This is a genomic window from Pseudomonas sp. Irchel 3H7 (genome assembly GCF_900187605.1).
GTDB lineage: Bacteria > Pseudomonadota > Gammaproteobacteria > Pseudomonadales > Pseudomonadaceae > Aquipseudomonas.
This window is the reverse complement of the sequence record NZ_FYEA01000004.1, coordinates 54880-112550: the sequence shown is the minus strand read 5'-3', so window position 1 is coordinate 112550 and position 57671 is coordinate 54880. Positions and strand designations below refer to the sequence as shown.

At 59.0% G+C, this 57671-nt stretch carries 50 protein-coding genes (2 of these 50 only partly in view); 34 read left to right on the top strand and 16 right to left on the bottom strand.

Annotation, left to right across the window (positions count from 1 at the left end; translation table 11 throughout):
• On the bottom strand, window positions 1–1595 hold the 5' portion of the coding sequence (gene plsB, locus CKW38_RS09030; RefSeq protein WP_095112525.1) for a glycerol-3-phosphate 1-O-acyltransferase PlsB. Its footprint begins 907 nt before the window's first position; the window shows 1595 of its 2502 coding nt (coding positions 1–1595); it begins with the start codon at window positions 1593–1595; its stop codon lies off the left edge, out of view.
• A 238-nt stretch (window positions 1596–1833) separates the two neighbouring features.
• On the opposite strand from plsB, the gene CKW38_RS09025 reads away from it, so the two are divergent.
• Window positions 1834–2043, top strand: coding sequence for a cold-shock protein (locus CKW38_RS09025; protein ID WP_007908870.1), 210 nt, complete (start codon window positions 1834–1836; stop codon window positions 2041–2043).
• A 91-nt stretch (window positions 2044–2134) separates the two neighbouring features.
• Here CKW38_RS09025 and CKW38_RS09020 read toward each other — a convergent pair whose 3' ends face one another.
• The 4 genes from CKW38_RS09020 to CKW38_RS09005 all read right to left on the bottom strand — a co-directional run bounded on the left by CKW38_RS09020 (window position 2135) and on the right by CKW38_RS09005 (window position 7341).
• Window positions 2135–2512: a hypothetical protein gene (locus CKW38_RS09020; protein ID WP_007908869.1), complete on the bottom strand. Its 378-nt coding sequence runs from the start codon at window positions 2510–2512 to the stop codon at window positions 2135–2137.
• Window positions 2513–2587: 75 nt separating this feature from the next.
• The gene (locus tag CKW38_RS09015) at window positions 2588–3397 is read right to left on the bottom strand and encodes a putative RNA methyltransferase (protein WP_095112524.1); all 810 of its coding nucleotides are present in this window, start codon (window positions 3395–3397) and stop codon (window positions 2588–2590) included.
• Entirely contained in the window at window positions 3397–4548 is a 1152-nt protein-coding gene (gene dapE, locus CKW38_RS09010) for a succinyl-diaminopimelate desuccinylase (RefSeq protein WP_007908867.1), read from the bottom strand. Before dapE ends, CKW38_RS09015 begins: the two co-directional genes overlap by 1 nt.
• A 204-nt stretch (window positions 4549–4752) precedes the next feature.
• On the bottom strand, window positions 4753–7341 hold the full coding sequence (locus CKW38_RS09005) for a glycosyltransferase (RefSeq protein WP_007908866.1): 2589 nt from the start codon (window positions 7339–7341) through the stop codon (window positions 4753–4755).
• Window positions 7342–7555: 214 nt separating this feature from the next.
• Between CKW38_RS09005 and tcdA the strand changes: the two genes are divergently transcribed.
• Window positions 7556–8374: a tRNA cyclic N6-threonylcarbamoyladenosine(37) synthase TcdA gene (gene tcdA, locus CKW38_RS09000; RefSeq protein WP_007908865.1), complete on the top strand. Its 819-nt coding sequence runs from the start codon at window positions 7556–7558 to the stop codon at window positions 8372–8374.
• A 140-nt stretch (window positions 8375–8514) separates the two neighbouring features.
• Here the strand turns inward: tcdA and CKW38_RS08995 are convergent, their stop codons facing one another.
• From CKW38_RS08995 to CKW38_RS08980, 4 genes are all read right to left on the bottom strand, one after another.
• The gene (locus CKW38_RS08995; RefSeq protein ID WP_095112523.1) at window positions 8515–8925 is read right to left on the bottom strand and encodes a SufE family protein; all 411 of its coding nucleotides are present in this window, start codon (window positions 8923–8925) and stop codon (window positions 8515–8517) included.
• Window positions 8922–10127 carry an aminotransferase class V-fold PLP-dependent enzyme gene (locus CKW38_RS08990; protein ID WP_095112522.1) on the bottom strand — a complete coding sequence of 402 codons (1206 nt, stop codon included), beginning with the start codon at window positions 10125–10127 and terminating at the stop codon, window positions 8922–8924. Before CKW38_RS08990 ends, CKW38_RS08995 begins: the two co-directional genes overlap by 4 nt.
• A gap of 133 nt (window positions 10128–10260) precedes the next feature.
• On the bottom strand, window positions 10261–11295 hold the full coding sequence (gene dapD / locus CKW38_RS08985; RefSeq protein WP_007949650.1) for a 2,3,4,5-tetrahydropyridine-2,6-dicarboxylate N-succinyltransferase: 1035 nt from the start codon (window positions 11293–11295) through the stop codon (window positions 10261–10263).
• Between the two features lie 33 nt (window positions 11296–11328).
• Window positions 11329–11691, bottom strand: a complete 363-nt coding sequence (locus CKW38_RS08980) for an ArsC family reductase (protein ID WP_003222107.1) — start codon at window positions 11689–11691, stop codon at window positions 11329–11331.
• 291 nt (window positions 11692–11982) lie between these two features.
• Here CKW38_RS08980 and CKW38_RS08975 point away from each other — a divergent pair, with 291 nt between their 5' ends.
• Window positions 11983–13614: a Na+/H+ antiporter gene (locus CKW38_RS08975; protein WP_095112520.1), complete on the top strand. Its 1632-nt coding sequence runs from the start codon at window positions 11983–11985 to the stop codon at window positions 13612–13614.
• Here CKW38_RS08975 and CKW38_RS08970 read toward each other — a convergent pair.
• The 4 genes from CKW38_RS08970 to map all read right to left on the bottom strand — a co-directional run bounded on the left by CKW38_RS08970 (window position 13607) and on the right by map (window position 19271).
• Window positions 13607–14299 (bottom strand): M12 family metallopeptidase, encoded by a 693-nt coding sequence (locus CKW38_RS08970; protein WP_095112518.1) that lies wholly within the window; start codon window positions 14297–14299, stop codon window positions 13607–13609. The genes CKW38_RS08975 and CKW38_RS08970 overlap by 8 nt on opposite strands.
• Window positions 14300–14501: 202 nt before the next feature.
• Window positions 14502–15701 carry a succinyldiaminopimelate transaminase gene (dapC, locus tag CKW38_RS08965; protein WP_007908859.1) on the bottom strand — a complete coding sequence of 400 codons (1200 nt, stop codon included), beginning with the start codon at window positions 15699–15701 and terminating at the stop codon, window positions 14502–14504.
• Between the two features lie 43 nt (window positions 15702–15744).
• Complete coding sequence (locus tag CKW38_RS08960) at window positions 15745–18447, bottom strand: [protein-PII] uridylyltransferase (RefSeq protein WP_007908858.1); 2703 nt, start codon at window positions 18445–18447, stop codon at window positions 15745–15747.
• Between the two features lie 41 nt (window positions 18448–18488).
• On the bottom strand, window positions 18489–19271 hold the full coding sequence (map, locus tag CKW38_RS08955; RefSeq protein ID WP_007908857.1) for a type I methionyl aminopeptidase: 783 nt from the start codon (window positions 19269–19271) through the stop codon (window positions 18489–18491).
• 373 nt (window positions 19272–19644) lie between these two features.
• Between map and rpsB the strand changes: the two genes are divergently transcribed.
• The 23 genes from rpsB (at window position 19645) to ispD (ending at window position 45768) form a co-directional block, all read left to right on the top strand.
• On the top strand, window positions 19645–20382 hold the full coding sequence (gene rpsB / locus CKW38_RS08950; protein WP_003222119.1) for a 30S ribosomal protein S2: 738 nt from the start codon (window positions 19645–19647) through the stop codon (window positions 20380–20382).
• Window positions 20383–20574: 192 nt separating this feature from the next.
• Window positions 20575–21438: a translation elongation factor Ts gene (gene tsf, locus CKW38_RS08945; protein WP_007908856.1), complete on the top strand. Its 864-nt coding sequence runs from the start codon at window positions 20575–20577 to the stop codon at window positions 21436–21438.
• Between the two features lie 209 nt (window positions 21439–21647).
• Window positions 21648–22391, top strand: coding sequence for a UMP kinase (gene pyrH, locus CKW38_RS08940; RefSeq protein WP_003222124.1), 744 nt, complete (start codon window positions 21648–21650; stop codon window positions 22389–22391).
• Complete coding sequence (frr, locus tag CKW38_RS08935) at window positions 22388–22945, top strand: ribosome recycling factor (RefSeq protein WP_007908855.1); 558 nt, start codon at window positions 22388–22390, stop codon at window positions 22943–22945. The genes pyrH and frr overlap by 4 nt, the downstream gene beginning before the upstream one ends.
• Window positions 22946–22959: 14 nt before the next feature.
• Window positions 22960–23715, top strand: a complete 756-nt coding sequence (uppS, locus tag CKW38_RS08930; protein ID WP_007908854.1) for a polyprenyl diphosphate synthase — start codon at window positions 22960–22962, stop codon at window positions 23713–23715.
• Window positions 23715–24521: a phosphatidate cytidylyltransferase gene (locus CKW38_RS08925; RefSeq protein WP_095112516.1), complete on the top strand. Its 807-nt coding sequence runs from the start codon at window positions 23715–23717 to the stop codon at window positions 24519–24521. The genes uppS and CKW38_RS08925 overlap by 1 nt, the downstream gene beginning before the upstream one ends.
• Window positions 24518–25708, top strand: coding sequence for a 1-deoxy-D-xylulose-5-phosphate reductoisomerase (gene ispC / locus CKW38_RS08920; protein ID WP_007908852.1), 1191 nt, complete (start codon window positions 24518–24520; stop codon window positions 25706–25708). The genes CKW38_RS08925 and ispC overlap by 4 nt, the downstream gene beginning before the upstream one ends.
• 54 nt (window positions 25709–25762) lie before the next feature.
• Window positions 25763–27115 carry a sigma E protease regulator RseP gene (gene rseP / locus CKW38_RS08915; protein ID WP_095112514.1) on the top strand — a complete coding sequence of 451 codons (1353 nt, stop codon included), beginning with the start codon at window positions 25763–25765 and terminating at the stop codon, window positions 27113–27115.
• A gap of 74 nt (window positions 27116–27189) precedes the next feature.
• The gene (gene bamA / locus CKW38_RS08910; protein WP_007908850.1) at window positions 27190–29565 is read left to right on the top strand and encodes an outer membrane protein assembly factor BamA; all 2376 of its coding nucleotides are present in this window, start codon (window positions 27190–27192) and stop codon (window positions 29563–29565) included.
• Window positions 29566–29610: 45 nt separating this feature from the next.
• Window positions 29611–30114: an OmpH family outer membrane protein gene (locus CKW38_RS08905; protein WP_007908849.1), complete on the top strand. Its 504-nt coding sequence runs from the start codon at window positions 29611–29613 to the stop codon at window positions 30112–30114.
• A 3-nt stretch (window positions 30115–30117) separates the two neighbouring features.
• Complete coding sequence (gene lpxD / locus CKW38_RS08900) at window positions 30118–31173, top strand: UDP-3-O-(3-hydroxymyristoyl)glucosamine N-acyltransferase (protein ID WP_095112513.1); 1056 nt, start codon at window positions 30118–30120, stop codon at window positions 31171–31173.
• A gap of 106 nt (window positions 31174–31279) precedes the next feature.
• On the top strand, window positions 31280–31720 hold the full coding sequence (gene fabZ / locus CKW38_RS08895) for a 3-hydroxyacyl-ACP dehydratase FabZ (RefSeq protein WP_003222142.1): 441 nt from the start codon (window positions 31280–31282) through the stop codon (window positions 31718–31720).
• Entirely contained in the window at window positions 31717–32493 is a 777-nt protein-coding gene (lpxA, locus tag CKW38_RS08890; RefSeq protein WP_007908847.1) for an acyl-ACP--UDP-N-acetylglucosamine O-acyltransferase, read from the top strand. Before fabZ ends, lpxA begins: the two co-directional genes overlap by 4 nt.
• A 2-nt stretch (window positions 32494–32495) precedes the next feature.
• Window positions 32496–33626 carry a lipid-A-disaccharide synthase gene (gene lpxB / locus CKW38_RS08885; protein ID WP_095112511.1) on the top strand — a complete coding sequence of 377 codons (1131 nt, stop codon included), beginning with the start codon at window positions 32496–32498 and terminating at the stop codon, window positions 33624–33626.
• A gap of 11 nt (window positions 33627–33637) precedes the next feature.
• On the top strand, window positions 33638–34264 hold the full coding sequence (rnhB, locus tag CKW38_RS08880; protein WP_007908845.1) for a ribonuclease HII: 627 nt from the start codon (window positions 33638–33640) through the stop codon (window positions 34262–34264).
• 76 nt (window positions 34265–34340) lie between these two features.
• Window positions 34341–37862, top strand: a complete 3522-nt coding sequence (gene dnaE / locus CKW38_RS08875; RefSeq protein ID WP_007908844.1) for a DNA polymerase III subunit alpha — start codon at window positions 34341–34343, stop codon at window positions 37860–37862.
• Between the two features lie 139 nt (window positions 37863–38001).
• Entirely contained in the window at window positions 38002–38949 is a 948-nt protein-coding gene (locus CKW38_RS08870; RefSeq protein ID WP_007908843.1) for an acetyl-CoA carboxylase carboxyltransferase subunit alpha, read from the top strand.
• A 132-nt stretch (window positions 38950–39081) separates the two neighbouring features.
• Window positions 39082–40410 carry a tRNA lysidine(34) synthetase TilS gene (gene tilS / locus CKW38_RS08865; RefSeq protein ID WP_095112509.1) on the top strand — a complete coding sequence of 443 codons (1329 nt, stop codon included), beginning with the start codon at window positions 39082–39084 and terminating at the stop codon, window positions 40408–40410.
• A gap of 274 nt (window positions 40411–40684) precedes the next feature.
• Window positions 40685–42316 (top strand): CTP synthase, encoded by a 1632-nt coding sequence (locus CKW38_RS08860; RefSeq protein ID WP_007908841.1) that lies wholly within the window; start codon window positions 40685–40687, stop codon window positions 42314–42316.
• Window positions 42317–42321: 5 nt separating this feature from the next.
• Entirely contained in the window at window positions 42322–43167 is an 846-nt protein-coding gene (gene kdsA, locus CKW38_RS08855; protein ID WP_007908840.1) for a 3-deoxy-8-phosphooctulonate synthase, read from the top strand.
• Between the two features lie 157 nt (window positions 43168–43324).
• Window positions 43325–44614, top strand: coding sequence for a phosphopyruvate hydratase (gene eno / locus CKW38_RS08850; protein WP_007908839.1), 1290 nt, complete (start codon window positions 43325–43327; stop codon window positions 44612–44614).
• Between the two features lie 171 nt (window positions 44615–44785).
• The gene (gene ftsB, locus CKW38_RS08845) at window positions 44786–45064 is read left to right on the top strand and encodes a cell division protein FtsB (protein WP_007908838.1); all 279 of its coding nucleotides are present in this window, start codon (window positions 44786–44788) and stop codon (window positions 45062–45064) included.
• Window positions 45061–45768 carry a 2-C-methyl-D-erythritol 4-phosphate cytidylyltransferase gene (gene ispD, locus CKW38_RS08840; protein WP_095112507.1) on the top strand — a complete coding sequence of 236 codons (708 nt, stop codon included), beginning with the start codon at window positions 45061–45063 and terminating at the stop codon, window positions 45766–45768. Before ftsB ends, ispD begins: the two co-directional genes overlap by 4 nt.
• An 87-nt stretch (window positions 45769–45855) precedes the next feature.
• Here ispD and CKW38_RS08835 read toward each other — a convergent pair whose 3' ends face one another.
• Window positions 45856–46752, bottom strand: a complete 897-nt coding sequence (locus CKW38_RS08835; protein WP_007908836.1) for a LysR substrate-binding domain-containing protein — start codon at window positions 46750–46752, stop codon at window positions 45856–45858.
• A gap of 116 nt (window positions 46753–46868) precedes the next feature.
• Between CKW38_RS08835 and CKW38_RS08830 the strand changes: the two genes are divergently transcribed.
• From CKW38_RS08830 to rpoS, 8 genes are all read left to right on the top strand, one after another.
• Window positions 46869–47981 (top strand): S-(hydroxymethyl)glutathione dehydrogenase/class III alcohol dehydrogenase, encoded by a 1113-nt coding sequence (locus CKW38_RS08830; RefSeq protein ID WP_007908835.1) that lies wholly within the window; start codon window positions 46869–46871, stop codon window positions 47979–47981.
• 65 nt (window positions 47982–48046) lie between these two features.
• Window positions 48047–48892, top strand: coding sequence for an S-formylglutathione hydrolase (gene fghA, locus CKW38_RS08825; RefSeq protein WP_095112506.1), 846 nt, complete (start codon window positions 48047–48049; stop codon window positions 48890–48892).
• Window positions 48893–48936: 44 nt separating this feature from the next.
• Window positions 48937–49410: a 2-C-methyl-D-erythritol 2,4-cyclodiphosphate synthase gene (gene ispF / locus CKW38_RS08820; protein WP_034149878.1), complete on the top strand. Its 474-nt coding sequence runs from the start codon at window positions 48937–48939 to the stop codon at window positions 49408–49410.
• Entirely contained in the window at window positions 49407–50465 is a 1059-nt protein-coding gene (truD, locus tag CKW38_RS08815; RefSeq protein ID WP_007908832.1) for a tRNA pseudouridine(13) synthase TruD, read from the top strand. Before ispF ends, truD begins: the two co-directional genes overlap by 4 nt.
• Window positions 50453–51202, top strand: a complete 750-nt coding sequence (gene surE / locus CKW38_RS08810) for a 5'/3'-nucleotidase SurE (RefSeq protein WP_095112505.1) — start codon at window positions 50453–50455, stop codon at window positions 51200–51202. Before truD ends, surE begins: the two co-directional genes overlap by 13 nt.
• A gap of 41 nt (window positions 51203–51243) precedes the next feature.
• Window positions 51244–51879: a protein-L-isoaspartate(D-aspartate) O-methyltransferase gene (locus tag CKW38_RS08805; protein ID WP_171057346.1), complete on the top strand. Its 636-nt coding sequence runs from the start codon at window positions 51244–51246 to the stop codon at window positions 51877–51879.
• Between the two features lie 212 nt (window positions 51880–52091).
• Complete coding sequence (locus CKW38_RS08800; RefSeq protein WP_007908829.1) at window positions 52092–52973, top strand: peptidoglycan DD-metalloendopeptidase family protein; 882 nt, start codon at window positions 52092–52094, stop codon at window positions 52971–52973.
• A 106-nt stretch (window positions 52974–53079) separates the two neighbouring features.
• Complete coding sequence (rpoS, locus tag CKW38_RS08795; protein WP_007908828.1) at window positions 53080–54087, top strand: RNA polymerase sigma factor RpoS; 1008 nt, start codon at window positions 53080–53082, stop codon at window positions 54085–54087.
• A gap of 528 nt (window positions 54088–54615) precedes the next feature.
• On the opposite strand, the gene fdxA is transcribed toward rpoS, so the two are convergent.
• Together fdxA and mutS are read right to left on the bottom strand one after the other, a co-directional pair.
• Window positions 54616–54939 carry a ferredoxin FdxA gene (gene fdxA, locus CKW38_RS08790; RefSeq protein ID WP_007908827.1) on the bottom strand — a complete coding sequence of 108 codons (324 nt, stop codon included), beginning with the start codon at window positions 54937–54939 and terminating at the stop codon, window positions 54616–54618.
• A gap of 163 nt (window positions 54940–55102) precedes the next feature.
• Window positions 55103–57671, bottom strand: partial view of a DNA mismatch repair protein MutS gene (mutS, locus tag CKW38_RS08785; RefSeq protein ID WP_095112503.1) — the 3' portion only. 14 nt of this gene lie beyond the right edge of the window; 2569 of the gene's 2583 nt are visible here — the last part of the coding sequence; its start codon lies off the right edge, out of view — the gene reads right to left on this strand; it ends in the stop codon at window positions 55103–55105.

Genomic DNA, 57671 nt, shown 5'->3' with positions numbered 1-57671 from the left:
ACCAGATTGACCGGGTTGATCGCCGCCGCTTCGTTCAAATGCTGTGCGACTTTTTCGCCGAGGCGATTGGTGGTTTCGTTGAGCCACGCCGGCTTGTACTGCGGGCCGAGTTCCTGCTGGCGCCAGTCCGGTTGCTCGGCGTCGAGGAATTCTGCGAGTTTGATCGGCTCACCGAAGTTCACCGCGACCTGACCGAAACGCTGCTTGAGCGCGCCGATGACTTTGAAAATGTCGAAGATCGATTCTTTTTTCTTGCTCGCGCCGCGCAGTTCGCCCAGATAGGTACGCCCCTCAAGCACGCGCTCATAACCGATGTACACCGGCACAAACACGATCGGCATCCGCGACGAACGCAGGAAGCTGCGCATCGTAATCGCGAGCATCCCGGTCTTCGGTTGCAACATGCGCCCGGTGCGCGAGCGGCCGCCCTCGACGAAGTACTCGACCGGGAAGCCTTTGGTGAACAGTGTGTGCAGGTATTCGTTGAACACCGAGGTGTACAGCGGATTGCCCTTGAACGTGCGGCGCATGAAGAACGCGCCGCCACGGCGCAGCAGGCTGCCGATCACCGGCATGTTCAAGTTGATCCCGGCGGCGATGTGCGGCGGGGTCAGGCCGTTGCGGAACAGCAGGTAGGAGAGCAGCAGGTAGTCGATGTGGCTGCGGTGGCACGGCACATAGATCACTTCGTGACCCTGAGCGACTTTCTGCACGCCTTCGATGTGGTTGACCTTGATGCCGTCGTAGATCTTGTTCCAGAACCAGCTCAGCACCACTTCGAGGAAACGGATCGCGGTGTAGGTGTAGTCCGAGGCGATCTCGTTGCCGTAGCGCAAGGCCTGGGCCTTGGCTTTCTCCGGGGAGATGTTTTCGCGCTCGGCTTCGTCGAGGATCGCTTGCTTGACCAATGGCTGGTTGAGCAGACCTTTGACCAGGTTACGGCGGTGGGAAATGTCCGGGCCGATGACCGCTGCTTTCAGGTTGCGGAAGTGCACACGCAGAATGCGCTGGGCCATGCGCACGGTGCGTTCGTGGCCCTTGTTGTGCTCGATCAATTCGCGCAGATGGATCGGCGCGGAGAACTGCACGCGGGTCTTGCGGCCGAGGACGATGATGCTCAGCAGTCGACGCAGGCGCCCGGTGACGGCCCAGCTGTCGGCGAACAATAGCTTCCACGGACTGTTTTCGCTGTCCGGCGACTGACCCCAGAACACGCTGACCGGGATGATCTGCGCGTCTTCGGCAGCGTTCTGGGTGAGGGCGCTGACCAGACGGGTCAGGGTCGGCGGCGCACCGCGTTTGTCCTGGCGGCCGAGCCAGTCTGGGTCCGGCGTCAGGTAGAAAAACGCCGCCGGTTCGATCAGCGAACCCACCGACACCGGCAGTACCGGACGCGGCAGACCGGCCTTGGTGCACTCGGTGTCGAGCACGGCCAGATCAGTCAGCGAAGGGTTTTGCAGGACGTAGAACACCGGACGACTGCGGTCGAGGTTGAGGGTGAACGACGACTGGTTGATCGTCTCCGAGCGAACCCAGAGGTACAACAGTCGGCGCAAGGTGCCAAACACAAGACGGCGGAACGGGGAACGGGTCATACGGCTTCTGCGTGAGTGAATAAAACCGAGCGGTTGCTCGGGAGGTCGACAGTTTGCCGTATTCACCGAAAATCGGCAAAAAAGCGGCGAAGTAATCTCCTGTTGAGAGTTTTCGCGCCTGTCATATACTCGGCGGTCTGTCGCCGGGGCCCTCTTATGGACGTCGGACGCAGGCTGACGTTCCGCAAAGGCTTTCCTGCGAAAAGCCTGTTCAATAATAAGAAAGGAGTATGAACAGATGGCAACCCGTGAAACCGGCAACGTGAAGTGGTTCAACGACGCCAAAGGCTACGGCTTTATCCAGCGCGAAGACGGGGTGGACGTGTTCGTGCACTACCGCGCGATTCGCGGCGAAGGGCATCGGTCGCTGACTGAAGGCCAGCAGGTCGAATACGCGGTGATTACTGGCGAGAAGGGTTTGCAGGCTGAGGATGTTGTAGGCCTGTAACCTTGAAGATCAAAAGATCGCAGCCTTCGGCAGCTCCTACGGGTGTACACATGACCCTGTAGGAGCTGCCGAAGGCTGCGATCTTTTGCTTTTAGGCAGTTTTCCAGGTGATTTCTTCTTCACCATCGGCGCTGATGCGCATCCAGCGATCCGCCGTTTCCTCGCCTTCTTCTTCAACCCACGTGCCCGGTGCGCAACGTACTTCCACGTTCAGCGCAGCGAATGCGGCGCGGGCGCAGGCGATGTCGTCGTCCCACGGCGTCTGGTCGCTTTCCAGGTACAGGCTGTTCCATTTGCCCACCGCTTTCGGTAGCCAGGTCACCGGCACGTTGCCGGCCTTGCACTTGTAGGTCTGGCCTTTCTGTACCCAGTCACTGCACGGGCCCAACGCGGCGCCCAGCCAGGCCGAAATGGCCTTGTGGTCGACGTCGGCGTCTTTCAGGTAAATCTCGATATCCGGTTGGCGCATGGATGTCCTCACTGCGGGTCTGAAAAATCCATTCGCGGATTTAGCCGGCCCCGGGCAATCGCCCGAGACCAAAAGTTATTGAAGAACGAAATAATCGTAGCGCATCGACACGGTGGTCTCGAACGGCTCGGCCTGTTCGATCACCGCCGCGCGACGCTCGGCACTGGCGCGCCAGCCGTGGGGTGTCATCGCCAACAGGTTGGCGCGATCCTTGGCCTTGTCCAGTGTCAGTTTGAATTCCAGGGTTTCACTGTGCGCCAGCGCCATGCCTTCCGGCACCAGGGCCAGGTGCTTGTCGTCGGTGTATTCGCGCACTTCGTCGTACAGGCGTTCGCGCAATTCCATCAGGTGGCCGCTGGTCGGGCCGACTTTCATCAGACCGCCGCCGACACTGAGCAGGCGCTTGGCTTCCTCCCAGTCCAGCGGACTGAAAACACTGGCGAGAAACTGGCAACTGCCCGACGCCAACGGCACGCGGGCCATGCTGGCGATCAACCAGCTAATCGCCGGATTACGTTTGCAGGCGCGTTTGACCGCTTCACGGGAAATATCCAGTGCGTAGCCATCCGCGTTCGGCAAGGCCTCGGCGATTTGCGCGGTGTAATAACCCTCGCCGCAACCGATGTCGACCCAGCGATCCGGCGCATAACTCGCTGCCAGTTCGGCCAGACGCTTGGCCACCGGCGCGTAATGGCCGGCGTTCAGGAAGTCACGGCGCGCCTCGACCATGGCCTGGTTGTCACCAGGGTCGCGGCTGTTCTTGTGTTGCACCGGCAGCAGGTTCAAATAACCCTGCCGCGCGCGGTCGAAGCGGTGGCCGGCGGGGCAGACCACGCCGTTGTCCACTGTATTCAGCGGTTCACTGCAAATGGGGCAAGCAAGCATCAGGCGAGCAACTTGATCAGGGTCTGGTAGTAGATCTCGGTCAGCACGTCGAGATCGGCTGCCAGCACGCGTTCGTTGACCTGGTGAATGGTCGCGTTGACCGGCCCCAGTTCAACTACCTGCGTGCCCATGGTCGCAATGAAGCGGCCATCGGAAGTACCGCCGCTGGTGGACGCTTTGGTCTCGCGACCGGTGATGTCCTTGATGCTCGCCGACACGGCGTCGAGCAGCGCGCCCGGTTCGGTGAGGAACGGCAGGCCGGACAGCGCCCAGTCGATGTGCCAGTCCAGATCGTGCTTGTCGAGAATATCGGCCACACGCTTCTGCAGGCCTTCAACGGTCGATTCGGTGGAGAAACGGAAGTTGAACACCGCCACCAGATCACCTGGAATCACGTTGGTCGCGCCGGTGCCGGAATTGACGTTGGAGATCTGGAAACTGGTCGGCGGGAAGAAATCGTTGCCGTGATCCCAATGCTCGGCGGCCAGTTCGGCCAGCGCCGGAGCGGCGAGGTGGATCGGATTCTTGGCCAGATGCGGATAGGCGACGTGACCCTGAATGCCTTTGACCGTGAGCTTGGCGCCCAGCGAGCCGCGACGGCCGTTCTTAACCACGTCGCCGACCAGGGTGGTGCTCGACGGTTCGCCGACGATGCACCAGTCCAGACGCTCGTTGCGTGCCGCCAGACGCTCGACCACAGCCTTGGTGCCGTGGTGTGCCGGGCCTTCTTCGTCGCTGGTGATCAGGAACGCGACCTTGCCCTTGTGATTCGGGTAGTCAGCGACAAAGCGCTCGGCGGCAACGGTCATCGACGCCAGGCTGCCTTTCATGTCTGCCGCGCCACGGCCGCAGAGCATGCCGTGTTCGTCGATCACCGCGTTGAACGGGTCGATCTGCCACGCGGTCACCGGACCGGTCGGCACCACATCGGTGTGGCCAGCGAAGCACAGCACCGGGCCGTCGTTGCTGCCGTGAGTCGCCCAGAAGTTATCCACATCTTCGATGCGCATCGGCTCGAGAGTGAAACCGGCATCGCCCAGGCGCTGCATCATCTGCTTCTGGCAATCGGCGTCGACCGGCGTCACGGACGGACGGCGGATCAGGTCGATGGCGAGTTGGAGGGTCGGCGAAAGGTCGGCGTGGGCCGTCATGTAAATAACTCCGGGTGCGCACGGTAAACCTGTAGGAGCTGCCGAAGGCTGCGATCTTTTGATTTTGTTTTTTAAAATCAACAGCAAGATCAAAAGATCGCAGCCTTCGGCAGCTCCTACCGAGTTTGTTGGCATTGAAAAAGGCGGTCATTCTAAAGCAAAACGGCGGCCCGAAGGCCGCCGTTTGACGTTATCCGTTAGCGATTATGCAGCTGCCGGCTCAGGCTTGGCCGCAGGTTTCGGCAACGACGACAGGAACGCCATGATCAGTGCTGCCAGATACGGCAGCGACTGCACCAGCAACATCACCACCCAGAAACGCATGTCGTTGCTCGGCATGCCGTTGACCAAGAAGATCCCCAGCGCCGCGCCCCACAACAGCAGCATGATGAACAGCTCTTCCCGCGCCTCGGAAATCGCCACCCAGAAGCCATGGTTGTCGGCGTTTTTCGGCGTGCGGAAGAATGGAATGCTGCTGGTAAAGAAGCCGTACAGCACCGCTTTGGCGATGGTGTGCGACAACGCCAGCCCGGCCAGTGCCGCGCAGAATGCATCTTTCAGGTTCACGCCAACGGCGCGACGGTAGAGGAAGATGATCTTGCCGACCTTGAACACGAACAGAGCCAGAGGCGGAATCGCGAAGATCAGCAGCGGCGGATCGACTCGTTGCGGCACGATGATCATCGCCGCCGACCACAACAGTGCGCCGACGGTGAAGAAGATGTTCATGCCATCCGCGACCCACGGCAACCAGCCCGCGAGGAAGTGGTAACGCTGGCCGCGCGTCAGTTCGGTGTCCTTGCCGCGCAGCAGGCTGCCGGTGTGACGCTTGATAATCTGGATCGCACCGTAGGCCCAACGGAAACGCTGCTTCTTGAAGTCGATAAACGTATCCGGCATCAGCCCCTTGCCGTAGCTGTCGTGGTAATACGCCGCCGACAGGCCTTTCTCGAACACGCGCAGACCGAGTTCGGCGTCTTCACAGATGCACCAGTCGGCCCAGCCCAATTCTTCCAGAACCGAACGCCGGGTCATGGTCATGGTGCCGTGCTGAATGATCGCGTCACGGTCGTTACGAGTAACCATGCCGATGTGGAAGAAGCCTTTGTATTCGGCGTAGCAAAGCTTTTTGAAGGTGCTTTCGTTCTGGTCGCGATAATCCTGCGGCGACTGCACCACAGCGATTTTCGGGTCGGCGAAGTGCGGCACCATGTGCTTGAGCCAGTTCGGGTGCACGCAGTAATCGGAGTCGATCACGGCGATCACTTCGGCATCTTTGGCGGTGTGCGGGATCAGGTAGTTCAGCGCGCCGCCCTTGAAACCGGCCAGGGGCGAGACGTGGAAGAACTTGAAGCGCGGGCCGAGGGTTGCGCAGTAGTCGCGCACCGGTTCCCACACCGCCGGATCCTTGGTGTTGTTGTCGATGATCAGGACTTCGTAGTCCGGATAATCGAGGGCGGCGAGGGCGTCGAGGGTCTGTTTGACCATCTCCGGCGGCTCGTTGTAGCACGGCACGTGGATCGAAACTTTCGGCCGATAGCTGGAATCGCCCTCGACCGGCAGGAACTCGCGCCGACGCTTGTGAATCCACACCGCTTCGGCCAGCTCATGCGCCTCCGTCAGCAAGACGATAAATACCCCGAGCGCGCCGAGCGCCAAGAGGAATCCGACCGTCAAACTGAACCATGTGCTGTATTGCAGGCTGTAGTCGTAACCGATCCACACCAATACCGAACCGCAAAGAAACGCGATAAAGGTCAGGAAGATCCGCCCACGTTGACGCAGGGCCGAGCCGTCGATCATCAGCAAGGTCAGCGACAACAGCGCCAGCACCACCGAACCGATCGCCAGCACGCGCCATTGCGGGATCGCCACGACCGGGCCTTCGAAGTTGAATTTCTGCTGACGGGCGGCGTTGAACACGCCCCAATACGCGCCGACCGAGCCTTCGTCGCTGGCCTTCCACGGTTGGTCAAATGCTTCGATCACGAAGTAGTTGAAGCCTTGGCGGTTGAGCTTGTTGACCAGGGTGCGCAGGTAGATCGCTTGATCTGCCGGCGACGCATCGGCGCCACCGCGCATGCGACCGTTGCTCGGCCAGCCGACCTCGGAGAGCAGCAGCGGTTTTTTCGGGAACAGCTTTTTCAGGTCGCGGGCGCGGTCGAAAACGAACTGCCCGGCCTTGTCGACGGGGATGAATTCCCAGTACGGCAGAACGTGCGCGGCAATCAGGTCAACGTGCTTGGCCAGTTGTGGGTATTTCTCCCAGATGTGCCATTGCTCGGACGTGGTGACCGGTACTTTCACGGCTGCACGCACGCGATCGAGAAGAACGATCAATGCTTCTGGGGTGATTTCTTCACGAAATAGCGCTTCGTTACCCACGACAACGCGAACCACGCTGCGTGACGTATTGGCCAGTTCGATGGCTTTGGTGATTTCCCGTTCGTTGCGTTCCTGATCCGGACTGATCCAGATGCCGAGGGTGACCCGAAGGCCGAACTCTTCAGCCAGTTTCGGGATGTCTCCCAGCGAGCCGTCCACCGAGTAGATGCGGATGTTATCCGTCAGCTTGCTCATGATCTCCAGATCGCGGCGCATTTCGTCGTCAGTCGGATACTGATCCTTCTGCGGATATTGTCCCTGCTGGAACGGCGAGTAGGAGAAACCGGAGATCTGCTCCGGCCAGTTCGGCGCCGAAACCGGGCGATTGATCAGCGCCCAGAAACCGGTGAACAGGGCGGCGATTGCCAGAACCACCACCAGGTTGAGTCCAAATTTACGCGATGACATAGCTATTTCGGGTTCCAAAGGCTGTGGAACGAAGGATCGGTCGGCTAGACGCCCGAGGGGCGCGCATCCTACACCGGCAGTTCACAAGTCGTACATCAGACAGGGAAATGCCCGACATTGGGCAGCCGACTTTGACTTAAGTTCTTACACTTGTAGCGCGAAGCTTAAAACTTGTCGCTGTGTAGCCCTATAATGCGCGCCGGTTTTTGGGGTAATGGTCATGAGTACAGAAGATCCGCGGTTTGCAGGCATCGCCCGTTTGTATGGCATCGAAGGCCTGGCGCGTTTGCGCGCGGCCCATGTGGCGATCGTCGGCGTCGGTGGCGTCGGTTCCTGGGCGGCGGAAGCCATGGCCCGTTGTGGTGTCGGTGAGATTTCGCTGTTCGATCTCGATGACGTCTGCGTCAGCAACGCCAACCGTCAGTTGCACGCGCTGGACAGCACCGTCGGCAAACCCAAGGTCGAGGTGATGGCCGAGCGCCTGCGCGGGATCAACCCGGATTGCACCGTGCACGCGGTGGCGGATTTCGTCACCCGCGAGACCATGGCTGAATACATCACGCCGAACATCGACTGCGTGATTGACTGCATCGACGCGGTCAACGCCAAGGCTGCGCTGATCGCTTGGTGCAAGCGCCGCAAGATCCAGATCATTACCACGGGCGGCGCGGGCGGGCAGATCGATCCGACGCTGATTCAGGTGTGTGATCTCAACCGTACGTTCAACGACCCGTTGGCCTCGAAAGTGCGCTCGACGTTGCGTCGCGATTATGGTTTTTCGCGCACCGTGACTCGGCATTACAGCGTGCCGTGTGTGTTTTCCACGGAGCAACTGCGTTATCCGAAGCCGGATGGCAGCATTTGTTTGCAGAAGAGCTTTGTCGGCGACGGTGTGAAGCTGGACTGCGCGGGTGGATTTGGCGCGGTGATGATGGTCACGGCGACGTTTGGCATGGTCGCGGCGACCAAGGCTGTGGACAAGATTGTTGCGGGGGTTCGGCGTCCGGCTGACCGAGTTAAACCTCAGGCTTGATGCTGGGGCTTATGGCCCCTTCGCGAGTAAGCCCGCTCCCACATTGGACTGCATTCCCCTGTAGGAGCTGTCGAGTGAAACGAGGCTGCGATCTTTTGATCCTGTTTTCAAGATCAAAAGATCGCAGCCTGCGGCAGCTCCTACAGGGTGGTGGCCAACTCATTCATTCGCTGGAGCACGGCGTTAAGGCCATTGCTGCGCGAGGGCGATAGCTGGCGCGAAAGGCCGAGCTGATTGAACCAGTCCGGCAGATCAATTTGCTGCAACTCCGCCGCTGACAGTCCGTTAACCCGCAACAGCAACAACGCCACCAACCCACGAATCATCCGCGCATCGCTGCTGGCGCTGAACTGCCAGTGACCATCGCACAACGTCCCGACCAGCCACACCTGACTCTCACAGCCATGCACCCGGTTTGCGTCACACTTTTGCGCGTCATCCAGCGCCGGCAATCGATCACCAAACTGCATCAACAACCGCGCCCGCTGCTCCCAGCCCGCTGCATTCTGAAAAGTCTGCAGCGCCTCGGCGGCTTCGAGCGGCAAGCTCATCGCAACAACTCCAGCGCCTGATCCAGCGCTTCAAAAAAGCGCTCCAGATCTTCCGAATCGTTGTACAGCGCCAGTGACACACGAATCGCCCCGGCCAGCTCAAAGCTTTTCAGCAGCGGCATCGCGCAATGATGCCCGGCGCGCACGGCAATGCCTTGCTCAGTCAGCAAGTGCGCCAAATCAGCGTTGTGCACACCTTCAACGACGAAACTCGCCAGCGCCAATTGCGGCTTGCCGAGCAGACGAATGCCGTTACGCGCCGCGAGTCCATGCAGCAAATAGTCATGCAACGCGGCTTCATGGGCAGACACAGCGTCCTGATCCAGACCCGCCAGATAATCCAGCGTGGCGCCAAGGCCGATGACACTGGCAATCGGCGGCGTACCGGCCTCGAAGCCCAGCGGCGCAGGGCGAAAGCGCGAGTCGTGATAGTTGGCTTCCAGGACCATTTCGCCGCCGAACTGCCGGGGCTTCAGCTGCTCAAGTGCTGCATTGCGCCCGAACAGCACGCCAAGGCCATCAGGCCCATAGAGCTTGTGGCTGGAAAATACATAAAAGTCGCAACCCAGCGCCTGCACGTCATGCCGACCATGCACCACGCCTTGCGCGCCATCGACCACGGTCAGCGCGTTCTGCGCCTTGGCCATGCCCAGCAACGCCGGCAATGGCTGCCACGCGCCGAGCACGTTGGACAACTGACTGACTGCCAGCAATCGCGTGCGCGGGCCTATCAAATGCACAGCGACAGCAAGGTCGATCAGGCCGTCGGCATCCAGCGGCAGGATCACCAGTTTGAGACTTCGCCGTTGGGCCAGTTGCTGCCATGGCAGCAGGTTGGCGTGATGCTCCAGGGCGCTAATGACAATTTCATCGCCAGGGTGGAAAAGATGTTCCAGGCCATACGCCAGGAGGTTCAGCGCACTGGTGGCGCCATGGGTAAAGATGATCTGCCCGCTGTCACCGGCATTCAGCCACTGGGCAACCTTCAGCCGACTGTCCTCGAACGCCTGCGTGGCATGGGCGCCGGGCAGGTGTTGCGCACGATGCACATTGGCCGCGCCGTTGGCGTAGTAATGCGTCAGTGCGTCGAGCAGGGCTTGGGGTTTTTGCGTGGTGGCGGCGTTGTCCAGATAGGTCTGGTCTTGCCGTTGCAGCGCGGCGATGGCCGGGAAATCGGCACGCCACGGGGAGGGAATCATCACAGTTTTTAGCCCTGGTGAAGAGGGGCGGGATGTACGCCAAATCCTGTAGGAGTGAGCCTGCTCGCGATGGCGTCCGTGAGGGCGCTAAAAGCATCGCGAGCAGGCTCACTCCTACAATGGATTATTCAAGCACTTAGTTGTGAGCGTGCAGCGCTTCGTTCAGTTCGATCGCCGATTTGTGGGTTTTGCACTCCACAGCACCGGTTTCCGAATTGCGACGGAACAGCAGGTCAGTCTGACCGGCCAGCTCACGCGCCTTCACAACCTTGACCAGATTGTTGTTTTCGTCGAGCAGCGCCACCTTGGTGCCGGCCGTCACGTACAGGCCCGACTCAACGGTGTTGCGGTCGCCCAACGGGATACCGATACCGGCGTTGGCGCCGATCAGGCAGCCTTCGCCGACCTTGATCACGATGTTGCCGCCGCCCGACAGGGTGCCCATGGTCGAGCAACCGCCGCCCAGGTCCGAACCCTTGCCGACGAATACGCCAGCGGAAACGCGGCCTTCGATCATGCCCGGGCCTTCGGTGCCGGCGTTGAAGTTGATGAAACCTTCGTGCATCACGGTGGTGCCTTCACCGACGTAAGCGCCCAGACGCAGACGCGCGGCGTCAGCGATACGCACGCCAGCCGGAACCACGTAGTCGGTCATTTTCGGGAACTTGTCCACCGAGAATACTTCCAGCAACTCGCCGCGCAGACGCGCTTCCAGTTGCATTTCCGCCAGTTCGCTCAGGTCGATGGCGCCCTGGCTGGTCCAGGCAACGTTCGGCAGCAACGGGAAGATACCGGCCAGGCTCACGCCGTGCGGCTTGACCAGACGGTGCGACAGCAGATGCAGCTTGAGGTAAGCCTCAGGTGTCGAGGTCAGTTGCGAGTCTTCTGCCAGCAGGGTGGCGACCAGCGGCTTGTGGCTTTCGGCCAGACGGGTCAACAGCTTGCCTTGCACGGCGTCGATGCCTTTTACGGCTTCAGCCAGTTGCGCAGCCTGAGCGGTGGTGAAGGTAATGGCCTGGTTGCCTTCGGTATAACCGAGGATCGGCGCAACAGCGGCGACCAGTTCGGCCGATGGGTTGAGCAGTGGCTGTGCGTAGAACACTTCCAGCCACGCGCCTTGACGGTTCTGAGTGCCGACACCAAAGGCGATGCTGAACAGGGAATTGGACATGTAAATACACCTCTACAAAGAGTGACGGGCTGCTTACTTCAGAGCGGCCGCGTAGATATCTGGCTTGAAGCCAATCAGGGTTCGGTCACCGAGATCGAGCACCGGGCGCTTGATCATCGAGGGTTGAGCGAGCATCAGTTCGATGGCTTTCGACTGGTCGAGATCGGCTTTACGTTCGTCGTCGAGTTTGCGAAAGGTCGTGCCTGCACGGTTCAACACCGTTTGCCAGCCATGTTCGTCACACCATTGGGTCAGGTGCTCACGGTCGATGCCGGCGGTCTTGTAGTCGTGAAAGTCGTAGCTGACAGCGTGTTCATCGAGCCAGGTGCGCGCCTTCTTCATGGTGTCGCAGGCTTTGATGCCGAAAAGGTGCAACGTTTTACTTGAAACGGTCAAGGAATCGCCCCCTTTACAGGTGCTGGAGAAAAATGGTGTCGGATTATGCCATGACCAAACGGTTTCGTCGGCCACGGTTGTCGTAACGCTGCAAAACCTGTGGGAGCGAGCCTGCTCGCGAAGGGGCCGCTTCAGTCAATTGAGTGTTGATTGATCCACCGCATTCGCGAGCAAGCTCGCTCCCACATTGGGGTGGCGTTGCGGGCGTGCGACATAGGTGCAACGGTCAGACACAGCCTAAGCGGCTAATATGGCAGTTCAACGCTGTCGATTGTCTGAGATTTCCGCTTTATGCAAACTGCTTACACCGTCCTCATCCTGCTGATGCTGGTCAGCGTCTCGCGTCTGGTCGGACGGGTCATCCCGCTGCCGCTGCCACTGGTCCAGATTGCCGCCGGCGCCTTGCTCGCCTGGCCGACGCTGGGGCTGCACGTGGCCCTCGATCCCGAATTGTTCCTGTTTCTGTTTCTGCCGCCATTGTTGTTCTCCGACGGCTGGCGCATGCCCAAGCGCGAGTTCTGGCACCTGCGCGGGCCGATCCTTACGCTGGCGGTGGGACTAGTGCTGTTCACCGTGGTCGGCGCCGGCTACTTCATTCATTGGTTATTGCCGTCAATTCCGCTGCCGGTGGCCTTCGCCCTGGCGGCAGTGTTGTCGCCTACGGACGCCGTGGCGGTGTCGGCCATTTCGCAAAATCGCTTGCCGACCCCGCTGATGCATATATTGCAGGGCGAGGCGCTGATGAACGATGCCTCGGGTCTGGTGACCTTCAAGTTCGCCCTGGTGGCGGCCATCACGGGCGTGTTCTCGCTGACCAACGCCAGCCTGACCTTTGTCGTGGTGGCGCTCGGCGGACTGGCGGTCGGTGTGGCATTGAGCTGGCTGGTCGGGCGTTTGCGGGCGTGGATGATCGCTCGCGGTTGGGACGATCCCGCGACGCACGTTGTGTTCATGTTGCTGTTGCCGTTCGCCGCTTATGTATTGGCCGAACGTCTTGGCGTGTCGGGCATTCTCTCGGCCGTGGCGGCGGGGATGATGCAGAGCTGGCTCGATCTGCTGCCACGACAGACCAGCACTCGCTTGCTTAATCGCAGTGTCTGGTCGCTGCTGGAGTTCGCTTTCAACGGGCTGATTTTCCTCCTGCTCGGCCTGCAATTGCCGGACATCATCAAAGCCGTGGTCAGCCACGAGCCGACGTTGTGGCCGACGTTGTTCTATCGCTGCCTCGATGTTGTGGCGATTTTTCTCGCGCTGGTTTTGTTGCGATTTATCTGGGTGCAGAGCATCTGGCGTTTATCGGTATTGCTGCGGCGTTTGCGCGGTAAGGGTGATCTGACGCAAGTGCCGACCGCGCGCTCCTGCTGGCTGCTGACCGTCGGCGGTGTGCGCGGTGCGGTGACGCTGGCCGGGGTGATGTCGGTGCCGATGTTGATGGGGGCGGAGGCGTTTCCCGAGCGTGATCTGTTGATCTTCATTGCTGCCGGGGTGATTTTGCTGTCGCTGATTTCGGCGTGCATCGCGCTGCCACTGTTGTTGCGCGGCATCGAGAAAAGTCCGGATGACAAACGGCGCCAGGAAGTGCGCGACGCGTGGCGTAAAACCGCAGAGGCGGCGATTCACGCGCTCGAAACCGAAGAAACTACCCCGCAGGACGCTGCTCAAGCCGCTCTGTCAGCCGAACTGAAGGCGCGGATCATGTCCGAGTATCGCCATCAACTGGAGGTCTTCAACGATTCCGCCGAAGCGCAGGCCCTGGCGTTCCAGATGGATCTGCTTGAGCGTCGCCTGCGCTTGAAGGCGCTGAGGGCGCAGCGCCTGGAGCTCTATAGTCTCAGTCGTCAGCATCAGATAGGTGATGACGTTCTCCGAGAAGTGTTGGCCGATCTGGATTTGAGCGAGGCCAACTTGGGGCAGGTCAAATAACCTGAGCTTGATAATCAATGGCCGGATAACTTTGTTTGGCCAGGCGTTTGTCCCGTTCACTGAGTTTCAGGTTGAAGGCAATCTCGAAGTTGCCGTGGGTCAGAAAGTTGGGTACCGGATAATGCAAGATGGAAAGGCTGTCGTATTCTCCCCTGGAAGTAATGTCGCAACTGTCGAGGCGGAAGATATTCAGTTCAATTTCTTCGCGGTTCCAGCCCTGAGTTTCGCTGAAGTACTTGTACACAGCTTCTATATCCCATGGAATATTGGCATCGGGATGCAGATGGGCATGATGAAACCCCAGTGCATGTCCGAACTCATGCAGCAGCGTGGCTTCAAACAGCGGGTGTTGCGGTTCAGTCTGGATGACCAGCGTGGGTTCTTCTGGATCGACTTCCAACGCTTCGGTGCCGATTTCCGACCAGTTCGCTTCGCCGTTCAGGGCGATACGGATCTGTCCCAGGCCTTGTTCGACCTGGGCAAATGTCAGGCTGACAAAGGGCTCCCATTGACGAATTATCCGTTCGACCCGGTAGGCCAATTCATCGGGTAAATCCTCCATGAACGAAAAAGTTACCGTACTGGCGTTGTCCCATAACCGGTTGGAACAGACGATAGAACGCTTGTGACGTTCTCCTGAGGTGAAGTTGCGACTGCGCATTTTGACGAAGGGGTAATGGTGCATGATCAATATCCATATTGATTGACAAGGTGCTTAGGGTGGTGCCCGGAAGTTTTTTAATCGATAGGGCGCGACGGATAGTTACAGTAACTGTTCATCTGAAGACTATCTTTGGAGCGGGCAGGTAGGAAGTCGGTAATTGCTTTGATATGTATCGCGGTGATAAAACCGCGCGCCAGATTGCCTGGCGCGGGCCAAATACTACTTATTGCTGACGGGTGATAAAGGCGCGAATCCGCTCGGCGGCTTCGACACATTCGGCCAGTGGCGCAACCAGCGCCATGCGCACACGCCCTGCGCCCGGGTTGACGCCATCGACATCACGAGACAGGTACGAGCCCGGCACCACGGTCACGTGCTCCTGCTCAAACAGATCGCGGCAGAACGCGGCGTCATCACCTTGCACGTTCGGCCACAGGTAGAAGCTGCCATCCGGACGCTGCACGTCCATCACCGGGCTGAGGATTTCCAGCACCGCATCGAATTTCTCGCGATACAGCGCACGGTTGGCGCGTACATGCACTTCGTCATTCCACGCCGCCACGCTGGCCAGTTGCGTTTGTACCGGCATCGCGCAGCCGTGGTAGGTGCGATACAGCAGGAAGCCTTTGAGGATGTCGGCGTCGCCGGCAACGAAACCGGAGCGCAGGCCTGGCAGGTTGGAGCGCTTGGACAGGCTATGGAACACCACGCAACGCTTGAAGTCCTTGCGGCCCAGTTCGACACAGGCTGTGAGCAGGCCCGGCGGCGGCGTTTGCTCATCGAAGTACAACTCGCTGTAGCACTCGTCGGCGGCGATCACGAAATCGTACTCGTCGGCCAGAGCGATCAGCTTTTTCAGGGTGTCGACCGGGATCAGCGCGCCCGTCGGGTTGCCCGGCGAGCAGAGGAAGAGGATCTGGCAGCGTTTCCAGATGTCTGGCGAAACGGCATCGAAATCCGGATTGAAGCCGTTTTCGTCGAGGCACGGCAGGTAGTGCGGCTTGGCCCCGGCGAGGAACGCCGCGCCTTCGTAGATCTGGTAGAACGGGTTCGGGCTGACCACCAACGCGTCGTCGCCACGGTTGACCACGGTCTGGGTGAACGCGAACAGCGCTTCACGGGTGCCGTTCACCGGCAGTACGTTGCGCGCCGGATCGATCCAGCCGCCAGGCACACCGAATCGCCGCTCGCACCAGCCGGCAATGGCTTCACGCAGCGCCGGGATACCGAGGGTAGTCGGATACACCGCCATCTGATCCAGGCTGTTAGCCAGCGCTTCAGCGACAAAGCTTGGCGAGCGGTGTTTCGGCTCGCCGATCGACAGGGCGATCGGGCGTTTTTCCGGGTTCGGCGTTACGGTGCCGAGCAGGGCGCGGAGCTTTTCGAACGGGTACGGCTGGAGCTGGTTCAGAGCGTTGTTCATTGGGGCTGGGTCTCTCGCAAAGCCATTTGAATCCGGGGCGCCATCAAATACTGATGCGCGACAATTTGATATCGGGTTCCTGATTGACGCTCAGTTGCTCAACGATCGCATCCTGCAAACGGCTGCACAGCAACGGGTCGGACAGCGGCTGGTTGTGAGCGTCGGTGATGAAGAACACGTCTTCGACCCGCTCGCCGAGGGTCGCAATCTTGGCGTTCTGCAGCGACAGGTCGAATTCGAGGAAAATCCCGCCGATCCGCGCCAGCAGTCCCGGGCGGTCGGGTGCGGTCAATTCCAGCACGGTCACCGGACGCTGGGCATCGTTGTGAATCGTCACCTGCGGCGCAAAGGCGAAATGCTTGAGCTGGCGCGGCACGCGACGCTGGATGATCGTCGGGTAGTCGTCCGGATTGCGCAGGGCTTCGGTCAGGCCTTCGCGGATCTGCTTGACCCGTGCCGGGTTGTCGCCGATGGATTCGCCTTCGTTGTCGAGCACGATGTAGGTGTCGAGGGTGAACTGGCTACTCGAGGTGATAACCCGGGCGTCGTGAATGTTCAAGTTGAGCTGATCCATTGCCGCCACGGTCACGGCGAAGAAGTCATGCTGGTCCGGCGCATAAATGAAGATCTGCGTGCCGCCCTCGAATTCGCGCTGGGTGGTTTCCTTGATCAGCACCAACGGCCCGCCATCGACCGGTTGCTGCAGGATTGCATCACTGTGCCAGGCCACGTCACCGGCGGTGTGGCGCAGGAAATAGTCATCGCCCAACTGCGCCCACAACTGCTCGACATCGTCCGGATCGGTGCCACCACGCACCAGAATATCCAGCGCGGCACTTTGGGTCTGGCGGATCTGTTCTTCGCGATCCACCGGGTTTTCCAGGCCACGGCGCAAGGCGCGCTTGGTCTCGGTATAGAGCTGGCGCAGCAGGCTGGCGCGCCACGAATTCCACAGCGTCGGGTTGGTCGCGTTGATGTCGGCAACCGTCAGCACATAGAGATAGTCGAGGCGGGTTTCATCGCCGACAGCCAGGGCAAAGTCATGGATCACCTGCGGATCGGACAAGTCCTTGCGCTGCGCGGTGGTCGACATCACCAGATGGTTCTGCACCAGCCAGACAATCAGGCGGCTGTCCCACAGTGGCAACTGATGTCGCTGGCAGAACGCCTCGGCATCGACCGCGCCGATTTCCGAGTGATCGCCATGCCGGCCCTTGCCGATGTCGTGGTACAGACCGGCCATGTAGATCAGTTCGGGCTTGGGCAGTTTGGCCATGAGCTTGGCGGCCAGCGGGAATTTCTCCGAGACCTGGGTGTACTGCAATTTGCGCAGGTGTTTGATCAGGTTCAGCGTGTGCGCATCGACCGTATAGATGTGGAACAGGTCGTGCTGCATCTGCCCGACGATAAAGCCGAACTCCGGCAGGTAACGCCCGAGAATGCCGTAACGGTTCATCCGGCGCAGGTTGCGGTGGATGCCGATCTTGCACTTGAACAGCTCGATGAACAGGCTGGTGTTGCGAATATCGTTGCGGAAGTTGTCGTCGATCAGGTGACGGTGCTCGCGCAGCAGACGAATGGTGTCGGCGCGTACGCCTTTGATCTCCGGCTGCTGCGCCATCAGCACGAAAATCTCGAGCATGGCGAACGGCGTGCGGCGGAACACGTTGTCGTTGCGTGCCTCAATATAGCCGTCGTGGAGCTGGAAGCGCGAGTTGATCGGCTGCGGCGGTGCTTCGTCTTCCGGGGCGAGGATGACTTCCTCGAAGTGCTGGATGATCAGGTCGCTGAGCTGGGCGATGCTCATTACCACGCGGAAATACTGTTGCATGAAGTTTTCGACAGCCTGTTTGGCGTCGTCACCTTCAAACCCGAGCAGCCCGGCGATGGTGCGTTGATGATCGAACAGCAAGCGGTCTTCGGAGCGGCCCGCCAGCATGTGCAGGGCATAGCGCACTTTCCAGAGGAATTCCTGGGAGGAGGCGAGCAGGGCGTTTTCGCTTTCGACCAGGAAGCCTTCGCCGGCGAGGGCGCGCAGGTTCAGGGTGCCGTACTGACGCCGGGCCACCCACAGAATCGTCTGGATATCCCGCAAGCCGCCGGGCGAGCCTTTGACGTTGGGTTCCAGGTTGTATTCAGTGTCGTTGTACTTGTGGTGACGGGCCTTTTGCTCGGCACGCTTGGCCAGGAAGAACTCCTTGGCCGGCCACATGTGTGCGGTGCTGGTGACGTCGAGCATGCGCTGACGCAGACGCTCGGGGCCGCAGATGGTGCGGCTTTCCATCAGGTTGGTGACGACGGTCAGGTCGGCGCGGGCTTCTTCGGCGCATTCATCGACCGAGCGCACGCTCTGGCCGACTTCCAGGCCGATGTCCCACAGCAGCGTCAGAAAACGCTCGATAGAGTCACGGAAAACTTCGTGATCGGCGCTGTCCAGCAGGATCAGCAAATCAATGTCGGAATACGGGTGCAACTCACCGCGGCCGTAGCCGCCGACCGCGACCAGCGCGATGTCGGCGTCTTCGCTCCAGGTGAACTGCTCCCAGGCCTTTTGCAGGATGTTGTCGACGAACCAGGCACGGTCTTCGATCAGACGGCGAATGTCGCGGCCATTGCGAAAACGCGTGTCGAGTACTTCGCGAGCCTGGCGGATCGCCTTCTTGAACGCCGCGATGGGACTCGCTTTCAGGGCCAGTTCAGCCTGGAACTGGCCGCGGTCGAAGAGTTCGGGATCCACCTGCGGCATCGATTGGCTTTCCTTCTATAAGGCTGGGAGCGTTGTGTGGATCAGGCCGAGACGCGCGGGATGGTGTCATCGGCGCGCAGGGTGAAGATCTCGTAACCGGTGTCGGTGACCAGCAGGGTGTGCTCCCACTGGGCCGAGAGCTTGCGGTCTTTGGTGATCGCGGTCCAGCCGTCGCCCAATACTTTGGTGTCGGCCTTGCCCTGGTTGATCATCGGTTCGATGGTGAAGGTCATGCCGGCCTTCAGTTCCATGCCGGTGCCGGCACGGCCGTAGTGCAGGATTTGCGGTTCTTCGTGGAAGACCTTGCCGATGCCATGGCCGCAGAACTCGCGAACCACCGAGAAGCCGTTCTTCTCGGCGTGCTTCTGGATGACTTCGCCGATGTCGCCGAGGCGGCAGCCAGGTTTGACGATTTCGATCGCCTTGTACATGCATTCCTGAGTGATCTGCGACAGGCGCTCGGCCCACACCGGCACTTCACCGACGTGGAACATGCGGCTGGTGTCGCCGTGGTAACCGTCTTTGATCACGGTGACGTCGATGTTCAGGGTGTCACCGTTTTTCAGCGGTTTGTCGTTCGGGATGCCGTGGCAGACCACGTGGTTGATCGAGGTGCAGATCGACTTCGGGTAGCCCTTGTAGTTGAGCGGGGCAGGGATGGCTTGCTGCACGTTGACGATGTAGTCGTGGCAGATCTGGTTCAGCTCATCGGTGGTGACGCCCGGTTTGACGTGTTCGGCAATCATTTCCAGCACATCGGCGGCCAGTTTGCCGGCGACACGCATGCCAGCGATGTCCTCGGGGGTTTTGAGGTTGACGGTCATACAGGCTCTCTCTGCGCTCGGCGGCGCTTGCTGATACGAATAGGGTGGCAGGTGTGCGTTTTGCGACCCTGAAAAACGCGATTCTAACAGACGCACGGCGCAATTCAGCGCCCGCGTGCATCGCTTCTCTCTATACAATGGTGCGTTCGGGGCCGATTCCAAGGGGGCTGCGCCCATGTCCTTGGTGCGAATACAGATTCCGGGTTCCGTTTCTGCGCACCCTGTGGTATAAAATGCGCCGCTTTCCGGGGATACCCCGAAAAGCTTAAATCCACACACGTGTCGACACGATGACCTGGGTGCTTTTGGCTTTATGCCACTGGTTGGTCATTGGGATACGTGGAGGCCAAACCCGACTTATTAAGGAACTATCATGTCCCAAGTCAATATGCGCGATATGCTGAAGGCCGGTGTGCACTTCGGTCACCAAACCCGTTACTGGAATCCGAAAATGGGTAAGTACATTTTCGGCGCGCGTAACAAGATTCACATCATCAACCTTGAAAAAACCCTGCCAATGTTCAACGAAGCTCTGACTTTCGTAGAGCGTCTGGCCCAGGGCAAAAACAAGATTCTGTTCGTCGGCACCAAGCGTTCCGCTGGCAAGATCGTTGCTGAAGAAGCAGCACGTTGCGGTTCGCCGTACGTCGATCACCGCTGGTTGGGCGGCATGCTGACCAACTTCAAAACCATTCGTGCTTCCATCAAGCGTCTGCGTGACCTTGAAGTTCAAGCCGAAGACGGTACTTTCGCCAAGCTGACCAAGAAAGAAGCGCTGATGCGCTCCCGTGATCTTGAGAAGCTGGATCGTTCGCTGGGCGGCATCAAAGACATGGGCGGTCTGCCAGACGCACTGTTCGTGATCGACGTTGACCACGAGCGCATCGCGATCACCGAAGCCAACAAGCTGGGCATCCCGGTAATCGGCGTTGTCGACACCAACAGCAGCCCGGAAGGCGTTGACTACATCATCCCAGGCAACGATGACGCAATCCGCGCTATCCAGCTGTACATGGGTTCGATGGCTGACGCAGTAATCCGTGGTCGCAACAATGTTGCTGGCGGCACTGTAGAATTCGCAGCTGAAGAAACTCAGGCTGCAGCTGAGTAATTAACGCCCTGGCGTTGACTCAGTAAGCAAAAAGGGGGCTTGGCCCCCTTTTTGCCACCTCGAAAACCATTTGTCGGCGGCGCAGCTACAGCTTCTGTAACGTGCAGCAGCTACAACGTGGGGTTTGGGACGAATTGAACGCCCGTTCGATCGGGTGGAATGGTTGAAAACCTATCCAAGAGGAATTTGAAAATGGCAGCAATTACTGCAGCGTTGGTTAAAGAACTGCGCGAGCGTACCGGCGAAGGCATGATGGATTGCAAGAAAGCCCTGGAAAAGGCTGACGGCGACATCGAAAAAGCCATTGATGACATGCGTGCTTCGGGCGCAATCAAGGCTGCCAAAAAAGCTGGCAACGTTGCCGCTGAAGGCGCCATCGCTCTGAAAGAAGACGGCAAATCTGCTGTTCTGCTGGAAGTGAACTCGCAGACCGACTTCCTGGCTCTGCAGGACGACTTCAAGGCATTCGTTGCTGAAAGCATTGAAAAAGCTTTCGCTGACAAGCTGACTGATGTTGCTCCGCTGATCGAAGCTCAAGAAGCTGCTCGCCTGGTACTGGTCGGCAAGGTTGGCGAAAACGTCAACATCCGTCGTCTGGTTCGCGTAGAAGGCGACGTTGTTGGTGGCTACCTGCACGGCAACAAGATCGGTGTTGCAGTTGTTCTGAAAGGCGGTAACGTTGAACTGGCCAAAGACATCGCTATGCACGTAGCGGCCAGCAACCCTGAGTTCCTGCTGCCATCGGAAGTTTCGGCTGAAGCTATCGAACGTGAAAAAGCTGTGTTCCTGCAGTTGAACGAAGAAAAAATCAAAGGCAAGCCAGAAAACATTGTTGAAAATATGGTCAAAGGCCGTATCAGCAAGTTCCTGGCTGAAGCAAGCCTGGTTGAGCAGGCGTTCGTCAAGAACCCTGAAATCAAGGTTGGCGAACTGGCCAAGAAAGCCGGTGCTGAAATCGTTTCCTTCACCTACTTCAAAGTAGGCGAGGGCATCGAGAAGCCGGTCGACAACTTCGCTGAAGAAGTTGCTGCCCAGCTGGCTGCCGCCAAGCAATAAGACGGTTTTTCAACTGTCGCCCGAAAGAGGCTGCCCGCTCACGCGCGCAGCCTCTTTTCAGATGGGGTTGCCAATTTTTTATTGGTTTCCACTTGGAACTGACTTACAAAGCCATGTTCCGATGGCGCTGAAGCAGCGCCAAGCTAGAGTGAACGCCAGCTGTAAACAGCTCGCAAAGAATTTTAAATACGCCGCAGGAGAGATTCGCAATGGCTCAGCAGGGCAGTGGTTATCAGGCTCGCTATAAACGCATTCTACTCAAGCTTAGCGGCGAGGCCCTGATGGGCTCGGAAGAGTTCGGGATCGATCCAAAAGTGCTGGATCGGATGGCACTGGAAGTCGGCCAGCTGGTCGGCATCGGCGTGCAGGTCGGTCTGGTGATCGGCGGTGGCAACCTGTTCCGTGGCGAAGCCTTGAGCAAAGCCGGTATGGATCGGGTGACAGGCGACCACATGGGCATGCTGGCCACTGTGATGAACGCCCTGGCCATGCGTGATGCGCTGGAACGTGCCAATATCTCGGCCATCGTGATGTCGGCCATTTCCATGGTTGGCGTGACCGATCACTATGATCGCCGCAAGGCCATGCGCCACCTGAACTCCAAGGACGTGGTGATTTTCGCGGCCGGTACCGGTAATCCGTTCTTTACCACGGATTCTGCAGCCTGCCTGCGCGCAATCGAGATCGATGCCGACGTCGTGCTCAAAGCGACCAAGGTCGATGGCGTCTACACCGCTGACCCGTTCAAAGACCCGCATGCCGAGAAGTTCGATCATCTGACTTATGATGAAGTGCTGGATCGCAAGCTGGGTGTAATGGATCTGACAGCTATTTGCCTGTGCCGCGACCACAAGATGCCGCTGCGCGTATTCAACATGAACAAGCCTGGTGCCCTGCTGAACATCGTCCATGGCGGCGCTGAAGGCACCCTGATCGAGGAAGGTCAACAATGATCAACGAAATCAAAAAAGACGCTCAAGAGCGCATGCAAAAATCCCTGGACTCTCTGGCCCATGCATTCGGCCAGATTCGTACCGGCAAGGCTCACCCAAGCATTCTGGGTAGCGTGATGGTGCCGTACTACGGTGCTGACACCTCCATCACCCAAGTGGCCAACATCACTGTAAAAGACTCGCGCACTCTGCAAGTCGTGGCCTTCGAGCGCAACATGCTCGCAGCGGTCGACAAGGCAATCCAGAGCGCTGGCCTGAACCTCAACCCGACCAACCTGGGCGAGTTGTTGCTGATTTCCATGCCTGCCCTGACTGAAGAAACCCGCAAGGGCTTCACCAAGCAGGCGCGCAGTGCTGCTGAAGACGCTCGTGTTGCCGTGCGCAACATCCGTCGTGACGCCTTGGGCGAGCTGAAGAAACTGGTCAAGGACAAAGAAATCAGCGAAGACGAAGAGCGTCGTGCCGCTGCCGATATTCAGAAGCTCACCGACAAGGCCGAGGCTGATATCGACACGGCTACCAAGCAAAAAGAAGCGGATCTGATGGCCGTATAAGGTTCGAGCTTTTAATGGACAAGACCAAGCAGACTGCGCCGTCCGCGGTGCCGCGCCATGTCGCGATCATCATGGATGGCAACAATCGCTGGGCGAAAAAACGCTTTATGCCGGGTGTCGCCGGGCATAAAGCGGGCGTGGATGCTGTGCGTGCCGTAATCGAGGTGTGCGCCGAGGCCAAGGTCGAAGTGCTCACCTTGTTCGCGTTTTCCAGTGAGAACTGGCAGCGCCCGGCCGATGAAGTCAGTGCCTTGATGGACCTGTTCTTCAAGGCCTTGCGTCGTGAGGCCAAGCGCCTCAACGACAACAACATCAGCCTGCGCATCATTGGCGATCGTTCGCGCTTTCATCCGGAGCTTCAGGCGGCAATGCGTGAAGCCGAGGCGATGACGGCGGGCGCCAACCGATTCATCCTGCAGATCGCCGCCAATTACGGCGGTCAGTGGGATATCGCACAAGCTGCGCAGCGTCTGGCGCGTGAAGTTCAGGCCGGGCACCTGCGTCCGGAAGACATCACCCCGGATCTGCTGCAAACCTGTCTGGCGACCGGCGATCTACCGTTGCCAGACCTGTGCATTCGTACCGGTGGCGAGCATCGCATCAGCAACTTCCTGCTGTGGCAACTGGCTTACGCCGAGTTGTACTTCTCCGACCTGTTCTGGCCGGACTTCAAACACGATGCCATGCGCAATGCGCTGGCCGATTTCGCTTCGCGCCAGCGTCGCTTCGGTAAAACGAGCGAACAGGTCGAAGCTGGAGCCCGGGTTTAATGCTTAAACAACGAATCATCACTGCACTGATCCTGCTGCCGATTGCCTTGTGCGGGTTTTTCCTGCTGGAAGGTTCCGGTTTTGCCTTGTTTATCGGTCTGGTCGTGACTTTGGGTGCGTGGGAATGGGCGCGTCTGGCAGGCTTCACCGGACAAACGTTCCGCGTGGGTTTTGCCGCCGTGGTCGCGTTCATGCTGTTTATCATGTACATCCTGCCCGGGCTTGCCCCGTGGGTGCTGGGTGCTTCCGTGCTGTGGTGGGCGGTGGCAACCTGGCTGGTGCTGACCTATCCGCGGTCCAGCGTGCATTGGTCCAGTGCGGCAACCAAACTGGTCATCGGCCTGCTGATTCTGCTGCCGGCCTGGCAAGGTCTGGTGCAGATCAAACAGTATCCGCTGGGTAACTGGCTGATCATGGCCGTGATGGTGCTGGTCTGGGGGGCCGATATCGGTGCCTACTTCTCTGGTCGCAAATTCGGCAAGCGCAAGCTGGCCCCGCAAGTCAGCCCAGGCAAAAGCTGGGAAGGCGTCTATGGTGGTCTTGCGCTGAGTTTGGTGATTACTGCCATTGTCGCGTTTGTTCGCGACTGGACGGTCGCCGAGTTGCTTAAAGGCTTGATTGGCGCTGCGCTGATCGTCTTCATCTCCGTGGTTGGCGACCTGACCGAAAGCATGTTCAAGCGTCAGTCCGGCATCAAGGACAGCAGTAACCTGCTGCCTGGTCATGGCGGTGTGCTTGATCGTATCGACAGCCTGACAGCGGCCATCCCTGTGTTTGCCGTGCTGCTGTGGATGGCTGCACCGTGAGTCGCCCTCAACAGGTCACTGTTCTGGGTGCGACCGGCTCGATCGGTCTGAGTACGCTGGATGTCATTGGCCGCCATCCTGAGCGTTATCAGGTGTTCGCGCTGAGTGGTTTCACGCGCCTGAGCGAGCTTTTCGCCTTGTGCGTGCGTCACGTGCCGCAATTTGCCGTGGTGCCGGAAGCTGCCGCTGCGCGCGGTTTGCAGGATGATTTGCGTGCGGCCGGTTTACCCACCCGCGTGCTGGTGGGGGAGGAGGGCCTGTGCCAGGTCGCTGCTGCTCCTGAGGTCGATGCCGTGATGGCGGCAATCGTCGGTGCAGCAGGGCTGCGTCCGACCCTGGCGGCCGTCGAGGCCGGCAAGAAGATTCTCCTGGCCAATAAAGAGGCGCTGGTGATGTCCGGCGCCCTGTTCATGCAGGCAGTGCGCAAGAGCGGTTCGGTGCTGCTGCCGATCGACAGCGAACACAACGCGATTTTCCAGTGCATGCCACAGGATTTTGCCCGTGGATTGAGCTCGGTCGGTGTCCGTCGGATTTTACTCACAGCCTCTGGTGGTCCGTTCCGACAGACACCGATGAGTGAGTTGGCGCATGTTTCACCTGAGCAGGCGTGTGCTCACCCGAACTGGTCCATGGGGCGCAAGATTTCGGTCGATTCGGCCAGCATGATGAATAAAGGTCTCGAACTGATCGAGGCTTGTTGGTTGTTTGATGCCAAGCCCTCACAGGTCGAGGTGGTGATCCACCCGCAGAGCGTGATTCACTCGCTGGTCGATTATGTCGATGGCTCGGTGCTGGCGCAGTTGGGCAATCCCGACATGCGCACGCCGATTGCCAATGCCCTGGCCTGGCCGGAGCGCATTGATTCCGGCGTGGCACCGCTGGATCTGTTTGCTGTGGCGCGCCTGGACTTCGAGGCGCCGGATGAAGAACGCTTCCCTTGCCTGCGTCTGGCCCGGCAAGCTGCCGAAGCTGGCGACAGTGCTCCGGCGATGCTCAACGCAGCGAACGAAGTAGCGGTGGCAGCGTTTCTCGACGGACGGGTTCGTTACCTGGAAATCGCGAGTATCATCGAGGAGGTATTGAGCCTCGAACCGGTCGTAGCATTGGCAGACCTCGATGCCGTATTTACGGCAGACGCCAAGGCGAGAGTTCTGGCCGAGCAGTGGCTGAAGCGCCACGATCGATAGAATTTGCTACACAATGGCTACACGCGGCACTGAACAGGATTGCGGAGAAAATAGATGAGCGCGCTCTATATGATTGCCGGCACCCTGATCGCTTTGGGTGTGCTGGTCACCTTTCACGAATTCGGCCACTTCTGGGTCGCGCGTCGCTGTGGCGTCAAGGTTCTACGTTTTTCCGTAGGCTTTGGCATGCCGTTGTTGCGCTGGCACGACAAGCAAGGCACCGAGTTTGTGGTTGCCGCGATTCCGCTGGGCGGCTATGTCAAAATGCTCGACGAACGTGAGGGTGAAGTCCCGGTCGATCAGCTTGATCAGTCGTTCAACCGCAAATCCGTGCGTCAGCGTATCGCCATTGTTGCGGCCGGCCCCATTGCCAATTTTCTCTTGGCGCTGGTGTTCTTCTGGGTGTTGGCGATGCTCGGCAGCGAACAGGTGCGTCCGGTCATCGGTGCGGTTGAATCCGGCAGTATCGCCGCCAGTGCCGGTTTGAGCGCAGGTGAAGAGATCGTGGCGATCGATGGAGAGCCGACTACCGGTTGGGCGGCCGTCAATCTGCAGTTGGTCCGGCGTCTGGGCGAAAGCGGTTCTCTGCAGTTGCTGGTGCGTGAGCAGGGTTCGACAGCGGATTCGCCGCGTGAGCTGAAGCTGGATAACTGGCTTAAAGGTGCTGATGAGCCAGACCCGATCCGCTCTTTGGGTATTCGTCCGTGGCGCCCGGCTTTGCCACCGGTGCTTGCCGAGCTTGATCCGAAAGGCCCGGCTCAGGCTGCCGGTCTGAAGACGGGTGATCGCCTGCTGGCCCTTGACGGCCAGACGCTGAATGACTGGCAGCAAGTGGTCGATACCGTTCGTACGCGTCCTGATACCAAAATCATGCTGCGCATCGAGCGCGACAGTGCTCAAATCGACGTCCCTGTCACTCTGGCGGCGCGCGGTGAAAGCAAATCGCCAAGCGGATATCTGGGTGCAGGTGTAAAAGCTGTCGACTGGCCGCCGGAGATGATTCGCGAGGTCAGTTACGGGCCTCTTGCTGCCATTGGCGAGGGTGCCCGTCGCACTTGGACCATGAGCATTCTGACGCTCGATTCGCTAAAGAAAATGCTGTTCGGCGAGCTCTCGGTAAAAAACTTGAGTGGACCGATAACCATTGCTAAAGTGGCGGGCGCTTCTGCCCAGTCGGGCGTCGCTGATTTCCTGAATTTCCTTGCTTATCTGAGTATTAGCCTGGGGGTTCTGAATTTGCTGCCCATTCCTGTACTGGATGGGGGGCATTTGTTGTTTTATCTGATCGAGTGGGCGCGTGGTCGTCCCTTGTCGGATCGGGTGCAAGGTTGGGGGATACAGATCGGTATCAGTTTGGTGGTCGGGGTGATGTTGCTTGCTCTGGTCAACGATCTGGGTCGACTGTAACGCTTCGCTGAATTGCGAATCTGCCGCATTTTGCGGCAGTTTGTTTATTGCCAGTTGGAATAAGAAAGGACTTCATGAAACGTCTGCTGCTAACTGCGGTTCTCACCGTATTGATGATCGCCGAAGTTCACGCCGAGTCCTTCACTATCTCTGATATTCGCGTCAATGGCCTCCAGCGGGTCTCCGCGGGTAGCGTCTTTGGTGCCTTGCCGTTGAACGTCGGTGAGCAGGCGGATGATCGTCGCCTGGTGGAATCCACTCGTGCGTTGTTCAAAACCGGTTTCTTTCAAGATATCCAGCTGGGCCGCGAAGGCAACGTTCTGGTCATCACGGTCGTTGAACGCCCGTCGGTCGCCAGTATCGAGATCGAAGGCAACAAGGCGATCTCCACTGAAGACTTGATGAAAGGCCTCAAACAGTCTGGTCTGGCTGAAGGCGAGATCTTCCAGCGCGCCACCCTTGAGGGTGTGCGTAACGAACTGCAACGTCAGTACGTCGCGCAAGGCCGTTACTCGGCTACCGTTGATACCGAAGTGGTGTCGCAGCCGCGTAACCGCGTTGGTCTGAAAGTGAAGATCAACGAAGGCACCGTTGCGGCCATTCAGCACATCAACGTGGTGGGTAACACGGTTTTCCCTGAGGAAGACCTGACCGATCTGTTCGAGCTGAAAACCACCAACTGGCTGTCGTTCTTCAAGAACGATGACAAGTACGCCCGTGAAAAGCTTTCCGGTGACCTGGAGCGTCTGCGCTCCTACTACCTGGACCGTGGCTATATCAACATGGATATCGCTTCGACCCAGGTATCCATCACCCCGGACAAGAAGCACGTCTACATCACTGTCAACGTCAACGAAGGCGAGAAGTACACCGTTCGTGACGTCAAGCTCAGCGGTGATCTGAAAGTCCCTGAGGACCAAGTCAAATCCCTGCTGCTGGTGCAGAAGGGACAGGTGTTCTCGCGCAAGCTGATGACCACCACGTCCGAACTGATCACCCGTCGACTGGGTAACGAGGGTTACACCTTCGCCAACGTCAACGGCGTACCTCAGCCGCACGATGATGATCACACTGTAGATATTCTGTTCGCCGTTGATCCGGGCAAGCGAGCCTATGTCAATCGCATCAACTTCCGTGGCAACACCAAGTCCGAGGACGAAGTGCTGCGTCGTGAAATGCGTCAGATGGAAGGCGGTTGGGCTTCGACTTACCTGATCGACCAATCCAAAACCCGTCTTGAGCGTCTGGGCTTCTTTAAAGAGGTCAACGTTGAAACCCCGGCCGTGCCAGGTGTCGACGACCAGGTTGACGTGAATTACGCCGTGGAAGAGCAGGCTTCCGGTTCGATTACCGCCAGTGTCGGTTTCGCCCAGAGTGCCGGTCTGATCCTCGGTGGTTCGATCACCCAGAACAACTTCCTCGGTACCGGTAACCGCGTCAGCGTCGGCCTGACCCGCAGTGAATACCAGAGCCGCTACAACTTCGGCTACGTTGACCCGTACTGGACCGCCGATGGTGTGAGCCTGGGTTACAACGCGTTCTATCGCACCACCGACTACAAAGACCTCGACGTCGACGTAGCAAGCTATGCGGTCGACAGCCTGGGTGCCGGCGTGAACGTTGGCTACCCGATCAGTGAGACTTCGCGTCTGACCTTTGGCCTGTCGGTTCAACAGGACGAGATCAAGACCGGTACCTACACCGTTGACGAGATTTTCGACTTCGTTAACAAGGAAGGCGACAAGTACCTGAACTTCAAGGCTTCGGCCGGTTGGTCCGAATCGACCCTGAACAAAGGCGTACTGCCGACCCGTGGTCGTTCCCAGAGTCTGACCCTGGAAACCACCGTGCCGGGCAGCGACCTGTCGTTCTACAAACTGGATTACCGCGGTCAGCTGTTCCAGCCGATCAGCGAGAACTACACCCTGCGTCTGCACACCGAGCTGGGTTATGGCGATGGATACGGCGGAACCGATGGCTTGCCATTCTATGAAAACTACTATGCTGGTGGTTTCAACTCGGTTCGTGGCTTCAAGGACAGCACCCTCGGCCCGCGCAGTACGCCGAGCCGTGGCACCAACCCGGGCACATTGGCTGACCCGGACCAGGATCCACTGCCGTTCGGTGGTAACGTCCTGATCCAGGGTGGTGTCGAGGTTCTGTTCCCGCTGCCGTTCGTGAAAGATCAACGTTCGCTGCGCACCTCTGTTTTCTGGGATGTGGGTAACGTATTTGACTCGCAGTGCAAGGACACTACCAATGCAAACGGCTCGACGTCGAACACCAAGTGCAACGACATCAGCCTGAGCAACATGGCCAGTTCCGTGGGTGTGGGTGTGACCTGGGTCACCGCACTGGGTCCTCTGAGCTTCGCGTTGGCCATGCCGATCAAGAAGCCGGATGAGGCTGAAACTCAAGTGTTCCAATTCTCCCTCGGCCAGACGTTCTAAGCGTCTGACCCAAGATAACGACAATGGATTTTGTAGGAGTGCATCGTGCGTAAGTTGACTCAATTGGTTCTCCTGGCCTCCTTGATGGTGGCAGGCCCGGCATTTGCCGACATGAAAATTGCCGTTCTGAACTATCAGATGGCCTTGCTGGAATCCGACGCTGCGAAGAAGTACGCCGTGGATGCCGAGAAGAAGTTCGGTCCGCAACTGACCAAGCTGAAAACGCTGGAAAGCAGCGCCAAGGGTATTCAGGATCGTCTGATGGCCGGTGGCGACAAAATGCAGCAGGGTGAACGTGAGCGTCTGGAGCTGGAATTCAAGCAAAAGGCCCGTGACTTCCAGTTCCAGTCCAAGGAGCTGAACGAAGCCAAAGCCGTTGCTGACCGTGAAATGCTCAAGCAACTGAAGCCGAAGCTGGATAGCGCAGTGGAAGAAGTCATCAAGAAAGGTGGTTTTGATCTGGTGTTCGAGCGTGGTGCAGTGATCGATGTCAAACCTCAGTACGACATCACGCGCCAGGTTATCGAGCGCATGAATCAGCTGAAGTAACCCATGACCGTGAATATCAAGCTCGGCCAATTGGCCGAGTTCCTCGGCGCCACCCTGCGTGGCGACCCTGAGACGAAAATTACTGGGCTAGCCACTTTGCAAGAGGCTGGCCCAGCTCAGTTGAGCTTTCTGGCAAACCCTCAATATCGCAAATACCTCGCCGGCTCGCAGGCGGCAGCACTGCTGCTCAAAGAAGCCGATGCCGAAGGTTTTGCCGGTAATGCGTTGGTGGTGCCGGATCCTTACCTGGCTTACGCGCGAATCTCGCATCTGTTCGATCCCAAGCCAAAAGCCACTGCGGGTATCCATCCGTCGGCGGTCATTGCGCCTGACGCAGTGGTTGATCCAGCCGCCAGCATCGGCCCATTCGTGGTGATCGAGGCCGGTGCGCGGATCGCGGCAAACGTGACACTGGGCGCGCATTGCTTCATCGGCGCGCGCAGTGAAATTGGCGAAGGCGGCTGGCTCGCGCCACGCGTGACGCTGTATCACGACGTGCGCATCGGCAAGCGTGTGGTTATCCAGTCTGGTGCCGTGCTCGGCGGCGAAGGTTTCGGTTTCGCCAATGAAAAAGGCATCTGGCAGAAAATCGCCCAGATCGGTGGTGTGACCATCGGCGACGATGTCGAGATTGGCGTGAACACCGCCATCGACCGCGGCGCGTTGGCCGATACCGTGATCGGCAATGGCGTTAAGCTCGATAACCAGATCCAGATCGCCCACAACGTTCAGGTCGGTGATCACACCGCCATGGCGGCGTGTGTCGGCATTTCCGGCAGCACCAAAATCGGCAAGCACTGCATGCTCGCCGGCGGTGTTGGCCTGGTCGGCCACATTGATATTTGCGACAACGTTTTCCTCACCGGGATGACCATGGTGACCCACTCGATTACCGAGCCGGGTGCCTATTCTTCCGGTACAGCCATGCAACCGGCGGCCGAATGGCGCAAAAGCGCGGCCCGCATCCGTCAGCTCGATGACATCGCGCGACGTTTGAAACAGCTGGAAAAGCGCGTAGGGGAAGTGACCCCTGACGGCAATGCTTCATCAGATGGCTGATACCATTTCCATATCAAGTGTGCACAGCCTCTAGACTGCCTCCTTGATTTGCTAGAGGAGTGCGCGTCAGTCGCGCTCCCAATCTTTACATAGGCTTCCCCCCGAAATGATGGACATCAACGAGATTCGCGAATACCTGCCTCACCGTTACCCGTTCCTGCTGGTGGACCGGGTGGTGGAACTGGACACTGAAGGCAAGCGCATTCGCGCCTACAAGAATGTCAGCATCAATGAACCGTTCTTCAATGGTCACTTCCCTGCGCATCCAATCATGCCGGGCGTGCTGATCATCGAAGCGATGGCTCAGGCTGCCGGGATCCTCGGTTTCAAAATGCTTGACGTGAAGCCTGCCGACGGCACGCTTTACTACTTCGTCGGTTCCGACAAGCTGCGCTTCCGTCAGCCGGTGTTGCCGGGCGATCAGTTGATCCTCGAAGCCAAGTTCATCAGTTGCAAGCGTCAGATCTGGAAGTTCGAATGCCAGGCTTCGGTCGACGGCAAGCCAGTCTGCTCCGCTGAAATCATCTGTGCGGAACGCAAGCTATGAGTTTGATTGACCCTCGCGCAATCATCGATCCATCGGCCGTTCTGGCTGATGGCGTCGAGGTCGGCCCGTGGTCGATCATCGGCGCAGGTGTGGAAATCGGCGAGGGTACCGTGATCGGGCCGCATGTAATCCTCAAAGGCCCGACCCGCATCGGCAAACACAATCGCATCTACCAGTTTTCCTCGGTAGGCGAAGACACGCCCGATCTGAAGTACAAGGGTGAAGAAACCCGTCTGGTGATCGGTGACCACAACGTCATCCGCGAAGGCGTGACGATTCACCGTGGCACCGTGCAGGACCGTTCGGAAACCACGCTGGGCGATCACAACCTGATCATGGCCTATGCCCACATCGGCCACGACAGCGTTATCGGCAACCACTGCATTCTGGTCAACAACACGGCTTTGGCCGGCCATGTGCATGTGGATGACTGGGCGATCCTCTCCGGGTTCACCCTGGTTCACCAGTATTGCCACATTGGCGCCCACAGCTTTTCCGGCATGGGCACCGCCATCGGCAAGGACGTTCCGGCGTTCGTCACCGTGTTCGGCAACCCGGCCGAAGCGCGCAGCATGAACTTCGAAGGCATGCGCCGTCGCGGTTTCAGCGAGGACGCGATCCACACCCTGCGTCGCGCTTACAAAACCGTCTATCGTCAGGGCCTCACGGTCGAACAGGCGCTGGCCGAGCTGGCCGAACCTGCAGCGCAGTTCCCGGAAGTCGCGATATTCCGCGACTCCATCCAGTCGTCGACTCGCGGCATCACTCGCTGATCATGGCCAATCTGCGTATCGCGCTGGTAGCGGGTGAAGCTTCCGGTGACATTCTCGGCGCCGGTCTTATGCGCGCCCTCAAGGCGCAGCATCCGGCGGTCGAGTTCATCGGCGTCGGTGGCCCGTTGATGCAGGCCGAAGGCCTGACCTCCTATTTTCCCATGGAGCGCTTGTCGGTCATGGGCCTGGTGGAAGTGCTCGGGCGCCTGCGCGAATTGCTTAAGCGCCGCAAGGACCTGATCGCCACGCTGATCGCCGAGAAACCGGATGTGTTCATCGGTATCGACGCGCCGGACTTCAATCTCAATATCGAACTCAAGCTGCGTCAGGCCGGGATCAAAACCGTGCATTACGTCAGCCCTTCGGTGTGGGCATGGCGACAGAAGCGCGTGCTGAAGATCCGCGAAGGTTGCGATCTGATGCTGACACTGCTGCCGTTCGAAGCAAAGTTCTACGAAGAGAAAGGCGTGCCGGTGCGGTTCGTTGGCCACACACTGGCCGACACCATCCCGCTGGAGGCCGACCGCTCTGCGGCGCGTGCCGAGTTGGGCTTGCCCGACGGCCCGCTGGTGGCGTTGATGCCCGGCAGCCGTGGCGGCGAAGTCTCCCGTCTCGGTGCGCTGTTCCTCGATACTGCTGAACGCCTGCGCGCGATGCGCCCGGGTTTGCGCTTTGTCATCCCGTGCGCCAATCCGGAGCGCCGCGCGCAGCTTGAAGAGTTGCTTGCGGGGCGTGATCTGCCGGTAACCCTGCTCGACGGCAAATCCCATCTGGCACTGGCTGCGTGCAACGCCGTGCTGATCGCCTCCGGCACCGCGACCCTCGAAGCGCTGTTGTACAAGCGGCCGATGGTGGTGGCGTACCGCTTGGCACCGCTGACGTTCTGGATTCTCAAACGCATGGTCAAGAGCCCGTACGTGTCCTTGCCGAATCTGCTGGCCCAGCGTCTGCTGGTTCCAGAATTGTTGCAGGATGATGCGACGGTCGAAGCATTGGCGCAGACCCTGTCGCCGCTGATCGAAGGCGGCGAAGTACAGACCCGCGGGTTCGACGAGATCCACCGCACACTGCGGCTGGATGCTTCTAATCAGGCGGCGGACGCCGTCCTCAACCTGATCGGTCAGACACGATGAGCAAGGCAAGCATGCAGATGGGCCTGGATTTCACCCTGGTCGCCGAAGTCGAAGAACTGGTCGCCGGCGTCGATGAAGTCGGTCGTGGTCCGTTGTGCGGTGCAGTGGTCACGGCAGCGGTGATCCTCGATCCGAATCGGCCGATTCTCGGCCTCAACGATTCGAAGAAGCTCACCGAAGCCAAGCGCGAAAAGCTCTACGACGAAATCATCGAGAAATCCCTGAGCTGGTGCATTGCCCGCGCCGAAGTCGAAGAAATCGACGAGCTGAATATTTTGCACGCGACCATGCTGGCCATGCAGCGCGCAGTCGCCGGCCTGCACATTCAGCCGAAGCTGGCGATGATCGACGGCAATCGCTGTCCGCAATTGCCGATGCGCGCCGAAGCGGTGGTGCAGGGCGACGGCAAGGTGCCGGCCATTGCTGCGGCGTCGATTCTGGCCAAAGTCAGTCGCGACCGTGAAATGGCTGCATTCGAATTGATCTACCCGGGTTACGGCATCGGCGGCCATAAAGGCTACCCGACGCCCGTTCATCTGGAAGCCTTGGTGCGCCTTGGCCCGACGCCGATTCACCGGCGCTCGTTCGCCCCGGTGCGTCAGGCTTATGAAGCGCTGGAAGGTCTGACGCAGGTTTAGTCGCAAGGCTGATGTTTTGTTCGAGGCCCGGTACAATCCGGGCCTTGTTGTCTCTATGTAACTGGACAGGATCACTATGCCGGCTTCATTCGTTCATCTACGCCTGCACACTGAATACTCCCTGGTCGACGGGCTGGTGCGGATCAAGCCGCTGGTCAAGGCGCTGACCGCCATGAACATGCCGGCGGTCGCGGTCACCGACCAGAACAACATGTGTTCTCTGGTCAAATTCTATAAAAACACCATGGGCGCCGGCATCAAGCCGATTTGCGGCGCCGACCTGTGGCTGTCGAACAAAGACCCGGATGCACCGCTGAGTCGCATCAGCCTGTTGGTGATGAACGCCAAGGGCTATCGCAACCTCACCGAGTTGATCTCGCGCGGCTTCATCGAAGGCCAGCGCAACGGCATGATCATTGTCGAGCGTGAGTGGGTTGCCGAAGCCAACGAAGGCCTGATCATGCTGTCCGCCGCCAAAGAAGGCGAGATCGGCATGGCCATGATCGGCGGCAATCCGGCCGAAGCCGAAGCCCTGACGCGCGAATGGATGGCGGTGTTCCCGGATCGTTTCTATCTGGAAATCCAGCGCACCAATCGTCCTAACGATGAAGAGCAACTGCACGGTGCCGTAGCGCTTGCCGACAAACTCGGCGCGCCGCTGGTGGCAACCAACGACGTGCGCTTCATCAAGCAGGAAGACTTCGCCGCCCACGAAACCCGCGTGTGCATCGGTGAGGGCCGTGCCCTCGACGATCCGCGCCGTTCGAAGAATTACAGCGATCAGCAATACCTGAAAAGCGCCGAGGAAATGATCGAGCTGTTCAGCGATATTCCCGACGCGATTGAAAACACCGTCGAGATCGCCAAGCGCTGCAACATCGAAGTGAAGCTGGGCACGCACTTTTTGCCCAACTTCCCGATCCCCGATGGCATGACCATCGATGAGTATTTCCGCAAAGTGTCCTTCGACGGTCTCGAAGAACGCCTGGCGGTACTGCTGCCCAAAGACACCACCGAAGACTACGAAGCCAAGCGCCAGGTCTATGTCGATCGCTTGAATTTCGAGCTGGATATCATCATCCAGATGGGCTTCCCCGGTTACTTCCTGATCGTGATGGACTTTATCCAGTGGGCCAAGAACAACGGCGTGCCGGTAGGTCCGGGCCGTGGGTCGGGTGCCGGTTCGTTGGTGGCTTATGTACAGAAGATCACCGACCTTGATCCGCTGGAATACGACCTGCTGTTCGAACGTTTCCTTAACCCGGAACGGGTATCGATGCCCGACTTCGACGTCGACTTCTGCATGGACGGTCGTGACCGCGTGATTGATTACGTGGCCGAAAAATACGGCCGCAACGCGGTAAGCCAGATCATCACCTTCGGTTCCATGGCCGCCAAGGCTGTGGTGCGTGACGTGGCGCGGGTACAGGGCAAGTCTTACGGTCTGGCCGATCGTCTGTCGAAGATGATTCCGTTCGAAGTCGGCATGACCCTGGAAAAAGCCTACGAACAGGAAGAGATCCTGCGTGACTTCATCAAGGTCGATGAAGAGGCGGCGGAAATCTGGGAGATGGCGCGCAAGCTCGAAGGCGTTGTGCGTAACGTCGGTAAACACGCCGGTGGTGTGGTTATCGCGCCGACCAAGCTGACTGACTTCTCGCCGATCTATTGCGACGAGGCCGGTGACGGTCTGGTAACCCAGTTCGACAAGGACGATGTTGAAGCGGCCGGTCTGGTGAAGTTCGACTTCCTCGGTCTGCGGACCCTGACAATCATCGACTGGGCGCTGAAAACGATTAACCGCGACCGCGCCAAGGTCAACGAGCCGCCGCTGGATATCGCGTTTATCCCGCTGGACGACAAACCGACGTACTCGTTGTTGCAGAAAGCTGAGACCACTGCGGTATTCCAGCTTGAATCGCGCGGCATGAAAGAGCTGATCAAAAAGCTCAAGCCCGACTGCCTGGAAGACCTGATCGCACTGGTGGCCCTGTTCCGTCCAGGCCCGCTGCAGTCCGGCATGGTGGACGACTTTATCAACCGTAAGCACGGTCGCGCCGAACTGGCGTACCCGCACTCGGATTACCAGTACGAAGGCCTCAAGCCAGTATTGGCACCGACTTACGGCATCATCCTGTATCAGGAACAGGTGATGCAGATTGCCCAGGTCATGGCCGGTTACACCCTCGGTGGTGCGGACATGCTCCGTCGGGCGATGGGTAAGAAAAAGCCTGAGGAAATGGCCAAGCAGCGCGGCGGTTTCATTGAAGGTTGCGCGACCAACAATATTGACGCCGACCTCGCCGGTAACATTTTCGACTTGGTAGAAAAATTCGCCGGTTACGGCTTCAACAAATCCCACTCCGCCGCCTACGGCCTGGTCTCGTACCAGACTGCGTGGCTGAAAGCTCACTACCCGGCGCCGTTCATGGCCGCGGTACTGTCGGCGGATATGCACAACACCGACAAGGTCGTGACCTTGATCGAAGAAATTCGCACCATGAAGCTGCGTCTCGACGCGCCGGATGTGAATACTTCGGAGTTCAAGTTCACGGTGAACGACGATGGCCGCATCGTCTATGGCCTCGGCGCGATCAAAGGCGTCGGCGAAGGCCCGGTTGAGGCGATCACCGAAGCGCGTCAGGCCGGTCCGTTCAAGGATCTGTTCGACTTCTGCGCCCGTGTCGACCTCAAGCGCATCAACAAACGTACGCTGGACGGCCTGATCCGCAGCGGTGCGCTGGATCGTCTGGGCCCGTACTTCCACGACGAGCAAAAGGCTTACCAGGCCAATATCGACCGTAACCGTGCCGTGCTGCTGGCGGCGATGGAAGAGGCGATCAAGGCGGCCGAACAAACCGCGCGCACCCACGACAGCGGCCATGCCGACCTGTTCGGCGGGCTGTTTGTCGAGGAAGACGCCGATGTTTATGCGTCCCATCGCAAGGCCAAGGAGCTGACCCTCAAGGAACGTCTCAAAGGTGAGAAAGACACCTTGGGACTGTACCTGACCGGTCACCCGATCGACGAATACGAAGGTGAAATTCGCCGTTTCGCCCGCCAGCGCATCATCGACCTGAAACCGGCGCGCGACACGCAGACCGTGGCCGGGATGATCATTGCCCTGCGCGTGATGAAGAACAAGAAGGGCGACAAGATGGGCTTCATCACCCTCGACGACCGCTCAGGGCGGATCGAGGCTTCCTTGTTTGCCGATGCGTTCCACTCTGCGCAATCGTTGTTGCAGACCGACGCGATGGTGGTGGTCGAAGGCGAAGTCAGCAACGACGACTTCTCCGGTGGTCTGCGCCTGCGGGTCAAGCGGGTGATGAGCATGGAAGATGCGCGCACCAACCTCGCCGAGAGCCTGCGCCTGAAGCTGCAAACCCAGGACCTGAAAGGCGATCAGCTACGCTGGTTGGGTGATTTGCTCAAGCGTCATCGCGGCGCGTGCCCGATCACCATGGAGTACACCAGCCCGGATGCGAAGACCTTGCTGCAGTTCGGCGAGACCTGGCGAATTGATCCGGCGGATGCGTTGATTCAAGCCCTGCGTGACCAGTTCGGGCGAGACAACGTCTTCCTCCAATACCGTTGACCGGCAAGTGCCATCATTGCGCTTGCCCGCAACCTGAATTTTTAATCTCGACCTCAGCGCGCCTCTCCCTTAAGGTAGGGCGCGAATAGACAACCGGCCGGCCCAAGCTCATTTGGGACACGACCCAAGACGGACGCCTATGAACCCGAATTTTCTAGATTTCGAACAGCCGATCGCCGACCTGCAAGCCAAGATCGAAGAGTTGCGCTTGGTCGGTAATGACAATTCGCTGAATATCGGCGATGAGATCTCCCGCCTGCAGGACAAAAGCAAAACGCTGACCGAAGACATCTTCGGCAAGCTGACCAGCTGGCAGATCGCACGCCTGGCGCGTCACCCGAAACGCCCGTACACCCTCGACTACATCGAGCACATCTTCACCGAGTTCGACGAACTGCACGGCGACCGTCACTTCTCTGACGACGCGGCCATCGTTGGCGGCATCGCCCGTCTGGAAGACCAGCCGGTGATGGTCATCGGTCACCAGAAGGGCCGTGAAGTGCGCGAGAAGGTACGCCGCAACTTCGGTATGCCGCGTCCGGAAGGCTACCGCAAGGCTTGCCGCCTGATGGAAATGGCCGAGCGTTTCAAAATGCCGATCCTGACCTTCATCGACACCCCGGGCGCCTACCCGGGTATCGACGCTGAAGAGCGCAACCAGAGCGAAGCAATTGCCTGGAACCTGCGCGTGATGTCGCGCCTGAAAACGCCGATCATCGCTACCGTTATCGGTGAGGGTGGTTCCGGTGGTGCACTGGCGATCGGCGTCTGCGATCAGCTGAACATGCTGCAATACTCGACTTACGCGGTGATCTCGCCGGAAGGTTGCGCTTCGATTCTGTGGAAAACCGCGGAAAAGGCGCCGGATGCGGCTGAAGCGATGGGCATTACTGCCGAGCGTCTGAAAGGTCTGGGCATTGTCGACAAGGTGATTGGCGAGCCACTGGGCGGCGCTCACCGTGACCCTGCGGCTGCGGCGGCTTCGATCCGTGCCGAACTGAGCTCGCAACTGGCGATGCTGAAGAAGTTCGATAACGAAGCGCTGTTGAAGCGTCGTTATGATCGACTGATGAGCTACGGTCTCTAAGTCGAACGCAGTCCCCCTGTAGGAGTGAGCCTGCTCGCGATCGCGGTGTAACATTCAACCAATGTGTTGGCTGTCACTCCGCGATCGCGAGCAGGCTCACTCCTACATTTGTTTTGGGGCAAAGAGTTAGATATGGGTCCGTCCATGATTGATTTGCCTTCCCGGCTGTTGCTCAACCTTGAGCCTTGGCGCAATGCCGCTCATTGGCGCATCGCCTTCTCTGGTGGTCTCGATTCCACCGTCCTGCTGCATCTGCTTGCCTCTCTGGCAAAATCTGAATCCCTCCCTGCGCTAAGCGCTGTTCATATCCATCACGGCCTACAGGCTGCGGCTGATGCGTGGCCACAACACTGCCAGTCTGTCTGCGATGCGCTGGGGGTGCAGTTGCTGATTGAACGCGTGACGGTGCAAGCGGGCGCAAGCTTGGAGCGCGCGGCCCGGGATGCGCGGTACGCCGTGTTCGGTTCACTGACGCAAGCCAATGACGTGTTGCTTACTGGCCAGCATCGCGATGATCAGGCGGAAACGCTGCTGTTCCGGTTATTACGTGGCGCCGGTGTGCGCGGATTGTCCGGGATGCCGACGCAGCGGCCAGTGGGGCAGGGCACGCTGGTTCGTCCGTTGCTGGAAATCTCCCGGGCCGAACTGGAAGCGTATGCGCAGGCTCATCAATTGCGCTGGATTGAAGACCCATCGAATGAGGATCGGCAATTCTCGCGCAACTATCTGCGCCATCAGGTCATGCCGCTGCTGACCGGGCGCTGGCCGCAAGCGCAGGCGAGCATGGCCCGCAGCGCTGCGCATCTGCGAGAGGCGCAGGGGCTGCTCGACGAACTGGCGCAGATCGATCTGGCGCCAGCCGCGACTGCTCATGATTTTGCATGGCTGGGTTTGCCGTCGCTGGAACTGGCGCCCCTCGCCGCACTGTCCGCGGCCCGCCAACGAAACGCGATCAGCCATTGGCTCGAGCCCTCCACACAACTGCCCGATAGTGACCATTGGTCGGGATGGACGGATCTGTGCGCGGCCGCTCACGATGCTTCACCCGTCTGGCGGCTGGCTGAGGGCGAGCTGCACCGTAGCGCCGGTCGAGTGTGGTGGCTGAGCGGCAACTGGTTGCGCACGCCAGTGATCGGTGCCGACTGGCAAGCGCCGTCGTCAGCGCTACGCTTGGCCGATAATGGCCGTGTCATGTTCAGCGGGCAGGCGCCTTCCGGGCCTTTGCAGATTCGCTATCGTCAGGGCGGCGAAGTCATGCACCTGGCGGATCGCGGTCACCGCGATCTCAAGCGCCTGCTCAATGAGCGCGCGGTACCGGGCTTCGTCCGTGGCAGATTGCCGCTGCTGTTTCGCGGTGATGAATTGCTCGCGGCGGCGAACCTGCCGGGACTTGATGGACCTGTGCAGGGCGGCTGGAAATTGCATTGGCTGCCAACAGACGAAGATCAAGGTTTGAGCTGAAAGGAGCATTCCGGTAGACTACGCTCCCTTCTTGATACAACTTCTGTGGATTCGCCTGAATTGCAGGAGTTGCCGATTACCAAGCAGTCTTTGCTGGGCGATTCCAAAAAATGTGTAGCGAGCAACGTACCGGTGTTTCACCTGCCGGTCTGTCCCAACGCGGCGGTTTTTTTGAAAGGTGCACTGTGATTAATGCAGGTGATCGGGGGCTTCGGCCTTCCTTCGCTTTCCCCGGCGGCTCGTACCGCTTTAACGCAGACTTCTAGGGTTTTTCATGACGCGCTACATATTCGTCACGGGCGGTGTTGTTTCTTCATTGGGGAAAGGCATTGCATCGGCTTCATTGGCAGCCATCCTGGAGGCGCGGGGACTTAAGGTCACCATGCTGAAGCTGGATCCGTACATCAACGTCGATCCGGGCACGATGAGCCCGTTCCAGCACGGTGAAGTGTTCGTCACCCACGACGGCGCCGAGACCGACCTGGACCTGGGCCACTACGAGCGGTTCATCCGCACGACCATGACCCAGAACAACAACTTCACCACCGGCCGTGTCTACGAACACGTGCTGCGCAAAGAGCGCCGTGGTGACTACCTGGGTGCGACCATCCAGGTGATCCCGCACATCACTGACGAAATCAAGCGCCGCATCATCAAAGGTGCCGGTGACGCTGACGTGGCGATGGTTGAAATCGGTGGCACCGTCGGTGACATCGAGTCGCAACCGTTCCTCGAAGCCATCCGTCAACTGCGTTTCGAAGTCGGCGCCAAGCGCGCGATGCTGATGCACCTGACGCTGGTGCCGTACATCGCCACCGCTGGCGAAACCAAGACCAAACCAACTCAGCACTCGGTAAAAGAGCTGCGTTCGATCGGTCTGCAGCCGGACGTGCTGGTGTGCCGTTCCGATCACCCGATCGACATCTCGTCGCGTCGCAAGATTGCCCAGTTCACCAACGTTGAAGAGCGTGCGGTAATTGCGCTGGAAGACGCCGACACCATCTACAAGATCCCGGGCATCCTGCACTCGCAGGGTCTGGACGATTTCGTCGTTGAGCGTTTCGGTCTGCAATGCGGTAGCGCTGATCTGTCCGAGTGGGAAGCGGTGGTTGATGCCAAGCTGAACCCGGAACACGAAGTGACCATCGCCATGGTCGGCAAGTACATGGAGCTGCTGGACGCCTACAAATCGCTGATCGAAGCGATGAGTCATGCCGGCATCAGCAACCGCACCAAGGTCAACCTGCGCTACATCGACTCCGAAGACATCGAAAACCAGGGCACTGCGCTGCTCGAAGGTGTCGACGCGATCCTCGTACCGGGCGGCTTCGGTCTGCGTGGCGTGGAAGGCAAGATCACTGCCGTTCAGTACGCTCGCGAAAACAAGGTTCCATACCTGGGTATCTGCCTCGGTATGCAAGTGGCGGTCATCGAGTTCGCCCGTAACGTGATGGGCTGGAAAGACGCCAACTCCACCGAGTTCGATCGCGCCAGCGGTCATCCGGTTGTCGGTCTGATCACCGAGTGGGAAGACGCGACCGGTGCCGTTGAAGTGCGTACCGAATCGTCTGATCTGGGCGGCACCATGCGTCTCGGCGCTCAGGACTGCCTGCTCGAAGCCGGCTCCAAGGTGCACGACTGCTACGGCAAGGATGTGATCGTCGAGCGTCACCGTCACCGTTACGAAGTGAACAACAACCTGCTGCCACAACTGATCGAAGCCGGCCTGAAAATCTCCGGTCGCTCCGCTGACGCGGCGCTGGTTGAAGTGGTTGAAGCGGCCGATCACCCTTGGTTCGTCGCTTGCCAGTTCCACCCTGAGTTCACCTCGACACCACGCGATGGCCATCCGCTGTTCAGCGGTTTTGTCAAAGCAGCGTTGGCTCAACACCAGAAGAAGGCTTAATCCCGATGGCACAGAAGATCATCCGCGTCGGCGACATCGAAATTGCCAACGACAAACCCATGGTGCTGTTCGGCGGCATGAACGTGCTGGAAAGCCGTGACATGGCCATGCAGGTTTGCGAAGAGTACGTGAAAGTCACCGAGAAACTCGGTATCCCTTACGTGTTCAAGGCCAGTTTCGACAAGGCCAACCGTTCTTCTGTGACCTCCTATCGCGGTCCTGGCCTGGAAGAGGGCATGCGCATCTTCCAGGACATCAAACAAGCCTTTGGCGTACCGATCATCACCGACGTCCACGAGCCTGAACAGGCCGCGGTCGTCGCTGAGGTCTGCGACATCATCCAGCTACCGGCCTTCCTGTCGCGCCAGACCGATCTGGTCGTCGCGATGGCCAAGACCAATGCTGTGATCAACATCAAGAAAGCCCAGTTCCTCGCGCCTCAGGAAATGAAACACATCCTGAACAAGTGCGTGGAAGCGGGTAACGATCAATTGATCCTCTGCGAGCGTGGTTCGAGCTTCGGCTACAACAACCTCGTGGTCGACATGCTCGGCTTCGGCATCATGAAGCAGTTCGAGTACCCGGTATTCTTCGACGTGACCCACGCGCTGCAAATGCCGGGTGGTCGTGCCGACTCCGCAGGCGGTCGCCGTGCACAGGTTCTGGATCTGGCCAAGGCGGGCATGAGCCAGTCGCTGGCGGGTCTGTTCCTCGAAGCGCATCCGGATCCGGACAACGCCAAATGCGACGGCCCTTGCGCCTTGCGTCTGGACAAACTGGAGCCATTCCTGGCCCAGCTCAAAGCTTTGGACGAACTGGTGAAGAGTTTTCCGACGGTAGAAACCGCGTAAGCCTCAATTCTCCGGTAAAGTACCGCACGATTTGTCGCTCATGCCCTCGGGCATGAGCGTTATCGTCTGCAAGTCTGCCCGCTGCACACCCCTTGCCGACGGTAAAAAGATTTCCTCTAGCTGCGTCGTTTTCGTCAACTTTGGAGTGTTTACAACAATGGCAAAAATCGTCGACATCAAAGGTCGTGAAGTTCTCGACTCCCGTGGCAATCCCACCGTGGAAGCGGACGTGCTTCTCGACAACGGCATCATCGGCAGCGCTTGCGCGCCGTCCGGTGCATCCACTGGCTCGCGTGAAGCGCTCGAGCTGCGTGATGGCGACAAGAGCCGTTACCTGGGCAAGGGCGTGCTCAAAGCGGTAGCCAACATCAACGGTCCGATCCGCGATCTGCTGCTGGGCACCGACCCAAGCGACCAGAAAGCCCTGGATCACGCGATGATCAAGCTCGACGGTACCGAAAACAAGGCAACTCTGGGCGCCAACGCCATCCTCGCTGTGTCTCTGGCTGCGGCCAAGGCTGCTGCGCAGGACCAGGACCTGCCGCTGTACGCACACATCGCCAACCTCAACGGCACTCCGGGTGTTTACTCGATGCCGGTACCGATGATGAACATCATCAACGGTGGCGAGCACGCCGATAACAACGTCGACATCCAGGAATTCATGGTGCAGCCGGTTGGCGCCAAGTCGTTCTCGGAAGGTCTGCGCATGGGCACCGAGATTTTCCATCACTTGAAAGCTGTGCTGAAGGCTCGTGGCCTGAGCACTGCCGTTGGCGACGAAGGCGGTTTCGCACCGAACCTGGCGTCCAACGAAGACGCGCTGAAAGTAATCTCCGAAGCTGTGGCCAATGCCGGTTACAAACTGGGCACCGACGTGACTCTGGCTCTGGACTGCGCGGCCAGCGAATTCTACGAAGACGGCAAGTACAACCTGTCCGGCGAAGGCCAGGTGTTCACCGCTGAAGGTTTCGCTGACTACCTGAAAGGCCTGACTGAACGTTACCCGATCATCTCGATCGAAGACGGTCTGGACGAGTCCGACTGGGCTGGCTGGAAAATCCTCACCGACAAGATCGGCGAGAAGGTTCAATTGGTGGGCGACGACCTGTTCGTGACCAACACCAAGATCCTTAAAGAGGGCATCGATAAAAACATTGCCAACTCGATCCTGATCAAGTTCAACCAGATCGGCACCCTGACCGAAACCCTGGAAGCCATCCAGATGGCCAAGGCAGCCGGTTACACCGCAGTGATCTCGCACCGTTCCGGCGAAACCGAAGATTCGACCATTGCCGACCTGGCTGTGGGTACTTCGGCTGGCCAGATCAAGACCGGTTCGCTGTGCCGTTCCGACCGCGTTTCCAAGTACAACCAACTGCTGCGTATCGAAGAGCAGTTGAATGGCAAGGCCAAGTACAACGGTCGCAGCGAGTTTCGCGGCTAAGTACAAATCGATGGAAGGACACCGGATTGTGTCGAAAAAGTCGTGACAGCGATGGATTTGCCACTAATCTGATGCCTTAACAGCACAAGCCTGGGTCTTCCAGGCTTCGTGCTATCAGATGCTTCAAAGTTTTGGCGTGGCTGTCTTTTTTCACTGGATACCTGATATTCGATGCGCAGTCCTTACTGGTTGTTTCTCGTTTTGCTCTTGCTACTGGCCGGTCTGCAATACCGCCTGTGGGTGGGCAATGGCAGTCTGGCGCAAGTTGCCGAGCTGAATCAGCAGATTGCTGATCAACATGCCGAGAACGAAGGTTTGCTGGAGCGTAATCGCGTGATGGACGCTGAAGTCAGTGAGTTGAAAAAGGGCATGGAGACCGTTGAAGAGCGGGCTCGTCACGAACTGGGCATGGTCAAGGACGGCGAAACCCTTTACCAGTTGGCCCAATGATCAATTCCCTGCCGGCCTTCTGGGCCGTGATTCCTGCCGCGGGCGTCGGTGCCCGAATGGCCGCGGACCGTCCCAAGCAATATCTGCAATTGGGCGGGCGCACAATTCTCGAACACAGCCTCGGCTGTTTCCTCGATCACCCAAGCCTTAAAGGACTGGTGGTCAGTCTTGCGGTTGATGATCCTTACTGGCCGAACCTGGCGTGCGTCAGCGATCCGCGCATTCAGCGGGTTGAAGGCGGGGCCGAGCGTTCTGGTTCGGTGCTCAATGCCTTGCTGCACTTGCATGCGCAGGGTGCCGATGATGAAGATTGGGTGCTGGTGCACGATGCGGCACGACCGAATCTGAGTCGCGAAGATCTCGACAAGTTACTCGATGAACTGGCGGATGATCCGGTCGGCGGTTTGCTCGCCGTCCCTGCGCGCGACACGTTGAAGCGCGTCGACAAGCAAGGTCGGGTGTTGGAAACCGTCGATCGCAGCGTGATCTGGCAGGCGTATACGCCGCAGATGTTTCGCCTCGGCGCGTTGCATCGGGCGTTGGCGGACAGTCTGGTGGCGGATGCGCTGATTACTGATGAAGCTTCGGCGATGGAGTGGGCCGGTCTCAAGCCGCGACTGATTGAAGGGCGGGCGGATAACCTCAAGGTGACCCGGCCTGAAGATCTCGAATGGTTGCGTCAGCGTTGGGCGAATCGCCGCTAAAAGATCAAAAGATCGCAGCCTTCGGCAGCTCCTACATGGGTTCGCATGCCTTTGTAGGAGCTGCCGAAGGCCGCGATCTTTTGCTTTTCAACCTCGATATTCCGGCCGCTCAGCCAATCCCTCCTTCAAAAAATCCACCAACTTGCGCACCTTCGGCGACAAATGCCGCTGCTGCGGATACAGCGCCCACACCGCCGTGTTCGGTGGCTGGTGCGCCTCCAGCAAGGAAATCAACGCGCCACTGTGCAGATGCTCCAGCACGTAATAGTCCGGCAACTGACACAGCCCAACCCCCTGCAACGCCGCATCCAGCACTGCTTGCCCACTGTTGCAGCGCCAGTTGCCCTGCACCCGTTGGGAAAACTCCCGGCCGTTTTGCTCAAGCTGCCAGATGTCCGAGCTGCCGATCAGGCAATTATGTCGGCTCAATTCCGACAGGCTGTGTGGGCGGCCGTACCGCTCAACGTAGGACGGTGAAGCGCAGAGAAACATTCGCCGTGGCGCCAGGCGTGTCGCGACCAGCCGCGAGTCCTGCAAGCGACCGAGACGAATCGCCAGGTCCAATCCTTCATGCACCAGGTCGAGTTGGCGATTGCTCAGTTCGATATCGATGCGCAGCTGCGGATAAAGCCCCATGAACCGCGTTACCAGCGGCACGATAAAGCGTTCGCCGTAAGCCACGGCACAGGTCATGCGCAGCATGCCTTTCGGCTCACTGGTCAGGTCGCCCACCGCACGCAAGGCTTCTTCGCGACCATCCTGCAAGCGTTGGCAATGTTGCAGAAAGGTCTGCCCGGCCTCGGTCAGTGTCACGCGCCGGGTACTGCGATAGAGCAGACGCGTCTGCAAACGCTCTTCGAGTCGGACGATTTGGCGACTGATGTGCGAGGACGAAACCCCAAGACGTTCGGCAGCGGCGGTGAACTGGCTGCATTCGGCGACGGCGACGAACTCGTCGATGCCTTCCCAGCGGTTTTCGGACATGGGGATTATCCCTGTATGGCAATAATGTTTTGCTTTTGTCCGGATTATTCATCGTAAAGCCATGTATTACACTCCTTGTCTGGTTTTTTATTCATTGGATTCACTGGAGAGTCAGCATGATCAAGTCGCGCGCCGCCGTTGCCTTCGAGGCCAAGAAGCCGCTGGAAATCGTAGAAGTCGATGTCGCCATGCCCAAGGCCGGCGAAGTGTTGCTGCGCGTGGTGGCTTCCGGGGTTTGCCACACTGACGCCTACACCCTGTCCGGTGCTGATCCGGAAGGCATCTTTCCGTCGATCCTTGGCCACGAAGGTGGCGCGATCGTTGAAGCCATCGGCGAGGGCGTAACCTCGGTTGCGGTGGGCGATCACGTGATTCCGCTGTACACCCCGGAATGCGGCCAGTGCAAATTCTGTAAGTCGGGCAAGACCAACCTGTGTCAGGCAATTCGCGCCACTCAGGGTAAAGGTTTGATGCCGGACGGCACTTCGCGCTTTTCCTACAAGGGCGAAACGATTTTCCACTACATGGGCACTTCGACGTTCTCGGAATACACCGTGTTGCCGGAAATATCCGTGGCCAAGATCTCCAAGGACGCGCCACTGGAAAAGGTTTGCCTGCTGGGCTGCGGCGTCACCACCGGTATCGGCGCAGTGCTCAACACCGCCAAGGTCAAACCGGGTGACACCGTGGCCATCTTCGGTCTCGGCGGCATCGGTCTGTCAGCGGTGATCGGCGCGGTGAAAGCCAAGGCTGCGCGCATCATTGCCATCGACATCAATCCGGCCAAGTTCGAAATCGCCAAGCAACTCGGTGCAACCGACTGCGTAAACCCGAAAGACTTCGATCGTCCGATCCAGGAAGTGATCGTCGACATGACCGATGGCGGCGTCGACTTCTCCTTCGAATGCATCGGCAACGTGCAACTGATGCGCGCCGCCCTTGAGTGCTGCCACAAAGGTTGGGGCGAGTCGGTGATCATCGGTGTGGCCGGTGCCGGCCAGGAAATCGCGACCCGTCCGTTCCAGTTGGTGACCGGTCGCGTCTGGCGCGGTTCGGCGTTCGGCGGCGTGCGCGGTCGTACCGAGTTGCCAAGCTACGTCGACATGGCCCAGAGCGGCGAAATCCCGCTGGATACGTTCATCACCCACACCATGGGCCTGGAAGACATCAACAAAGCGTTCGATCTGATGCACGAAGGCAAGAGCATTCGTACCGTCATTCATTTCTGATCAATCGTGGCGACATGGCTACAAGTCTTGAAGGCTTGTGGTCGTGATCACGTAGGAGTCTTCATATGAATCTGGAAAACATCTCCTGTCAGAAGAGTTTCGGCGGTTGGCACAAGCGCTATCGCCATCGCTCTGACGTGCTCGGTTGCGACATGGTGTTCGCCGTCTACCTGCCACCGCAGGCTGAGCAGGGCGGCAAGCTGCCAGTGCTGTATTGGTTGTCAGGCCTGACCTGCACCGATGAGAACTTCATGCAGAAGGCCGGCGCGATGCGCATGGCTGCCGAACTGGGTTTGATCATTGTAGCGCCGGACACCAGCCCGCGCGGCCCCGATGTCCCGGGTGATCCGGACAACGCTTGGGATTTCGGCCTTGGCGCCGGGTTCTATCTGAATGCCACCCAGGAACCTTGGTCGCGCCACTATCGGATGCATGACTATGTCGTGCAGGAATTGCCTTCACTGGTTGAAGCGCATTTCCCCGCTTCGGACAAACGCAGCATCAGCGGCCACTCCATGGGCGGTCACGGTGCGTTGGTCTGCGCATTGCGCAACCCTGGTCGCTATCAATCGGTGTCGGCGTTCTCGCCGATCAACAACCCGATGGATTGCCCATGGGGGCAAAAGGCGTTCTCCCGTTACTTGGGCGAAGATCGTTCGAAGTGGAAAGAGTGGGATGCCTGTGCGCTGATCGCCGAGGCCCACGAAAAACTGCCGCTGCTGGTCGATCAGGGTGATCGCGACGACTTCCTCGCCACTCAGCTCAAACCCGAAGCCTTGCAACAAGCAGCAAAACAAGCGGGCCATCCGCTGACATTGCGCCTGCAACCGGGCTACGACCACAGCTATTTCTTCATCTCAAGCTTTATAGACGACCACTTGCAGCATCACGCACGCGCCCTGCGCGGTTAATGCAGGTAGAATCACGCCCTGACAAAAATCGGGGCGTTTTTTTTATGCGTATTGGCCACGGCTATGATGTGCACCGTTTCGCTGAAGGCGATTTCATTACTCTGGGCGGCGTGCGTATCGCACACAGCTTCGGGCTGCTCGCTCATTCCGACGGTGACGTTTTGCTGCACGCCTTGAGCGATGCCTTGCTCGGCGCTGCGGCGCTGGGTGATATCGGCAAACACTTCCCGGACACCGACCCGCAATTCAAGGGCGCCGACAGCCGTGCGCTGCTGCGTCATGTGGTCGCGCTGATCCATGCCAAGGGCTGGAAAGTCGGCAACGTCGACAACACCATCGTTGCCCAGGCGCCGAAAATGGCCCCGCATATCGAATCGATGCGCGCGCTGATCGCGGCGGATCTTCAAGTTGAGTTGGATCAAGTGAACGTGAAAGCTACCACCACCGAAAAGCTTGGCTTTGTCGGTCGCGAAGAAGGCATCGCCGTGCACTCCGTTGCCTTGTTGCTGCGCGCATGAATGAACTGCAATTGCTCGGCCCGCGTGCCTATGGCGAAGCTCTCGGCAGCGCGATACTAAAAGCCATCGCCGAAGATTTTCAGGTCGATGAAGTGCTCGACATCCCGTTCAGCGGCGACGGCGAGCACTTGTGGATCTGGGTCGAAAAACGCGGCCTCAACACTGAAGAAGCCGCACGACGTATTGCCAAGGCTGCCGGCGTGCCGTTGCGCACCGTCAGCTATGCCGGGCTGAAGGATCGTCAGGCGCTGACCCGTCAGTGGTTCAGCGTGCAACTGCCGGGCAAGGCCGATCCGGATCTGTCAGCGGCGGAAAACGACACGCTGAAGATCCTCAAGACCACCCGGCACAAGCGTAAGCTGCAACGCGGTGCGCATTCGGCCAACGGTTTTACCTTGCGCCTGACTCAGTTCACTGGCGACAAAGACGCGATTGAACAGCGTCTGCAACTGATCGCCAAACAGGGCATTCCCAATTATTTCGGCGCCCAGCGTTTCGGCCATGACGGCGGCAACGTCGTTGATGCGCGTGCGTGGGCGGCGCGCAAGGCTTTGCCGGAGCAGCGCAATGTGCGCTCGCGCCTGCTCTCGACCGCGCGCAGTTTTCTGTTCAACAAAGTGCTGGCGGCGCGTGTTGCCGATGGTACTTGGCAAAAAGCTCAGGTCGGCGATCTGCTGGCGTTCACCGACAGCCGCAGTTTTTTCCCGGCCGGAGAAGCTGAATGCAGCGACCCGCGTCTGGCGATTCTCGATCTGCATCCGACCGGTCCACAGTGGGGCGAAGGTGACTCGCCGACCGCAGGCGTTGTCCATGAACTGGAGCAGGGGATCGCCGCCGATGAAGCAGAGCTGCGCGATTGGTTGGTTCATGCCGGCATGAGCCACGAACGTCGCATCCTGCGGCTGCCCATTGGCGGGTTGACGTGGCATTATCCCCAGCCTGACATTCTGCAACTGGAATTCGTCCTCCCGGCCGGATGCTTCGCCACCGTATTGGTGCGCGAACTCGTTGATCTGGTGCCGGTGGGGCAGACGGACAGCCCATGCGTATTCTGATTTCTAACGACGATGGGGTAACCGCACCCGGTCTTGCCGCGCTCTATGCTGCGCTGGCGGATTACACCGAGTGCGTGGTTATCGCCCCGGAGCAGGACAAAAGCGGCGCCAGCAGTTCGCTGACGCTCGACCGTCCGCTGCACCCGCAATACCTTGCCAACGGCTTTATCAGCCTCAACGGCACACCGACCGACTGCGTGCACCTGGGCCTGAACGGCCTGCTGGAACGCGAGGCGGACATGGTGGTTTCCGGCATCAACCTCGGCGCCAACCTTGGCGACGATGTGCTGTATTCCGGGACAGTGGCGGCCGCCCTCGAGGGACGTTTTCTCGGGCGTCCGTCGTTCGCTTTTTCGCTGGTCTCGCGGCAAGTGGATAATCTGCCGACGGCGGCGTACTTTGCGCGCAAACTGGTCGAGGCCCATGCCGGGCTCGATCTGCCGCCGCGCACGGTGCTCAACGTGAACATTCCCAATCTGCCCATTGATCACATTCGTGGTATCCAGCTGACCCGACTCGGCCATCGCGCCCGTGCGGCGGCGCCGATGAAAGTGGTCGATCCGCGTGGCAAGGCCGGTTACTGGATTGCTGCCGCCGGCGATGCCGAGGATGGCGGCCCCGGCACCGACTTTCATGCGGTGATGCAAGGTTTTGTCTCCATCACGCCCTTGCAGCTTGATCGCACCTTCAATGACGCCTTCAGAAGTCTCGATGGCTGGCTGGAGGGACTGCGCTGATGGCCCGTGAACACGAAGACAGGCTGCGCAGCGGTATCGGCATGACCTCGCAGCGTACCCGCGAGCGTCTGATCCAGCGCCTGTACGAAGAGGGCGTGTCCAACGCCAAGGTGTTGGAAGTGATTCGGCGTACGCCGCGTCATCTGTTCGTCGATGAAGCGCTGGCACATCGCGCTTACGAGGACACGGCGCTGCCGATCGGCAATAACCAGACCATTTCCCAGCCTTATATGGTGGCGCGCATGAGCGAGCTGCTGTTGGAGGCGGGACCGCTGGATAAAGTGCTGGAGATCGGCACTGGTTCCGGTTACCAGACCGCTGTGTTGTCGCAACTGGTCGAGCGAGTGTTCTCGGTCGAGCGGATCAAGGTCCTGCAGGACCGGGCCAAGGAACGTCTGGTTGAACTGAACCTGCGCAATGTGGTGTTCCGCTGGGGCGATGGCTGGGAAGGCTGGCCGGCGCTGGCGCCGTATAACGGCATTATCGTCACCGCCGTGGCCACCGATGTTCCGCAAGCCTTGCTCGACCAATTGGCTCCGGGCGGGCGCATGGTGATTCCGGTGGGTTCCGGAGAAGTGCAGCAATTGTTGCTGATCGTGCGTGAGGAAAACGGCTTTTCCCGGCATGTTCTGGGGGCTGTTCGTTTCGTGCCGTTGCTCAATGGGCCGCTTGCCTGAGCATTTGTTTACGCACGCTGAATTCCTTTCGTTCGCCTGTGTCTTACTCCGGCAGCGATGGTTTAAACGCAGCAGATTGTCAGCTTGCAAACGTGTGCGCGAAGCGATTTCGCTTCATTAAAGGTAAAGCCGATCCGGCCCGTTATACTTGCGACACCTCATGCCGACATCCGGCATTTCACATTTTTCAGCCACCACAAAGGGAGCGGCGGGTGAGTCTCACAGTCATTGCGCAGCGTATGGGTAACACTAGCTTTCAGCGCCTGGTGACTGGCCTTGTCTTGAGCACCTTGCTGGTCGGTTGCTCCAGCACCAAATCGAGCAATGTGCGGGTGGTCGATCGCAATAATGCGGTGGCCCAGCGTCCTACCGTGACGACCGGACAGTATGTAGTCCGTCCCGGCGATACGATGTTTTCGATCGCGTTTCGCTACGGCTGGGACTACAAAGCCCTCGCGGCCCGGAACAATATTCCTACGCCGTACACGATCCATCCGGGTCAGACGATTCGCTTCGATGGCCGCACCGGTTCAACGCCGACGGCGGTGGTCGGCAACAGCAGTTCTTCGCCTTCTTCTTCGAGTAAAACCACGGTAATCCGGCGCCAGGCAAATGGCACGACGACCACCACAACCACCGGTTCTACTGGCGGTTCTGCGGGTGTTGCACCGTCCGTCGCCAACAAGCAAGCGCCCGCACCACTGCCTCCGGCAGGCCCGGCCCCGACCGGCTGGGGATGGCCATCTAATGGCATTCTGATTGGAAAATTCTCTTCAAACGGTAGTTTGAATAAAGGAATTGATATCGCCGGAGATTTGGGACAGCCTGTTTTAGCTGCGTCTGATGGGACGGTGGTATACGCCGGGAGTGGCTTAAGGGGCTACGGCGAATTAGTCATCATCAAACACAGCGAAACCTACGTCAGTGCCTACGGACATAACCGCAGGCTGTTGGTTCGGGAGGGACAGCAGGTCAAGGTCGGACAGACAATTGCCGAAATGGGGTCAACGGGTACAGACCGGGTGAAACTGCATTTTGAGATTCGCCGCCAAGGTAAACCTGTGGATCCGCTGCAGTTCCTGCCAAGACGTTGATTTGTAAGCCAGCCTGTTCCGTCACGTAGAGGGGACAGGCTCCAGCGCTGCCAAGGATAAAGGCGTCGCTTGAGCTTGGGGTCGAACTCACCAAAGGACTATAACAATGGCTCTCAGTAAAGAAGTGCCGGAGTTTGACATCGACGATGAGGTTCTCCTTATGGAGACCGGCATCGATTCGGATTCGATGTCGAATGATGAAGGGGCTGCTCCACCTTCCGTTCGTTCCAAATCCAAACACTCCGCTTCACTTAAACAACATAAGTACATCGACTACACGCGTGCACTTGATGCCACGCAGTTGTATCTCAACGAAATCGGCTTTTCCCCATTGCTCTCCCCGGAGGAAGAAGTTCATTTTGCGCGCTTGTCGCAAAGTGGCGATCCGGCCGGGCGCAAGCGCATGATTGAAAGTAACCTGCGGCTGGTGGTCAAAATCGCCCGGCGTTACGTCAATCGGGGGCTGTCGCTGCTGGATCTGATCGAAGAGGGCAACCTCGGGCTGATCCGGGCGGTGGAAAAGTTCGATCCCGAGCGCGGCTTCCGCTTCTCGACCTATGCAACCTGGTGGATTCGTCAGACCATCGAGCGCGCGATCATGAATCAGACCCGGACCATCCGGTTGCCGATCCATGTGGTCAAGGAGCTCAACGTGTACCTGCGGGCTGCACGGGAGCTGACGCAAAAGCTCGACCACGAACCTTCACCCGAAGAAATCGCCAACCTGCTGGAAAAACCGGTGGGCGAGGTCAAGCGCATGCTGGGCCTGAACGAGCGGGTTTCTTCGGTCGACGTCTCGCTGGGTCCGGATTCGGATAAAACCCTGCTGGACACCCTTACCGATGATCGTCCGACCGATCCGTGCGAACTGTTGCAGGATGACGACCTGTCGCAGAGCATCGATCAATGGCTGTCGGAGCTGACCGACAAGCAGCGCGAGGTGGTTGTGCGTCGCTTCGGCCTGCGCGGTCACGAGAGCAGCACGCTGGAAGACGTAGGCCTGGAGATCGGCCTGACCCGGGAACGGGTGCGGCAGATTCAGGTAGAAGGCCTCAAGCGCCTTCGTGAAATTCTTGAGAAGAATGGCCTGTCGAGCGAGTCGCTGTTCCAGTAAGCGCCTCTCACGTCCGCCCGCAGAAAGCCCCGACTGGTTCGGGGCTTTTTGTTGGCCTGGATTTGGTGGCTGTCCCTTACAACGCTGTTGATTGCCGGACGTACGGTTGGCAATTCCATCGTTTGTAGTCTCGCGGTGTAAGCCTTGGCTTACTCTTTCGTAGGTGTTCACTATTTTTACAGGACGGCAGACGTCGATTATTCTCGGCGTTGTTATTTAACTTATTGATTTATATATTTATTTTTTAATGTGAAGTGCTTATTACAGCGCTTCTACGGTCTCAGGGCCGATTGCTCTCGCCGGGGAATTCTCTAGTATCTGGTTTGTGTCGACGGACAGACACGCCCTTCAAGGATGAGGGGAACGGACATCGCAGGACGCGATTCATCAGGACGATGAAAAGGAATACAGGGAATAGGGAAAAAATGTGGGCGGGTCATACCGCCCCTTTTTTTTGCCCGCAGAAAAGCAGAACACAGAAAAGCAAAAAGGCCCGCGAGGGGCCTTTTCATTCGAGCGCGGGGCAGATCAGCGTTCGAGGTCTTTGATCTTGCCTTTGACGCCGTCCCACTCTTCGGCATCCGGCAGCGATTCTTTCTTCTCGGTGATGTTCGGCCAGATTTCAGCCAGCTCAACGTTGAGTTGAATGAACTCCTGCATCTCTTCCGGAACTTCGTCCTCGGAGAAGATGGCTACGGCCGGGCATTCCGGTTCGCACAGGGCGCAGTCGATGCACTCATCCGGGTGAATCACCAGGAAGTTCGGGCCTTCGTAAAAGCAGTCCACCGGACAGACTTCTACGCAGTCGGTGTACTTGCACTTGATGCAGTTGTCGGTGACGACGAAGGTCATTTCTAATTTTCTCCTCAGGCGGCGGCAGCGTTGCCCCTTCACGGTTGGGGTCGCCAGGTTCGGGAGCGATACCTGCTGGCCAGGCTATTAGCCAGCAGCATCCCAAACCGCGCGAGATTCTAACAGCTTGAAGCCGTTTGCGTTATATCCGCTTCTTCAGTGCTTATATCCGGTTCTTCAATGCATAGAGCATTTCGAGCGCACGACGCGGGGTCAGGTCATCCAGATCCAGTTTAGCCAGCTCATCGAGTACCGGATGCGGCAGGCTGGCGAACATGTCGCTTTGCTGTGGCGTCGCCGGTTTGCCCTTGGCCGCAGGTTTCGGCGCTTCATGCGGCAACGCGGTTTCTTCCAGTCGGCTCAAGTGCTCGCGGGCACGCACGATCACTTCACTCGGCACGCCGGCCAACTGCGCCACTGCCAAGCCATAACTCTGGCTGGCAGGGCCGGGCAGCACGTGGTGCAGGAACACGATGCGTTCGTTGTGCTCGGTGGCGTTGAGGTGGACGTTGGCCACCAATGGCTCGGCTTCCGGCAACACGGTCAGTTCGAAGTAGTGTGTAGCGAACAGTGTGTAGGCGCGCAAATGAGCCAGGCGCTCCGCCGCAGCCCACGCCAGCGACAGACCGTCGAAGGTGCTGGTGCCGCGACCGACTTCGTCCATCAGTACCAGGCTGCGCTCGGTGGCGTTGTGCAGGATGTTGGCGGTCTCGCTCATTTCAACCATGAAGGTCGAACGGCCGCCCGCGAGGTCATCGCTGGAACCGATGCGGGTGAAAATGCGATCGACCAGCGACAGTTCGCAACTGGCGGCCGGCACGAAGCTGCCGATATGCGCCAGCAGCACGATCAATGCGGTTTGGCGCATGTAGGTGGATTTACCGCCCATGTTCGGGCCGGTGATCACCAGCATGCGCGTGTTGTCATCCAGACTGAGGTCGTTGGCCACGAACGGCGTGGTCAGCACCTGCTCGACCACCGGGTGACGACCCTGGGAGATGCGCATGCACGGCTCGCTGACGAAACGTGGGCAGTTCAGATCGAGGTTCAGCGCGCGCTCGGCGAGGTTGCTCAACACGTCGAGTTCGGCCAGTGCGCCAGCGGTGTCCTGCAACGGTGGCAATTGGCTGATCAAGTCTTCCAGCAGCGCTTCGTAAAGCATCTTCTCGCGTGCGAGGGCGCGGCTCTTGGCCGACAGCGCCTTGTCTTCGAATTCTTTCAGTTCCGGCGTGATAAAGCGTTCGGCGCCTTTCAGCGTCTGCCGACGAATGTAATCCGCTGGCGCCGATTCGGCCTGCTTGCTCGGCAGTTCGATGAAGTAGCCGTGAATGCGGTTATAGCCAACTTTCAGGTGGCTCAGGCCGGTGCGGGCTTTCTCGCGGGCTTCCAGATCGATGAGGAACTGACCGGCGTTTTCGCTCAGCGATTGCAAATCGTCGAGTTCGCTGTCGTAACCGGTTTTCAGCACGCCGCCGTCACGGATGACCGCAGGCGGGTTGTCGATAATGGCTTTTTCCAGCAGCGCCGCCAGTTCCGGGTAAGTGCTGGTGGTGGTCGCCAGACCTTGCAGGTGCGGCGCTTCCAGGTCGGTCATGGCCACTTGCAGTTCAGGCAGTGCGCCAAGGGCGTCGCGCAGCCGTGCGAGATCACGAGGACGCGCGTTGCGCAGGCCGATCCGCGCGAGAATCCGTTCGATGTCGCCGATTTCCTTGAGCTGCGGTTGCAGCTTTTCGAAACGATAGCGATCGAGCAGGCAAGTGATCGAGCTCTGGCGTGCCAGCAGCACGGTCAGATCGCGCAGCGGACGGTTCAGCCAACGGGTCAGCAGGCGGCTGCCCATGGCGGTCTGGCAGCGATCGACGACCGATTGCAGGGTGTTATCGCGGCCACCGGCCAGGTTGGTGTCGAGTTCAAGATTGCGGCGGCTCGCACCGTCCAGCACCACGGTGTCATCGAGACGTTCGTGGCGCAGGCTGCGCAGGTGGGGCAGGGCGGTGCGCTGGGTTTCCTTGGCATACGCCAACAGGCAACCGGCAGCGCCGATGGCCAGGGTCAGGTTCTCGCAACCAAAGCCCTTCAGGTCTTGGGTGGAGAATTGCTGGCAAAGGCTTTTAAGCGCCGAGTCGCGCTCGAAATCCCACGGTGCACGGCGACTGACGCCACGGCGTTTTTCCGCTGGCAGGTCCCTTGGCCAGTCGTCCGGGATCAACAATTCCACCGGGTTGATCCGCTCCAGTTCCGCCAGCAGATTTTCCCAGCCTTTGATTTCCGACACGCTGAAGCTGCCGCTGGTGATGTCCAGCACGGCCAGACCGAACAGACGCTCATCACCCAACAGCGCAGCGATCAGGTTGTCGCGGCGCTCGTCGAGCAGCGCCTCATCACTGACCGTACCCGGCGTGAGGATTCGTACGACCTGACGTTCAACCGGGCCTTTGCTGGTCGCTGGATCGCCGACCTGCTCGCAGATCACCACCGATTCGCCGAGCTTGACCAGTTTCGCCAGATAGCCTTCCGCCGCGTGGTAAGGAATCCCGCACATCGGAATCGCCTGTCCCGCCGACTGCCCGCGCGCGGTCAGGGTGATGTCGAGCAACTTGGCAGCCTTCTTTGCGTCTTCGTAGAAGATCTCGTAGAAGTCGCCCATGCGGTAGAACATCAGCTGATCCGGGTGCTGATTCTTCAGGCGCCAGTACTGCTGCATCATCGGAGTGTGGGAGGACAGGTCGGAG

What these genes read in the sequence shown, in the direction of transcription:
- tilS (WP_095112509.1), top strand. Translation starts at nt 39,082, where the DNA reads ATGGGTCCGTCCATGATTGATTTGCCTTCCCGGCTGTTGCTCAACCTT.
- fabZ (WP_003222142.1), top strand. Translation starts at nt 31,280, where the DNA reads ATGATGGACATCAACGAGATTCGCGAATACCTGCCTCACCGTTACCCG.
- uppS (WP_007908854.1), top strand. Translation starts at nt 22,960, where the DNA reads ATGGACAAGACCAAGCAGACTGCGCCGTCCGCGGTGCCGCGCCATGTC.
- tsf (WP_007908856.1), top strand. Translation starts at nt 20,575, where the DNA reads ATGGCAGCAATTACTGCAGCGTTGGTTAAAGAACTGCGCGAGCGTACC.
- dnaE (WP_007908844.1), top strand. Translation starts at nt 34,341, where the DNA reads ATGCCGGCTTCATTCGTTCATCTACGCCTGCACACTGAATACTCCCTG.
- CKW38_RS08995 (WP_095112523.1), bottom strand. Translation starts at nt 8,925, where the DNA reads ATGAGCTTGCCGCTCGAAGCCGCCGAGGCGCTGCAGACTTTTCAGAAT.
- CKW38_RS08860 (WP_007908841.1), top strand. Translation starts at nt 40,685, where the DNA reads ATGACGCGCTACATATTCGTCACGGGCGGTGTTGTTTCTTCATTGGGG.
- CKW38_RS08830 (WP_007908835.1), top strand. Translation starts at nt 46,869, where the DNA reads ATGATCAAGTCGCGCGCCGCCGTTGCCTTCGAGGCCAAGAAGCCGCTG.
- rseP (WP_095112514.1), top strand. Translation starts at nt 25,763, where the DNA reads ATGAGCGCGCTCTATATGATTGCCGGCACCCTGATCGCTTTGGGTGTG.
- CKW38_RS08970 (WP_095112518.1), bottom strand. Translation starts at nt 14,299, where the DNA reads ATGCACCATTACCCCTTCGTCAAAATGCGCAGTCGCAACTTCACCTCA.
- CKW38_RS09025 (WP_007908870.1), top strand. Translation starts at nt 1,834, where the DNA reads ATGGCAACCCGTGAAACCGGCAACGTGAAGTGGTTCAACGACGCCAAA.
- CKW38_RS08960 (WP_007908858.1), bottom strand. Translation starts at nt 18,447, where the DNA reads ATGCCGCAGGTGGATCCCGAACTCTTCGACCGCGGCCAGTTCCAGGCT.
- ispD (WP_095112507.1), top strand. Translation starts at nt 45,061, where the DNA reads ATGATCAATTCCCTGCCGGCCTTCTGGGCCGTGATTCCTGCCGCGGGC.
- surE (WP_095112505.1), top strand. Translation starts at nt 50,453, where the DNA reads ATGCGTATTCTGATTTCTAACGACGATGGGGTAACCGCACCCGGTCTT.
- CKW38_RS08870 (WP_007908843.1), top strand. Translation starts at nt 38,002, where the DNA reads ATGAACCCGAATTTTCTAGATTTCGAACAGCCGATCGCCGACCTGCAA.
- eno (WP_007908839.1), top strand. Translation starts at nt 43,325, where the DNA reads ATGGCAAAAATCGTCGACATCAAAGGTCGTGAAGTTCTCGACTCCCGT.
- lpxA (WP_007908847.1), top strand. Translation starts at nt 31,717, where the DNA reads ATGAGTTTGATTGACCCTCGCGCAATCATCGATCCATCGGCCGTTCTG.
- lpxB (WP_095112511.1), top strand. Translation starts at nt 32,496, where the DNA reads ATGGCCAATCTGCGTATCGCGCTGGTAGCGGGTGAAGCTTCCGGTGAC.
- truD (WP_007908832.1), top strand. Translation starts at nt 49,407, where the DNA reads ATGAATGAACTGCAATTGCTCGGCCCGCGTGCCTATGGCGAAGCTCTC.
- bamA (WP_007908850.1), top strand. Translation starts at nt 27,190, where the DNA reads ATGAAACGTCTGCTGCTAACTGCGGTTCTCACCGTATTGATGATCGCC.
- pyrH (WP_003222124.1), top strand. Translation starts at nt 21,648, where the DNA reads ATGGCTCAGCAGGGCAGTGGTTATCAGGCTCGCTATAAACGCATTCTA.
- ftsB (WP_007908838.1), top strand. Translation starts at nt 44,786, where the DNA reads ATGCGCAGTCCTTACTGGTTGTTTCTCGTTTTGCTCTTGCTACTGGCC.
- CKW38_RS08925 (WP_095112516.1), top strand. Translation starts at nt 23,715, where the DNA reads ATGCTTAAACAACGAATCATCACTGCACTGATCCTGCTGCCGATTGCC.
- CKW38_RS09020 (WP_007908869.1), bottom strand. Translation starts at nt 2,512, where the DNA reads ATGCGCCAACCGGATATCGAGATTTACCTGAAAGACGCCGACGTCGAC.
- dapE (WP_007908867.1), bottom strand. Translation starts at nt 4,548, where the DNA reads ATGACGGCCCACGCCGACCTTTCGCCGACCCTCCAACTCGCCATCGAC.
- frr (WP_007908855.1), top strand. Translation starts at nt 22,388, where the DNA reads ATGATCAACGAAATCAAAAAAGACGCTCAAGAGCGCATGCAAAAATCC.
- CKW38_RS09015 (WP_095112524.1), bottom strand. Translation starts at nt 3,397, where the DNA reads ATGCTTGCTTGCCCCATTTGCAGTGAACCGCTGAATACAGTGGACAAC.
- kdsA (WP_007908840.1), top strand. Translation starts at nt 42,322, where the DNA reads ATGGCACAGAAGATCATCCGCGTCGGCGACATCGAAATTGCCAACGAC.
- tcdA (WP_007908865.1), top strand. Translation starts at nt 7,556, where the DNA reads ATGGTCATGAGTACAGAAGATCCGCGGTTTGCAGGCATCGCCCGTTTG.
- CKW38_RS08975 (WP_095112520.1), top strand. Translation starts at nt 11,983, where the DNA reads ATGCAAACTGCTTACACCGTCCTCATCCTGCTGATGCTGGTCAGCGTC.
- CKW38_RS08805 (WP_171057346.1), top strand. Translation starts at nt 51,244, where the DNA reads ATGACCTCGCAGCGTACCCGCGAGCGTCTGATCCAGCGCCTGTACGAA.
- CKW38_RS09005 (WP_007908866.1), bottom strand. Translation starts at nt 7,341, where the DNA reads ATGTCATCGCGTAAATTTGGACTCAACCTGGTGGTGGTTCTGGCAATC.
- ispF (WP_034149878.1), top strand. Translation starts at nt 48,937, where the DNA reads ATGCGTATTGGCCACGGCTATGATGTGCACCGTTTCGCTGAAGGCGAT.
- lpxD (WP_095112513.1), top strand. Translation starts at nt 30,118, where the DNA reads ATGACCGTGAATATCAAGCTCGGCCAATTGGCCGAGTTCCTCGGCGCC.
- rnhB (WP_007908845.1), top strand. Translation starts at nt 33,638, where the DNA reads ATGCAGATGGGCCTGGATTTCACCCTGGTCGCCGAAGTCGAAGAACTG.
- rpsB (WP_003222119.1), top strand. Translation starts at nt 19,645, where the DNA reads ATGTCCCAAGTCAATATGCGCGATATGCTGAAGGCCGGTGTGCACTTC.
- fghA (WP_095112506.1), top strand. Translation starts at nt 48,047, where the DNA reads ATGAATCTGGAAAACATCTCCTGTCAGAAGAGTTTCGGCGGTTGGCAC.
- rpoS (WP_007908828.1), top strand. Translation starts at nt 53,080, where the DNA reads ATGGCTCTCAGTAAAGAAGTGCCGGAGTTTGACATCGACGATGAGGTT.
- CKW38_RS08835 (WP_007908836.1), bottom strand. Translation starts at nt 46,752, where the DNA reads ATGTCCGAAAACCGCTGGGAAGGCATCGACGAGTTCGTCGCCGTCGCC.
- map (WP_007908857.1), bottom strand. Translation starts at nt 19,271, where the DNA reads ATGACCGTCAACCTCAAAACCCCCGAGGACATCGCTGGCATGCGTGTC.
- dapC (WP_007908859.1), bottom strand. Translation starts at nt 15,701, where the DNA reads ATGAACAACGCTCTGAACCAGCTCCAGCCGTACCCGTTCGAAAAGCTC.
- dapD (WP_007949650.1), bottom strand. Translation starts at nt 11,295, where the DNA reads ATGTCCAATTCCCTGTTCAGCATCGCCTTTGGTGTCGGCACTCAGAAC.
- fdxA (WP_007908827.1), bottom strand. Translation starts at nt 54,939, where the DNA reads ATGACCTTCGTCGTCACCGACAACTGCATCAAGTGCAAGTACACCGAC.